Origin of the sequence: Streptomyces sp. NPDC101151 (assembly GCF_044768335.1) — a bacterium.
Taxonomy (GTDB): domain Bacteria; phylum Actinomycetota; class Actinomycetes; order Streptomycetales; family Streptomycetaceae; genus Streptomyces.
Window position 1 is genome coordinate 1 of the sequence record NZ_JBIWPP010000048.1, and the last position, 50,570, is coordinate 50,570.

General features: G+C 69.8%; 36 protein-coding genes and 3 pseudogenes. 23 read left to right on the top strand and 16 right to left on the bottom strand.

Going from position 1 to position 50,570, the window contains the following annotated elements; all coding sequences use genetic code 11:
- The 3 genes from ACIRU3_RS42250 to ACIRU3_RS42260 all read left to right on the top strand — a co-directional run.
- The coding region (locus ACIRU3_RS42250; protein ID WP_404068837.1) for a zinc ribbon domain-containing protein at window positions 1-149 on the top strand (149 nt) is incomplete at its 5' end.
- A 349-nt stretch (window positions 150-498) separates the two neighbouring features.
- The gene (locus tag ACIRU3_RS42255; protein ID WP_404068747.1) at window positions 499-1,548 is read left to right on the top strand and encodes an NADP-dependent oxidoreductase; all 1,050 of its coding nucleotides are present in this window, start codon (window positions 499-501) and stop codon (window positions 1,546-1,548) included.
- 47 nt (window positions 1,549-1,595) lie between these two features.
- Window positions 1,596-1,961, top strand: coding sequence for a MerR family transcriptional regulator (locus ACIRU3_RS42260; protein ID WP_404068750.1), 366 nt, complete (start codon window positions 1,596-1,598; stop codon window positions 1,959-1,961).
- A 144-nt stretch (window positions 1,962-2,105) separates the two neighbouring features.
- Here the strand turns inward: ACIRU3_RS42260 and ACIRU3_RS42265 are convergent, their stop codons facing one another.
- On the bottom strand, window positions 2,106-3,026 hold the full coding sequence (locus ACIRU3_RS42265; RefSeq protein ID WP_404068753.1) for an MBL fold metallo-hydrolase: 921 nt from the start codon (window positions 3,024-3,026) through the stop codon (window positions 2,106-2,108).
- A gap of 340 nt (window positions 3,027-3,366) precedes the next feature.
- Here ACIRU3_RS42265 and ACIRU3_RS42270 point away from each other — a divergent pair, with 340 nt between their 5' ends.
- The 3 genes from ACIRU3_RS42270 to ACIRU3_RS42280 are packed head-to-tail and all read left to right on the top strand — an operon-like array spanning window position 3,367 to window position 5,616.
- A complete protein-coding gene (locus ACIRU3_RS42270) occupies window positions 3,367-3,558 on the top strand; it encodes a hypothetical protein (protein ID WP_404068755.1) in 192 nt (63 codons plus the stop codon).
- Window positions 3,559-3,563: 5 nt separating this feature from the next.
- Window positions 3,564-5,030 (top strand): amidase, encoded by a 1,467-nt coding sequence (locus ACIRU3_RS42275; protein ID WP_404068758.1) that lies wholly within the window; start codon window positions 3,564-3,566, stop codon window positions 5,028-5,030.
- Window positions 5,031-5,058: 28 nt separating this feature from the next.
- Window positions 5,059-5,616 carry a TetR/AcrR family transcriptional regulator gene (locus ACIRU3_RS42280; protein WP_404068761.1) on the top strand — a complete coding sequence of 186 codons (558 nt, stop codon included), beginning with the start codon at window positions 5,059-5,061 and terminating at the stop codon, window positions 5,614-5,616.
- A gap of 128 nt (window positions 5,617-5,744) precedes the next feature.
- Here ACIRU3_RS42280 and ACIRU3_RS42285 read toward each other — a convergent pair whose 3' ends face one another.
- The 7 genes and pseudogenes from ACIRU3_RS42285 to ACIRU3_RS42315 form a co-directional block, all read right to left on the bottom strand.
- Window positions 5,745-6,296, bottom strand: coding sequence for a GrpB family protein (locus ACIRU3_RS42285; protein WP_404068763.1), 552 nt, complete (start codon window positions 6,294-6,296; stop codon window positions 5,745-5,747).
- A gap of 221 nt (window positions 6,297-6,517) precedes the next feature.
- Window positions 6,518-7,285: a thioesterase II family protein gene (locus ACIRU3_RS42290; protein WP_404068766.1), complete on the bottom strand. Its 768-nt coding sequence runs from the start codon at window positions 7,283-7,285 to the stop codon at window positions 6,518-6,520.
- Window positions 7,282-10,275, bottom strand: a complete 2,994-nt coding sequence (locus ACIRU3_RS42295) for a type I polyketide synthase (RefSeq protein ID WP_404068768.1) — start codon at window positions 10,273-10,275, stop codon at window positions 7,282-7,284. The genes ACIRU3_RS42290 and ACIRU3_RS42295 overlap by 4 nt, the downstream gene beginning before the upstream one ends.
- Entirely contained in the window at window positions 10,272-11,621 is a 1,350-nt protein-coding gene (locus tag ACIRU3_RS42300; RefSeq protein ID WP_404068771.1) for an MFS transporter, read from the bottom strand. Before ACIRU3_RS42300 ends, ACIRU3_RS42295 begins: the two co-directional genes overlap by 4 nt.
- Before the next feature lie 2 nt (window positions 11,622-11,623).
- Entirely contained in the window at window positions 11,624-21,061 is a 9,438-nt protein-coding gene (locus tag ACIRU3_RS42305; protein WP_404068773.1) for an amino acid adenylation domain-containing protein, read from the bottom strand.
- Window positions 21,058-22,851, bottom strand: coding sequence for an acyl-CoA dehydrogenase family protein (locus ACIRU3_RS42310; RefSeq protein WP_404068776.1), 1,794 nt, complete (start codon window positions 22,849-22,851; stop codon window positions 21,058-21,060). Before ACIRU3_RS42310 ends, ACIRU3_RS42305 begins: the two co-directional genes overlap by 4 nt.
- 1,743 nt (window positions 22,852-24,594) lie before the next feature.
- A pseudogene (locus ACIRU3_RS42315) lies at window positions 24,595-25,130 on the bottom strand (transposase family protein); the annotation flags it as partial.
- A gap of 76 nt (window positions 25,131-25,206) precedes the next feature.
- On the opposite strand from ACIRU3_RS42315, the gene ACIRU3_RS42320 reads away from it, so the two are divergent.
- Together ACIRU3_RS42320 and ACIRU3_RS42325 are read left to right on the top strand one after the other, a co-directional pair.
- Window positions 25,207-25,452 carry a hypothetical protein gene (locus ACIRU3_RS42320; RefSeq protein ID WP_404068779.1) on the top strand — a complete coding sequence of 82 codons (246 nt, stop codon included), beginning with the start codon at window positions 25,207-25,209 and terminating at the stop codon, window positions 25,450-25,452.
- Between the two features lie 329 nt (window positions 25,453-25,781).
- On the top strand, window positions 25,782-26,378 hold the full coding sequence (locus tag ACIRU3_RS42325; RefSeq protein WP_404068783.1) for a hypothetical protein: 597 nt from the start codon (window positions 25,782-25,784) through the stop codon (window positions 26,376-26,378).
- A 493-nt stretch (window positions 26,379-26,871) separates the two neighbouring features.
- On the opposite strand, the gene ACIRU3_RS42330 is transcribed toward ACIRU3_RS42325, so the two are convergent.
- On the bottom strand, window positions 26,872-28,113 hold the full coding sequence (locus ACIRU3_RS42330; RefSeq protein ID WP_404068784.1) for a PP2C family protein-serine/threonine phosphatase: 1,242 nt from the start codon (window positions 28,111-28,113) through the stop codon (window positions 26,872-26,874).
- Window positions 28,114-29,464: 1,351 nt separating this feature from the next.
- On the opposite strand from ACIRU3_RS42330, the gene ACIRU3_RS42335 reads away from it, so the two are divergent.
- On the top strand, window positions 29,465-29,941 hold the full coding sequence (locus ACIRU3_RS42335) for an SRPBCC family protein (protein ID WP_404068786.1): 477 nt from the start codon (window positions 29,465-29,467) through the stop codon (window positions 29,939-29,941).
- A gap of 247 nt (window positions 29,942-30,188) precedes the next feature.
- Here ACIRU3_RS42335 and ACIRU3_RS42340 read toward each other — a convergent pair whose 3' ends face one another.
- Window positions 30,189-30,419 (bottom strand): DUF5133 domain-containing protein, encoded by a 231-nt coding sequence (locus tag ACIRU3_RS42340; RefSeq protein WP_404068788.1) that lies wholly within the window; start codon window positions 30,417-30,419, stop codon window positions 30,189-30,191.
- Window positions 30,420-30,880: 461 nt separating this feature from the next.
- On the opposite strand from ACIRU3_RS42340, the gene ACIRU3_RS42345 reads away from it, so the two are divergent.
- The 5 genes from ACIRU3_RS42345 (at window position 30,881) to ACIRU3_RS42365 (ending at window position 38,730) form a co-directional block, all read left to right on the top strand.
- Window positions 30,881-33,955 (top strand): FAD-binding and (Fe-S)-binding domain-containing protein, encoded by a 3,075-nt coding sequence (locus ACIRU3_RS42345; RefSeq protein WP_404068791.1) that lies wholly within the window; start codon window positions 30,881-30,883, stop codon window positions 33,953-33,955.
- 33 nt (window positions 33,956-33,988) lie between these two features.
- A complete protein-coding gene (locus ACIRU3_RS42350; RefSeq protein ID WP_404068794.1) occupies window positions 33,989-35,812 on the top strand; it encodes a thiamine pyrophosphate-requiring protein in 1,824 nt (607 codons plus the stop codon).
- The gene (locus ACIRU3_RS42355) at window positions 35,809-36,918 is read left to right on the top strand and encodes an enolase C-terminal domain-like protein (RefSeq protein ID WP_404068797.1); all 1,110 of its coding nucleotides are present in this window, start codon (window positions 35,809-35,811) and stop codon (window positions 36,916-36,918) included. Before ACIRU3_RS42350 ends, ACIRU3_RS42355 begins: the two co-directional genes overlap by 4 nt.
- A gap of 97 nt (window positions 36,919-37,015) precedes the next feature.
- A complete protein-coding gene (locus ACIRU3_RS42360) occupies window positions 37,016-38,023 on the top strand; it encodes an SDR family oxidoreductase (protein ID WP_404068799.1) in 1,008 nt (335 codons plus the stop codon).
- Window positions 38,024-38,163: 140 nt separating this feature from the next.
- Complete coding sequence (locus ACIRU3_RS42365) at window positions 38,164-38,730, top strand: hypothetical protein (RefSeq protein WP_404068802.1); 567 nt, start codon at window positions 38,164-38,166, stop codon at window positions 38,728-38,730.
- Between the two features lie 72 nt (window positions 38,731-38,802).
- On the opposite strand, the gene ACIRU3_RS42370 is transcribed toward ACIRU3_RS42365, so the two are convergent.
- The gene (locus ACIRU3_RS42370) at window positions 38,803-38,991 is read right to left on the bottom strand and encodes a hypothetical protein (RefSeq protein WP_404068805.1); all 189 of its coding nucleotides are present in this window, start codon (window positions 38,989-38,991) and stop codon (window positions 38,803-38,805) included.
- 148 nt (window positions 38,992-39,139) lie between these two features.
- Between ACIRU3_RS42370 and ACIRU3_RS42375 the strand changes: the two genes are divergently transcribed.
- From ACIRU3_RS42375 to ACIRU3_RS42390, 4 genes and pseudogenes are all read left to right on the top strand, one after another.
- A complete protein-coding gene (locus ACIRU3_RS42375) occupies window positions 39,140-40,678 on the top strand; it encodes a CHAD domain-containing protein (RefSeq protein WP_404068808.1) in 1,539 nt (512 codons plus the stop codon).
- Window positions 40,679-40,840: 162 nt separating this feature from the next.
- Complete coding sequence (locus ACIRU3_RS42380; RefSeq protein ID WP_404068840.1) at window positions 40,841-41,011, top strand: hydrophobic protein; 171 nt, start codon at window positions 40,841-40,843, stop codon at window positions 41,009-41,011.
- 987 nt (window positions 41,012-41,998) lie between these two features.
- Entirely contained in the window at window positions 41,999-42,388 is a 390-nt protein-coding gene (locus tag ACIRU3_RS42385; RefSeq protein ID WP_404068810.1) for a hypothetical protein, read from the top strand.
- A gap of 278 nt (window positions 42,389-42,666) precedes the next feature.
- A pseudogene (locus ACIRU3_RS42390) lies at window positions 42,667-42,972 on the top strand (hypothetical protein); the annotation flags it as partial.
- Here ACIRU3_RS42390 and ACIRU3_RS42395 read toward each other — a convergent pair.
- From ACIRU3_RS42395 to ACIRU3_RS42410, 4 genes are all read right to left on the bottom strand, one after another.
- The gene (locus ACIRU3_RS42395; RefSeq protein WP_404068813.1) at window positions 42,910-43,875 is read right to left on the bottom strand and encodes an LLM class F420-dependent oxidoreductase; all 966 of its coding nucleotides are present in this window, start codon (window positions 43,873-43,875) and stop codon (window positions 42,910-42,912) included. The pseudogene ACIRU3_RS42390 and the gene ACIRU3_RS42395 overlap by 63 nt on opposite strands.
- Before the next feature lie 113 nt (window positions 43,876-43,988).
- Entirely contained in the window at window positions 43,989-45,047 is a 1,059-nt protein-coding gene (locus ACIRU3_RS42400) for an iron-containing redox enzyme family protein (protein ID WP_404068816.1), read from the bottom strand.
- On the bottom strand, window positions 45,044-45,283 hold the full coding sequence (locus ACIRU3_RS42405; protein WP_404068818.1) for a CDGSH iron-sulfur domain-containing protein: 240 nt from the start codon (window positions 45,281-45,283) through the stop codon (window positions 45,044-45,046). The genes ACIRU3_RS42400 and ACIRU3_RS42405 overlap by 4 nt, the downstream gene beginning before the upstream one ends.
- Window positions 45,267-45,467 carry a hypothetical protein gene (locus ACIRU3_RS42410; RefSeq protein ID WP_404068821.1) on the bottom strand — a complete coding sequence of 67 codons (201 nt, stop codon included), beginning with the start codon at window positions 45,465-45,467 and terminating at the stop codon, window positions 45,267-45,269. The genes ACIRU3_RS42405 and ACIRU3_RS42410 overlap by 17 nt, the downstream gene beginning before the upstream one ends.
- A gap of 315 nt (window positions 45,468-45,782) precedes the next feature.
- Here ACIRU3_RS42410 and ACIRU3_RS42415 point away from each other — a divergent pair.
- The 4 genes and pseudogenes from ACIRU3_RS42415 to ACIRU3_RS42430 form a co-directional block, all read left to right on the top strand.
- A pseudogene (locus tag ACIRU3_RS42415) lies at window positions 45,783-45,905 on the top strand (plasmid stabilization protein); the annotation flags it as partial.
- A 280-nt stretch (window positions 45,906-46,185) separates the two neighbouring features.
- Complete coding sequence (locus ACIRU3_RS42420; protein ID WP_404068824.1) at window positions 46,186-46,350, top strand: hypothetical protein; 165 nt, start codon at window positions 46,186-46,188, stop codon at window positions 46,348-46,350.
- 55 nt (window positions 46,351-46,405) lie between these two features.
- Window positions 46,406-46,951, top strand: coding sequence for a hypothetical protein (locus ACIRU3_RS42425; RefSeq protein ID WP_404068826.1), 546 nt, complete (start codon window positions 46,406-46,408; stop codon window positions 46,949-46,951).
- Window positions 46,952-47,182: 231 nt separating this feature from the next.
- Window positions 47,183-48,352, top strand: coding sequence for a YbdK family carboxylate-amine ligase (locus tag ACIRU3_RS42430; protein WP_404068829.1), 1,170 nt, complete (start codon window positions 47,183-47,185; stop codon window positions 48,350-48,352).
- Window positions 48,353-48,866: 514 nt separating this feature from the next.
- Here ACIRU3_RS42430 and ACIRU3_RS42435 read toward each other — a convergent pair.
- On the bottom strand, window positions 48,867-49,553 hold the full coding sequence (locus ACIRU3_RS42435; RefSeq protein WP_404068832.1) for a GAF and ANTAR domain-containing protein: 687 nt from the start codon (window positions 49,551-49,553) through the stop codon (window positions 48,867-48,869).
- Between the two features lie 474 nt (window positions 49,554-50,027).
- On the opposite strand from ACIRU3_RS42435, the gene ACIRU3_RS42440 reads away from it, so the two are divergent.
- Window positions 50,028-50,570: Ku protein (locus ACIRU3_RS42440; protein WP_404068835.1), on the top strand; the 543-nt coding region annotated here is incomplete at its 3' end.

Sequence of the window (50,570 nt, forward strand, 5' to 3'; positions counted from 1 at the left end):
GCCCCGCCTGCGGGCACGTGTCCGGCGAGAACCGCGTCACACAAGAGAAGTTCGAGTGCACGAGTTGCGGACACACCGCCAACGCCGATCAAGTCCGCGCACTCAACGTCGCCATCAGGGCCGGGCTGGTCCTTCCCGACGTGGCCTAGCCACCGACAGGAGAAGCCCCCCGGATTCATCCGGGGGAGGAGTCACAGGGCTCTGGTGCTCAATGGCCCCTGACGTAACTCGGGGTGCGCGGTCGCTCCTCCTGCGGTCCCGTGCCTCGCCCCACCGACCGACCGTCGTCGGCGCCGGCGGGCCGCGGGTGACGGTGGCTGATGCCGATCTGCGAAATCGGCCGGCCCTGCTCTCGGCCCGAGGTAGTCGATGGTTGAAGATGTGGCCGGAGTTGCGTCACCCTGCGAGGTATTTCCGGCGATCGCGGGTCGGCGCCGAGCCCTCAAGCGGGGCGATGGCTTGACCTTCACGCATGGGTCAATGTCTAGCGTCGGCGGTATGAAGTCCAATGCGAAGAGCGCAACGCTGCCTGCCTTTTCCAGTCTGCCCGGCACGGGTCTGGAGGTTCGACTCGCCGCACGGCCCGTTGGGCTCCCGGCCCTCGACCACTTCGAGATCGTCGAGGTCGGCGTCCCAGCACCTGCACCGGGCCAGGCGCTGGTTCGTAACCTGTTCATGTCGCTCGATCCCGGCATGCTCCTGTTGATCGCGGGCGGGTCGTCACTGCCCATGCCCCGCTACGAGGTGGGCGAGGTGATGTACGGGGACGCGCTCGGCGAGGTGCTTGCCTCGGCAGACCCATCGCTGAGCGAGGGAGAGCTGGTGCTCCATCGGTACGGCTGGCGGGAGTACGCCGTGGCCGAGGCCAGTGCGTTCCGCAGCGTGGACAAGGCGGCTTACCCAAGCCCGTCCATGCACCTGGGTTTCGGTCTGGTCGCCTACACAGGGCTCATGGACGCAGCAAGGCTGCGACCCGGCGACACCGTTTTCGTGTCCAGCGCGGCCGGGGCGACCGGGAGCATGGCGGGCCAGATCGCCCGGCTCAAGGGAGCCCGCCGGGTGATCGGCAGCGCCGGCTCGGCTGACAAGGTTGCCCACCTGACCGGGAAGCTCGGGTTCGACGCGGCCTTCGACTACCACGACGGCCCGGTACTCGACCGGCTGCGCGAAGCGGCCCCGGACGGCATCGACGTCTACTTCGACAACGTGGGAGGCGAGCAGCTGCGCGCCGCCATCGAGGTCATGAAAGTGCACGGCCGTATCGCGGTCTGCGGAGCCCTCAACCGGCAGAGCACCGCCCGCCCCGACGAGGGCCCCGGTGACCTGCTCAGCGTTCTGGGCAAGCGTCTGACCATCCGCGGCTTCACCCTGTGGGACCACCTGGACCGGTCCACGGAGTTCGGCGAACAGTTCCGCGACTGGCTGCGCGAGGGATCTATCGTCTACGACGAGACAGTGATCAACAGGCTGGAGAGCGCACCCGAGGCTCTCCTCGATCTCGTTCGCGGCCGGCACACCGGGAAGACCGTGGTCCGCCTCAGGAGTTGACCACAAGATATACATCACGCCTGACAATTCCGACCGAAGGTGGCCGCGTGTTGATCGGTGAACTGGCCGCACAGACAGGGACCACGACCCGTGCCCTGCGCTACTACGAGGAGCAGGGCCTGCTGGAGTCCGACCGGACACCGTCGGGCTACCGCGTCTACAGCCCGCACGCGGTGACCCGGGTCCGAAACGTCCGCGACCTGCTCGCCTCCGGGTTCAGCGTCGAGAACGTCAAGTCGTTCGTGCGCTACCTCGACACCGATCTCCCCGAGGTCTTCGAGTACTCGCCGGTGTGCGCCGACGGCTACGCCATCGGCGCACACCGGGTGGCCGAACTGGAAGAGAAGATCGCAGCCCTCACGCGGCTGCGCGACAGCCTCGTTCAGCGGATGCCCTGGTTGGCGACGCAGTGAAATGCCGCAGAAGGGAGCCGCCTGAACCGACATCCTCGCTGCTGCTGACCTGACTGTGGAGCGGCCTCCCCCACAGGTGGGGAGCCAAGGTGAGCATGTCTGTCCATCGGATGAGCGTGGGAAATTCAACGAGCGCCAACATGGCTAGGCGAGCCGGGCGGGGACGGGGTGGAGGCGGTAGTTGGTGCCGTGGGTGCGCACGAGTCCCGCGGTGGGCGGCGGAAAGTGGCTGCCGAGAAGCAGGGTGCCGGTGTCGGCGAGGGCGGCGAGCAGTTCGCGGCGGGTCGCCTCTGCCTGGGCGGGGTCGATGTCGACGTGGCTGTGGATGTCGGGCTCGGCGAGCTGGACGGGGTGGTGGATGCAGTCGGCGGTGATCAGGGCCGTGCTGTCCCGGCTGCTCAGCCGGACGGCGACCTGTCCGGGGGTGTGTCCGGGGGTGGGCACGAGGGTGATGCCGGAGGCGATCTCCAGGCCGTCGGCGCCGACGTCGACGAGATCGAGCAGGCCGTGCTCGTCGATGGGGTGGACGGAGTCGCGGAACATCTGTGTGCGGGCTTCGTCCATGTCCGCCGCCGCCCAGTAGTCCCACTCCGTGCGGGTCGCGAGGTAGCGGGCGTTGGGGAAGGTGGGAACCCAGGCGCCTTCGTGGGAGCGGGTGTTCCACCCGACGTGGTCCGTGTGCAGGTGGGTGAGGACGACGATGTCGATCGTCTCGGGGGAGAAGCCGGCCTGTTCCAGACGCGCGAGATAGTCGGTGCGGAGCTGGTTCCAGGCGGGGTTGGCGCGGTTCTTGCCGTTGCCGATGCCCGTGTCGACGAGGATCCGCAGTCCGTCGGCCTCCAGCGCGAACGTGTGGCTGGCCAGGCGCAGGATCCGATCGGCGCCGGCGAAGTCGGGCTGCAGCCAGGGAGAGCCGGCAACGACGTCGGGTGTCGCGCCGGGCAGGAGCCAGGGTCCGGTCTGCGGGGGCAGTTCCACCTCCTCGATGCGGCGGACGACGATGTCTCCCACGTCCCAGGTGGGGGTCTGGCGGTGCGGTGCGGGGACTGTGTTCTGCGAGGTCATGGGCTCTCTTCCAGGGATCAGGCCGGGCTGCCGTGGGGGAGCGGAGGGGCGAGGAGCCGCTCATACGTCGCAGACGGAGCCGTCGCCTTTAACGCTCAGATGTTGCGTTAATGATATCCCTCTCGTAGCTGCTAAGGCAAAGGATGTGCGTTAGTGCTGGTCAAGGCGATCCTTACGGCACCTTAAAGCGCAATGTTTGCGTTAGATCTCCCAGGGGGTCTACTGTGTCACTAACGCGAATATTTAGCTCTTGGGCTGTGTCCCTGCTCTGCGGGCGCCGGTACGGCGCTGAGGCGCCGGTACGGCGCTGAGGCGCCGCAGCCCGGAAAGGACGCCGATCGTGTCTGTCCCCCCGTTGTCGCCCGAAGGGGCCGCGGATTCGGCGCTGCGCGCCGGGCTGCCGCTGGCCGGCGACCGGCACGCGGTGGTGGCCGGGACGGCCCACCACATCCTCACTGTCATCAGCCGCTTGCGCGAGCTCGACCTCGCGGAGATCCCGCCGGCCACCGCCTACCGCGTCAAGGACCGGTGAGTGTCATGAATCCCTACGAACTGTCCCTGACCCAGGCCTCCTCCGCCATCGCCGACAAGAGCCTGTCACCGGTGGAACTGACCGATTCGGTCCTGGCCCGCATCGACGCCGTGGATCCGCACGTCAACGCCTATGTCACCGTGACCGCCGAGGCGGCGCGCGCCCAGGCCGCCGAAGCCGAGCGGGAGATCGCCGCCGGCCGCCGCCGCGGCCCCCTGCACGGCATCCCCATGGCGCTGAAGGACCTCATCGACACCGCGGGAGTGGCGACCACGTCCAGTTCCGCCGTCCGCGCCGGTCGCGTGCCCGCCACGGACAGCGTGGTGGCCGCGCGGCTGAGGAAAGCCGGCGCCGTGCTGGTGGGCAAGGCTCACACCCATGAGTTCGCCTACGGCCTGACCACACCCCAGACCCGCAACCCCTGGCACCTGGAGCACGTGCCCGGCGGCTCCAGCGGCGGCTCTGCCGCCGCAGTGGCGGCAGGTGCGGCGACGTTCTCCCTGGGAACCGACACCGGCGGCTCCATCCGCGTCCCCTCGGCGCTGACCGGCGTGGTCGGACTCAAGCCCACCTACGGCCTGGTTCCCCGGCACGGGATCGCTTCGCTGTCCTGGTCCCTGGATCATGTCGGGCCCGTCACCCGGACCGTCCAGGACGCCCGACTCGTCCTCGACGCGCTCGTCGGCCACCACCCCGGCGGCCCCGCAAGCCTCGACCATCCCTACGAGGCGCACGTCGCCCGCCCGGGAGCGGGCCTGGCAGGCGTACGCGTCGGCGTCCCTGTGAACTACTTCTTCGACCGTGTGGACCCGCAGGTGGAAGCCGCGGTCCGCGATGCACTGGCACGTTTCGCGGACCTCGGTGCACGCCTCGTGGGCGTCGAAATACCGATGAGCGAGTACGTCCAGGCCACCCAGTGGGGGCTGATGGTCCCGGAGGCGACCGCCTACCACGAACAGCATCTGCAGACCACGCCCGAGCTGTACGGCCCGGACGTGCGGGTCCTGCTCGAAGCCGGCGCCCTGGTCCCCGCCATCGACTACCTGCGCGCCCAGCGCACCCGCACCCTCATGCGTGAGGAGTGGAACCGTCTCCTGGACGAGGTCGACGTCATCGCCGCCCCCACCGTGCCGGCCACCGCGGCCAGGGCCGACCAGGAGGCCTTCCAGTGGGCGGACGGAACCGTCGAAACCGTCTCCGACGCCTATGTACGTCTCGCGGCCCCCGCCAATATCACCGGACTGCCCGCCCTGTCCCTGCCCGCCGGTTTCGACGCCGAGGGTTTGCCCATCGGCCCGCAGTTGATCGGTCGCCCGCTGGGCGAGGGCACCGTCCTGCACGTCGCCGATGCCTACGAGCAGGTCCGCGGCCCTGCACCGCTCGCGGGCCGGCTGCCGGTCCGACACCGGAGCGCAGTGGGCGGACCCACGCGCGGCCAAGCCCGTCCCATAGAGAGCAGCTTCATTTCTTGAAGCGAATGCTTAGCGTTAAGGTGTCGATATGAGGTCACAGGCCAGACCCCGTCCAGGAGGGCGAAGCGCCCGCGTTCAGCAGTCGGTCCACCAAGCCGTCCGCGACCTGGAGGCGGAAGTCGGGCGCACGGCACTGACGGTCCCGCTCGTCGCCAAGCGGGCCGGTGTCACCCCCTCGACGATCTACCGCCGGTGGGGCGACATGCAGGAACTCCTCTCCGACGTGGCCGTGGAGCGGCTCCGCCCGGAAACCACCCCGGCCGACCTGGGAAGCCTGCGCGCCGATCTGGAAGCCTGGGCCGTGCAGTTCCTGGAGGAGATGTCCTCGCCGGCCGGCCGCGCCTACATTCGCGACGCGCTCGCCGGCGATCCGGACGGAGCCAACGCGGGCCGGTGCTCCGCCTACGCCGTCGACCAGATCGAGGTCATGCTGACTCGCGCAGGCGAACGCGACGAGCCGGTGCCTGCCGTGGATGTGGTCGTCGACCACGTGGTGGCGCCGATGATGTACCGCATCCTGTTCCGTCCCGGTCTGCTCGACGCCGACTATGCCCGCGCACTGGTGGACGTGGTGCTGACACAGTGATGACCTGCGTCACCGTGCCGTGTGAGAAGAGGTGTGTGGGCGTGTGCGGTGCCCAGGGCTCGGCGCAGTAGTCACTGGGTGTGTCTCGATGCTGCCCGTCGAAGGCGGGAGAGCGCAGTCGTCTCGAATCACGCCCCTTCCGCACTGGCGAGGATCTTCCTCACCACATCGGACTTCGCGTCGGCGTAGTCCTGGACGTGCTTCCAGTTCTTCGCTGCGAGCGTGCGCTTCGTCCGTGCGTACAGGTCACGGTCGGATTCGTTCCCGCGCAGCCGGTCGCGGAACAGGAGCATTCGGTCGGCCTCGGCACACCCCGACCGGAAGACATGCAGGTTGACGGGTGGGTCGACGCCGCGCAGCATCCGGTGCTCGTACCATTCCGGCTCACGGATCCGCAGGGCGTAGCCGGCGGCTTCCAGCTGTGGAACATACGCTGCCTCCTCCGCCGCGTCGGCAACGAGAAGGTTGATGTCGATGAGTGGCTTCGCCGGCAGTCCCGGGACCGAGGTCGAACCGACGTGGTCGATCTGAAGTGCAGTACCGCCAAGCGCACCACGGATCCGCTCCGCGGCTCGCTCGAACCACGCAGGCCAAGCGGGGTCGTACTCGGTGAGCGTGATCCGCTGGTGCGTCGGTGGCATGTCACCGACCGTGATGGCCCGCAGTTGCTCATCGTCCATGCGCGCAATGTACTCGGGCCCTGGTCGCCGGCAGGGCTGGGCTCCCGACGGCCCCTGGGGCGATGTGCCCCTACCAGGCCAGGCAATGCCGGACCTGGTAGGGGTCGAAGCAGCCGCACTCACCCGTCGAGACCTGCAACGACGCCTCGATCGCCCACCCAGGCGCCGCCACTCTCCGGTGGGGGCGGTCATGAGGGGAGCCGAAGGCGGCGAAGCCGTGGTCAGGTCCGGCGGGCCAGCACGGACAGTAGGGGTGCCGGGTCGTCACGGAAGTAGAAATGACCGCCGGGGAACCGGCCGACCCGCACGGACTTGGTGCTGAGCTGCCTCCACTGCTCGAGATCCTCGGCGGTGACGGCATCGGCGTCCCCGCCGAGAACCTCCAGGGCCACCGGTAGCGGCTCGCCCGTCTGGTGGCGGTAGTTGTCCAGCAGGGTGAGATCCGCACGGAACACCGGGAGCAGCAGGGCCATCAGCTCGGCGTCCGCGGCGATCTGCGGTGGGATGCCGCCGTAGCGTTCGTCGAGGGCCGCGACCAGCTCGTCGTCCGGTTTGTCCGACAGCCTTGTCGCGTGGCGCGCTTGGTTCGGCGCCGGAAACGCCGACACGATGAGCCGCTCGGGCAGCGGGCGGCCCCGGGCGACCAGCTCGCGGGTCACTTCGTAGGCGACGAGCGCGCCGAGACTGTGTCCGAAGAGGTCGTAGGGCGGTACGAACTCCGTGTCGTCGAGCAGCTCTCGCACCACCGCGTCCAGGTCGGTCAACGGCGGCTCGGCGGCACGGCCGCCGCGCCCCGGCGGGCAGATGCCGTACACCTGGGTGCCCGGCAGCTGCTGTCCCCAGCGGACGTACTCGCCGGGAAGCCCGCCCGAGTGCGGGAAGCAGTACAGATGGCGCTCGGGGGGCTGGGCCAGGGGGCGGCCGGTCAGCCAGGGGTTGCGGCGGGCGGTCGTGCCGGGCGGCGGAGTGGAGGGCAGGGGGGCGGTCATGAAGCGGCAGTCTCCTTGGCGGAAGCGGATGTTGCCCCACGTTCTTCGAGCAGTGCGGCGAGCGCCGACGGGGTCTGGGAGCGGAGGATGTCCGCGGTGTTGACGGTGATGTGGAACGAGGCAGCGGCCCAGGCGGCGAGCTTCGTCGCGGTCAGTGAGTCCCCTCCGAGGTCGAAGAGACCGTCGTGCGGGTCGATGTCGGGGTAGCCGAGTGCCTGTGTGAACGCGCTGAGCACGGCATCCAGCACGGGCGGGTGCTCCGACGCGGGGCGTACCGGTGCGGCGGCCTCCGTGTCCGTCTGTGGTGTCGCCGTGACGGGCACCGAGGGCGCGGCGGCCGCTGCGGTGACGGCGGGTGCGGGCTCGGGCGGGGGCGGCACCAGGTGGACCTGGCGGTCGAACGGGTAGGTCGGCACTGCCACCCGCCGTCGTGGCTGGTGGTTGTGCAGTGCGGCGAAGTCCGGTCGCGCGCCGCGCACCCACAGCTCGCCCACGCCGGCCAGCAGCGTCGCCGTCTCCGATGTCTCCTCCGCCGGGTGCGGGGCGAGGTGGACGACGGCCTGCTTGCTGTCGTAGTGCTGATGCTGCCGGGCCAGCGTGGCCAGGGTGCGGCCCGGGCCGACATCGACGATGACACGGTCCGGAGCGCCGAAGAGGGTCTCCAACGCCTCGCCGAACCGGACCGGTTGGCGGAGGTGACGCACCCAGTGGTCCGCGGTGCGGATCTCCTCGGGGTCCGCCCATGAGCCGGTGGTGTCCGAGAGCACCGGCAGAGTAGGCCGCTCCCGCGGCAACGCGTCGACGGCCTCGGCGAAACGACGGGCGATCGGCTCCACGAGTGGAGAGTGACCCGCCGTGGCGATCCGCAGGACCCGCGCCTCGATCCCACGGCCCGCCAGTTCCTCCGCGAAGCGGGCGACGGACGCGGCCGGGCCGGTGACGGTGCACTGGCCGGGGCCGTTCACCGCGCCGATCGTGATGTCGGCAGGGAGCATCGGCAGGACCTCTTCCTCCGGCAGGCGCACGGCCGCCATCGCGCCGGCGGGCACGGTGCCGAGGAGCCGGCCGCGTTCGGCCACCAGCCGTGCCGCGTCCGCCGGCGAGAACACCCCGGCCACGCAGGCCGCGGCGTACGCGCCGAGACTGTGCCCGGTGACGGCGCTCGGCCGCAGACCCCACGATGCCAGCAGCCGGGCGGTGGCGTACTGCACCGCGAACACCGCCGGCTGCCCGACGGCGATGGTGGCCAGCCGCTCGGCCGCGAGCGGCCGCTCCGCCGCCGTACCTGGATACAGCACTTCCCGCAGGTCCAGTCCGAGGGGACCCGCCACCGCCTCGGCCACCTCGTCGAGGTGCCGTCGGAATGCGGGTTCGCCGTCGTACAACTCGGCGGTCATGCCCACATGTTGGCCGCCCTGACCGGGGAACAGGAAGACCTGCTCGGCGTCGGACAGCGCGCCTGCGCCCGGGACCGGCGGCCGGCGGCGGAGCGCGGACACCGCCTCCCGCGCGGCGTCGGCGACCACGAACCTGCGGTGGGCGTGATGGGCCCGGCCGGACTGCAAGGTCCACGCCGCGTCGGCCAGATGCGTCTTCGGATGCGCGTCCAGATGCTCGGCCAGACGGCTCGCCGCGGCGTCGGCAGCCTCCGGTGTCCGGCCCGAGACCACCAGCAGCTGCCGGCGGTCGGCCGGGGCCGAGGCCACGGGCGGCGGCGCCTGTTCCAGCACCACGTGGGCGTTGGTCCCGCCGACGCCGAGCGCGTTGACGCCGGCGATCCGCGGACCGTTCGCCGGCCAAGCGCGCGTGGTGCCGCTCACCTCGAACCCGGACGAGGAGAAGTCGACGGCCGGGTTCGGCCGCCGGTAGTGCAGTGTGGCCGGCACGATGCCGTGCTCCACGCTGAGCACCGCCTTGATGAAACCAGTGACGCCTGCCGCCGCGTCGGCATGCCCGATGTTCGTCTTCACCGAGCCGAGCAGACAGGGGTCGCGCCGATCGGAGCCGGACCCGAAGGCCCGGCTGAGCGCGGCCACTTCGATGGGGTCGCCGAGCGCGGTGCCCGTGCCGTGCGCCTCCACATAGCCCACCTGGTCCGGGTCGACACCGGCGACCTCGTGCGCGAGGCGGATCACCTCGGCCTGGCCCACCACGCTGGGCGCGGTGAAGCCCGCCTTGTGCCGGCCGTCGTTGTTCACCGCGGAGCCCCGGATCACCGCGTGCACATGGTCGCCGTCCGCCAGCGCGTCCGCCAGCGGCCGCAGTACGACCATGCCCGCGGCGCTGGCTCCGACCGTACCGTCGCTGTCGGCGTCGAACGCGCGGCAGTGGCCGTCGGCCGAGACGATGCCGCCCGGGGTGTAGCGCATCCGGGGCAGGTGCGGGACCACGGTCGCACCGCCGGCGAGCGCCAGGTCGCACTCGCCGTTCAGCAGTGCCTGCACCGCCAGGTGCACCGCCACCAGGGAGGTCGAGCACGCCGTCTGCACGGTCAGCGCCGGCCCGGTCAGATCCAGGTGATAGGCGATGCGGGTGCTGACGAAGTCGGGCGCGGTGGCCTGCCGCAGCCGCCATTCGTCGAGGAACGGCAGCTCGTCGATGCGGGCGCGCACCGCCTCGGCGTACCCGTTGTTCCCGGCACCCACGAAGACACCGGTCACCGGGCGGTCCTCACCGCCGTGCCCGGCACGTTCGAGGGCCTCGTGGGCGCACTCCAACAGCAGTCGCTGCTGCGGGTCGGTGATGAGCGCGTCATGGGCCGACAGCCCGAAGTAGGCCGCGTCGAACTCACCGGCCCCCTCCAGAACTCCGTAGGCCGGCACATAGTCGGGGTGAGCCGGGTCGGCGCGGTCGGGCAGCACGGAGATCGTCTCCCGGGCCGCGCACAGGTTCTCCCAGAAGCGCTCCACGTCCGGAGCACCGGGGAACCGGCCTGCCATGCCCACCACCGCGACGAGGTGTTCCTGCTCTTCCTGCTGGTCGTACGTCATCGAGAGTCCTTGGCGGGGTGGGTGCGAGTGTCCTCGGCGGGGTCGGCGGGGTCGGCGGGGTCGGCGGGGTCGGCGGGGTCGGCGGGGTCGGCGGGCGAGGGAGCGGCGGGCGCCGGGGACGCGGTGCCCACGGCGCCGAAGACGAACAGGGCGGCGGCCGTGAGCTGCAGGGCGGCCAGCGCCGAGAAGGCGGGGGTCAGCCCCGCCTTCTGGGCCAGCGTGCCGGAGAGCACCCAGCCCGCCGTGCCGCCGGTCAGCGTCAGCGCCATGGCCACCGTGAGCGCCTCGGGCCGCTGCGCTTCGGGAATCCGCAGCACCCGGACGGTGGCGACCGGCGCCGAGGACACGCCGTTGAGGAAGCCGACGGCCACCAGCAGGCAGAACAGGCCCGGCAGGCCGAGCGGCAGCGGGAGCGCGAGGAACCCCACGCCCAACGCCACCCGGCCGGTGAGGGCGAGGGTCCGGGCGGGCAGCCGGCGCAGCAGCCGTCCGGCCAGCAGGGTGCCCGTCAGCGCACCGCCGCCGAAGGCGGTCAGCAGAGCACCCGCCACGACGGAGGAGCCGTCCTCCCGCGACACGGCGATCACCGGCAGCAGCGCGAACAGCGCCTGCCAGGCCATCTCCCCGAGCGCCAGAGCCACCGACCAGCTGCCCAGCAACCGCTCCCGCATCAGCAGCCGGAGCCCGGCCGCCGGGGAACGACGCCCCGCGGCGGCCGCGGTGCGGGGAGTGTGCGGCAGGTACAGGCGGAGCAGGACGGCCGAGCCTGCGAAGGAGACCGCGTCCACGATCAGCACGGTCGGAGCGCCGAACAGTGAGATGAGGACACCGCCGAGCACCGGGCCGAGCAGCACGCTGAGCCGGGTCGCGCTCTGCAGCGCGGCGTTCGCCCGGCCGAGCAGTTGCTCGTCCTCTCCGACGACGCTCGGCAGGATGGCCTGCTGACTCGCGGTGTACGGGGCGTAGAACGCGCCGATCGCGAACATCACCACCACGAACGTGGCCGTGTTGAGGCAATCGAGGACGTACAGCACGGGCAGCAGTGCCACCAGCGGGCCGCGGACAGCGTCCCCGATGAGCATGACGTTGCGTGGGCCGAGGCGTCCGGTCCAGGAGGCGCCGAAGAAGCCGAACACCGCGATGGCGGCCAGCAGGGACGCCATGACCAGCCCCATGTCAGCGGCGGAGCCCGTCAGTTGCAGCACGAGCCAGGGCATGGCGATCGCGCTGAGCTGGGTGCCGAGCATGGAGATGGTCTCGGCCACGAGGAGCACCCGCAGCGTCCGGTGGTGCCGGATGCCGGGTGCGGGCGTGACAGGGGCGGCCGGAGTGGTTCCGTTCGTCATGATCACACACCATCCGCCGTGCCGGGACGGCGCCGGCCGCGCCGGAGATGCCGGCCGGACCGCTGGGGCCGCCTGGGGCCGGCGGTGTCGTCGGCGGCGTCGCCGGCCCCTCGGGCGGAGTCGAGCGCCCGCGCCAGGGCGGCGACGGTCGGGTGTTCGAACAGGGCCGTGATGGGCAGCTCCCGGCCGAAGGCCGCGACGATCCTGCTGTGCAGTTTGGCCAGCGTCAGGGAGTTGCCGCCGAGGTCGAAGAAGTTGTCGTGGACCGAGACCGCGGGCAGACCCAGGACCTCCGACCAGAGAGCGGCCACCCGCCGTTCGGTGTCGTTGCCCGGTGCGACGTGACCGGCCGAGCCGACGAGGTCGGTGCGCTCGGGCCGGGGCAGCGCGGCGTGGTCGACCTTGCCGCTGGTGGTCAGCGGCAGGGCGGGCAGGACGACGACGGCCTCCGGCACCATGAAGGCGGGCAGCTCGGCCCGTGCACGGCGCAGCAGTTCGGCGCTGTCGGGGCTGTGCGCGCCCTGCGGGGTCACATAGGCGACGAGAGCCGGGGTGCGCTGCGGGTCACCTGTCACGGCGGCCTGGGCAACCTCGGGCTGACGCAACAGGAAGTGCTCGATCTCGCCCGGCTCGATGCGGTAGCCGCGGAGCTTGAGCTGCCGGTCTGCTCGGCCCAGGTACTCCACGGCGCCGTCGCTGAGTCGGCGGCCGAGGTCTCCGGTGCGGTAGACCCGCAGCGGCCGGCCGTCCAGTTCGATCGTGCGGAACCGGTCCGCCGTCAGTTCCGGACGCCGCAGGTACCCGGCGGCGAGGCTGTGACCGGCCAGGTGGATCTCACCGGTGGTGCCGAGCGGGCAGCGCCGCCCGGCCGGGTCCAGGACGAGCATCCGCACACCCGCGATGGGCCGGCCGATGCAGTTCAGTGGCGCGGTACCGGAGCCGTCGACGATGTGCTCCGACGCGGCGACGGTGTTCTCGGTGGGGCCGTAGGAGTTGAGCAGCCGGTAGGGCAGCCCGGCCGGCGGACGCTGGGAGAGCGCCGCACCGCCAATGCCCAGCCAGCGCAGCCCGCGCGGGAACGTGGTGCCGCTGGTCCACATGGCCTCGGCGAGCGCGGTGGCGCAGAACGCCACGGTGGCGCCCTTGCTGTCCAGCCACTCACCGAGCGTGGAGGCGACCACCGGCTTCTCGTGCGGGACCAGGCAGGCACCGTGGGCCAGGGCCTGCCACACCTCCATCTGCGAGGAGTCGAAGCTGACGCTCAGCAGATGCGTGCAGCGGTCCTCGGGGCCGATGCCCTGGGTGTTGCCCACCGAGCGCACCAGATTGGCCAGACCCCGGTGCCGGACCACGACACCCTTGGGGGTTCCCGTGGTGCCGGAGGTGTAGATGACGTAGGCGGTGGCGTCGGGAGACCAGTCGGGCAGGCCCTCGACGCTGTCGCTTCCCTCGGCCGTCGGCACCTCCGTGACGTCGAGGACCGTGGCCCGGCCGGTCGACGGCAGCGTGACTCCGGCGCGGGTCAGCAGCACGTCGGCCTGTACGTCGCCGAGGACGAACTCCTGCCGGGCGGCCGGCCACGACGGGTCGAGCGGGCAGAACGCGGCCCCGGCGAACCAGGCGGCCAGCATGCCGACGACGAAGTCCTCGCCGCGCTCGAGGAGCAACGCGACCGTGGGTTGGTCGGCCGCAAGATGCGGGCGGACCGTCTCGGCCAGAGCCCGGGCGCGGGCGACCAGCCCGTGGTAGCCGATCGCACCCCGGCTGCTCTCGATCGCCGTGGCGTCGGGGCGGGTACGCGCCTGCTCCAGCACCAGCTCAGGCACGGTTGTCACGGGACCCGGCTCCGGGCCCTGCTCCCACTCCCGCATCCGCTCCAGCTGCCCGCGCGGGATCAGCTCCAGCCCGGTGACAGGGGCGTGCAGGTCCCCGGGCAGTTGTGCCAGGAGCGTGGCCAGCGTGCCGGCCATCTGCTCCACGTCCTCCTGCCGGACCAGGCCGCCGTTGTAGGACATATGGCCGCGCAGTTCGTCGCCGTCGAGGACGAGCGCGACCGTCAGCCCCAGCTTTCCGGTGTATGCCGCGTCGCCGCCGTCGAGTTCGACCGCGCGCAGGGCGCCCCCGCCCAGCGTCGGCGGACGCACCGCGGCAGTGCTGAACGCCAGCGAGACGTCGCCGTACGGGGTACGGCCAGGCTTGCGCGGCGGATTGATCCGGTCGACGACGTCCTCGAACGGCACCTCACAGTGCGCGAAGGCGTCCAGCGCCGTGTCCCGCATCGCCTCCAGTGCCTCGCCCACGGTCGCGTCCGGCCGCAGCCGGGAACGCAACGCCACGGTGTTCAGGCACGGCCCGAACACGTCCGTGAGACCGCCCGGGCCGCGGTTGGTCATCGGGCTGCTGATCACCACGTCGTCGTGACGGGTGCGGTGGTGCAGCAGGAGGGCCAGCGCCGTGGCCGCCGTCATGAACGGGGAGACGCCGTGCCGCTCGTGCAGCGTCCGCAGCCGCCCGCCCACACCCGCGGGCATCGGTATCTGCACCACTCCGTGCGGTGCCGGCTCCGCCGGCGCGGGAAGGTCCACGTACGCGGGCGCCCCGCTCAGCCGTTCCCGCCAGTGCGCGAGATCCGACGCGTGACGACCGCCGGCGCGAGCCGCCTCCTGGGCGCGGACGAAGTCCCGGTACTGGGCCGGCCGTCCACCGTCGGCGAGTTCCACGAGGAACGTGGCGACGGCGTCCGCCAGGCGGGCGGCTTCCGCGCCGGACACGCGCTCGCCCCGATGGGAGAGCACGGCTGTCAGTTCGCCGTCCTGCTCGGTCACGGTCAGGGTGATGCCGAACTTGGCCTCCCGGGACCACAGCGCCTCGGCGAACACCGGGCGCAGTTCGGCCCCGCCGAGCACGGCGCGCCGGTCGCCCCGCAGGTTCATGTTGAGCACGACGTCGCCGTACGGCGGGCGGCCCGAGGCCTGTTCGGGACGCAGCCGGGCCAGCACCTCGTCGAAGGGCGTCCGGGCGTGCTCGAAGGCGTCCAGCACCTCCGCGCGCATCGCGCGCAGCACCTCCGGCGCGGGAGCGTCGCCGGCCGTCGAGGAGCGCAGGACCACGAGATTGAGGCAGGGACCGAGCAGGTCGGCGGCGTCGCGGTCACGGATGCTCACAGGAACGCCGAAGGTCACCCGCGGCAGGCCGCTCCACCGGTGCAGACCCGTGGCCAGCGCCGCCGCCATAAGCATGAACCAACTCGCGCCGTGCTCGTTCATGACCGGTCGCAGCCGGCCGAGCAGCCCCTTGGGCAGCGCCAGGCGCACCGCCCCGTTGGCCTCCGCTCGGGCCGGTGCCGGCAGGTCGAGCCGGGCCGGCCAGTCGGCCAGCCGCTCTCCCCAGAAGTCCAGGTCGGTGCCGCGACGGAGATCAGCGGAGCGCTCAGCGGCGGCGGCGTGCTCCCGGTACTGCAGCGCGGGCGGCTCGGACGGCACGCCCGCGAGACTGTCGCGGTAGCAGCGCTCCAGCTCGCGCAGCAGGACGAGCACGGACTCGCCGTCCACGACGAGGTGGTGCAGGCTGAGCATCAAGGCCCGGCCACGCGACCCGCAGTCGGCGACGGCCGCGCGCAGCAGCTGTCCCGAGGCCAGGTCGAAGGGGCGCCCGGCTGATGCGTCGAGCCACCGCGCGGCCGCTTCCTCGGGCCCCTCGGCGTCGGTGGGGACACACGCCTCGACGCGAGGCCGCCAGGGAGCCTGGACGATCTGCCGCACGGTGCCGCCCTGCGCGCGGAACGAGGTACGCAGGATCTCGTGACCGGCGACGAGGCGGGCCAGGGCGTCCTCAAGGACGGCTGTGTCCAGCCGGCCGTCGACGGACCAGCCGAGGGAGACGTTGGCGGGTGAGCCCTGACCGGTCTGTTCCGCCAGCCACATGCGCCGCTGGAAGGCGCTCGCGGGGGCCGCGGGCTGTGCGGCGGGTGCCGCAGGCACGTCGTCGGAGTCGGCTGTCGTAGCAGCCTTTGAGGCCTGTGCCGCGGATGTGGCGGCCGGTGCTGCGGATGTTGAGGCAGGTGCCGCGGAGGTGGCGTCCGGGGACGGCGGATTCACGGCGGGCGAAGTCCGGCCCGTGGCCCCGTCGACCACATCGGCCAGGTCGCCAAGACGCGGCGTCTCGAACAGCGTCTTGATCGGCAGGTCCACACCGAACCGCTCGGCGATCTCACCGATGAGACGTACAGCGAGCATGGAGTGCCCGCCCAGTGCGAAGAACGAGTCGTCCTCGCTCACCGTGGGCACGTCGAGCAGATCGCGCCACACGGCCGCCAGTACGGCGGCGGTACCCGCGCGGGGCGCACGCCGTGCAGGAACGGCGAGCGCGGCGGTCTGCGCCCGCAGCGACGCCAGGTCGACCTTGCCGTTGACGGTCAGCGGGATGTCCGCCACCACGTGGAACAGCGAGGGCAGCATGTACGAGGGCAGCCGGCGCGCCAGATGACCGCGCAACTCACCCGCACTCAGGGCCTGTTCGCTCTGCGCCACGGCGACCAGCCGGTCGTCGTCCGCGAACACGACGGCGTCGGAGACGGCCGGGTGCTCGCACAGGCACGTCTGCACCTCGCCCGGCTCGATGCGGTAGCCCCGCAGCTGCACCTGGGAGTCGGCGCGGCCGATGAACCGCAGACTGCCGTCGGGCAGATGGGCGGCCAGGTCGCCGCTGCGGAACAGCGTGCCGTCACCGAACGGCGAGGGCACGAAACGCTGGGCGGTCAGTTCGGGCCGGCCCAGATAGCCGCCCGCCACACCGTCGCCGCCGACGTAGATCTCACCGACGGCGCCGACGGGCAGCAGCCGGCGGCCGGTGTGCCGGTCCAGGAGATACAGCCGTGTCGTCGGGATGGGTGTGCCCACGATGCTCGCGTCCGTCTCCATGTCGCCACGGGAGACGGTACGGACGCTCGCGTGCACGGTGGTCTCCGTGATGCCGTACATGTTGACCAGCCGCACCTGCGGGAACCGCTCGGACCACTCGGTCAGCATCGCCGGCCGCAGCGCCTCACCGCCGAAGACCACACAGCGCAGCCCGGCGAGCCCGTCGGGTGCCGAGGGCCGCAGGCCGAGCAGCCTGCGGAACGCGCTCGGCGTCTGGTTCAGCACGGTGACGCGCTCGCGCTGGAGCAGGTCGAAGAAGAGCGCGGGGTCCCGAGTCTCGTCCTCGGAGACGAGGACGACCCGGCCGCCGTGTACCAGGCCGCCGAACAGCTCCCACACGGAGAAGTCGAAGGCGTACGAGTGGAACATCGTCCACACGTCCTGCGGTCCGAACGCGAAGGGAAGGCGGTCGTTGACGACCAGCCGCACCAGATTGCGGTGGGTGAGGACGACGCCCTTGGGCCGGCCGGTGGTGCCCGAGGTGTAGATGCAGTAGGCGGGCGAGTCCAGGGGTACCGACGGCAGCGGTGTCTCCTCGCCCCGGTTCACCGGGTCGAGCAGCTCGTCCAGGGCCAGTACCCGGCCGTCGAAGCCGTGACCCTCCGCGCCGAGCGACGGAGCGAGCGCGAGCCGCACCCCCGAGTCCGCGAGGATGAACTCCCTGCGCTCGTCCGGGATGGCGGGGTCGATGGGCAGGTAGGCCGCGCCGGCCAGCAGGGTTCCCAGGATCGCGCGCACCTGGTCGGCGCCCCTCGGGAACAGCAGGGCGACCAGCTCTCCCTGCCGTACGCCCGCGGCGAGCAGGCCGCGTGCGATCACCTCCGCGTCGGCCAGCAGGTCGCCGTAGCCGACCGAGGCCGCACCGTCGGTGAGGGCCACGTCCGCGGGCCGGGCCTGTGCCCGGCGCCGGATCAGCTCGTGGGCGGGCGTCTCCTCGTAGGCGGCCTCGGTGGCGTTCCACACCTGTACCTGGGTGTGGCGCTCCCGCTCCGACAGGAGGTCGATCTCGGCCACCCCGCACTCGGGCCGCTCCGCCAGCAGGCGCAGCGCCGTCACGAAGTGGGCCGCCATCGCGGTGATCTGGTCGTGGTCGAAGTACCGGCCGTTGTAGACGAGATGGGCGCGGTGGCCGTCGTCGTACGGCTGCAGGCTCAGATGCAGGTCGTACTTGCCGCGCCCGGCGGCGGAATCCACCGGACGCACCGCGGTGCCGTCCGGGCCGGGCAGCGGTGCCGCGGCGGGAAGGTAGCTGTACAGCACGTCGAACAGCGCTGTTCGGCTCATGTCCTTGGACGGGTCCACCATCCGGACCAGCTCGTCGAACGGAGCCTGGTCGTGGGCGCGGGCGTGGGCCGTCTCGGCCGCGGTGCGCTCGACGAGTTCGGTGAACGTCAGGTCCGTACCCGGCCGCAGGCGCACCGGCAGGAGATTGCTCAGCGGACCGACGACGTGCCGGTCCTGTTCCCGCCGGCCGGGGTGGGACAGGCCGAGCACCATGTCCTCCTGGCCTGAATACCACTGGAGCAGGGCCGCGAAGGCGGCGAGGGCGACGTCAGGCACGTCCGCGCCGAGCCGGCCGGCGACCCGGCCCAGCTCGACGTCGGCGGGGACGGCGAACGCCACCGACCGCTCCTCGTAGACGTGCACGGCATCGCGGGTACGGCGCTCCGGCAGCCGCAGCGGGTCGGCGTACGGCTGCAGTACGGCGGCCCGGGCGGCGAGGTGAGCCCGGCGGGTGTCCTCGTTCTCGGCGTCGCGCCACGCCTGGTAGCCGGTCGGCCGGAGCGCCTCCGCGTCCGGCCCGGCCAGGATCTGCGCGGCGACCGTGTTCAGCGACACCTGGTCGACCGCGGCCTGGTGCCCGCACAGGGCGATCCAGCCGCCGCGGGAGTCCGCCGCGGGCAGCACGGCGATTCGCCACAGCGGACCCGCGGACAGGTCGAACGGCGTACGCGCCCAGTCCGTCAGGACGTCCGGGGCCTGCGTACCGCCTCCGTCGCCCGGCATGGCGGGCAGCCACTCGGGCACGACGGACGCGTCGGGCCGTACCCGCTGGGCGACTCGGCCGTCCAGCTCGACGAGTTCTGTACGCAGCGCCTCATGCGCCCGTACGACGGCGGCGACGCGCTCCGCCAGAGCAGCCCGGTCCGGCAGCGCCTCCAGCCGCAGGAAGAGCGGGAGATTGTGATAGGTGGGCGCACCCGGATAGAGGTGGCCGTTCTCGAACCGGTCGACGAACCACATGCGCTCCTGGTGCGCGGACGCCGGATGCACGTCACCGGCTGCGTCGGCCGGGGCAGCCCGGTCGGTGCGCGGGGCCTCGCGGTCGCTCGCCTCGGTGTAGTGGGCGTCCAGCTCCTTGAGCAGGATGCCCTCACACTCGCCGTCCCACAGCAGGTGGTGCAGGCACAGGAACAGCACCTGGCCCGCCGGCCCGAGTTCGATCAGCGCGGCGGTCAGCAGCCGTCCCGAGGACAGGTCGAACGGCTCGTGTGCCGCGGTGCGGATCCAGTCCTGCAGCGCGGCCCGGGGATCCGGCCGGTCGTCGAGGTCGACCCGCTCGACGCTTGGGACCCACGGAGCGCCCACGGTCTGCAGGAGTTCGCCGTCGACCTCGTGGAACGCGGTGCGCAGGATCTCGTGCCGTGCGATCGTCGCGGTCAGAGCCCGGCCGATGCCGTCCGCGTCCAGCGGATGCTCGACCTGCCAGGCGAGCGGCACGTTGTAGGCGGCCGGGTCACCGCCCACCCGTTGGGCGAGCCAGATACGGCGCTGGAAGCTGGAGGCCGGGAAGGTGTCCCCGGCGCCGAAGACAGCGTCCTGGGCGGCGGGGGAGGCGTCCTCGGTGGCCGGCGCGGACGTGACGGCCGGGTCGGGCAGCGTGGAGGGAGTCCCAGGCGAGCGATCGCCGCCGGCGGGATCCGTCGGCGGCAGCGCGTGGGCCGTGAAGTCCGCCAGCCGGGGGTGGTCGAAGAGCAGGCGGATGGTCGCGGCGGAGGCGGGGAACCGGTCGCGCACCGCGCCGACGAGCATCTCGGCGAGCAGGGAGTGCCCGCCCAGTTCGAAGAACGAGTCCCCGGGGGCGACGGGACCGGCGCCGAGCACGGACTGCCAGACCTCTGCCATCTCCGCCAGCCGGACGTCGTCCTCGACGCCCGGCGTCGCTGCCGGGGCGTCGCCGTCGGCGGGCCGTACGGTGCCGCTTTCGTCGGCCGGCACAGTGGCCACCACATCGCCGATACCCGCGCGCGGGTCGTCCGCGATCGCGCGCAGCGCCGCCAGATAGTCGTCGGCCATGGCACGGACCACGGTGGCCCCCAGTGAGCCCGCCGGGTCCTTCCACAGCAGATGCGTGCCGCAGCTGTCCTCCCGGACCATGAGCGCGAGGCGGAAGCCGGCGGTGCTCTCCATGTCCAGCAGGCTCAGCCGCGCCTCGGCGCCGTCGTGGCGCAGCCGCACGTCGTGGACGTCGACTCCGTCGCGCAGGCCGGCGTGCCAGTACTGGAACACCGTCTGGTGGGTCCGGCGCTGGGCTTCGGGGCCGGTGAGCCCCGCGGACCGCATGATGGCGGGCAGCGGCAGGTCGCCGTGCGCGAGCGTCTCCCTGACCCGTGCGCGGACGCGGCCGAGCAGGTCGGCGTAGGAGTCGTCGTCGCGCACCGGGACCCGTACGGGCAGGGCATTGACGAAGTAGCCCACCCGCCCGGCAAGTTCGGGCAGGCAGCGGCCGTGGTACGGCAGGAACGACAGGACGTCCGACGCGCCGCTGTGGCGCCTCAGCAGCGCGAAGTAGGCGCCCAGGAGCACGGTGGCGAACGACATGCCGGCCTCGGCGGCACGTGCGCGCAGGGCGGCGGCCAGGTCCGCCGGCACCTTCTCGCTGACGACGGTGTACCGCGGCTCCTCCGAGCCCATCGGCAGTGCGAAGTCGCCGCCGCCGTCGCCGAGGGCCGTCTTCCAGTGGAGGCGGTGGTCCTCTCCGGACGGCCCGTCGGCCAGTTCGCGCGAGTGCGCGGCGAACGCGGCGAGCGCCGGGGCGTGGTCCTTACGGGCCGGCTCGCCGCCCTGGTACGCGGTGCGCAGGGCGTCCAGGAGCAGCAGGACGGAGGCGCCGTCGTACACCAGGTGGTGCACGGCGATCAGAAGGACCGTGTACTCCGGGCCGTCGATGACGTCGACGCGCGCGAGCGGGCCGGTGCGCAGGTCGAACGGGGTCTGCCAGGTCTCCCGGATCGCGGTGTCCTGGTCCAGTGCCGTACGGAAGCGCCGGACGGGGATCCCGGGCGCGTCGGACCAGTCGAGGACGGGCCCCTCCTGTCCGGTGCGCACCCGCGCGCGCAGGTGCGGGAAGGCCTCGCCGATCTCGGCGACCGCATGGCGAAGGCGTTCGAGGTCAAGGGTGCCGTGCATCTGGAAGGGGGTGGGGATGATGTGGCTCCACTGCCCTGGATCCAGTTTCCAGGCGACCCACATCGCCTCCTGGCCGACGGACAGCGGGACGCACTGCGTGGGGGTGTTCATGTGGTGCTCTCTTCGGGGCGGTCAGCATGCGACGGGCGGGGTGTGTCGTCGGGGGTGAGGAAGCCGAACCCGGCTCCGGACATCCAGGCGGTGGTGACCGCTGTGACGTCCGGTGCGGGCGGGGACTGGAGCCGGCTGCGCAGATCGTCGATGCGCAACCGGGCGGCGGTGCAGAAGATGTCGGCCAGCGGCTGCGCGCTGTCGTCGCCGGACGCCGACAGGGCCGAGGCACGGGCCAGGGTGAGCGACATGCCGAGCAGTTCCCTGGCGATGCCGGCGAGGAGGATCAACGTCCGCTCCTGACCGGCGAGTTCCTCCCGGTCGGGGTGGCGCCGGGCCAGTTCGAGACAGGTCCGCCCGAAGTCACGGGTCTGTGCGGCCGCCGAGCGCAGGTGTTCCAGATTGCGGGGGGTGAGGGCGGTGTCCGTGGTGTCGAGGGCGCCTTCGTCGTCCCGCAGGAGTTCCTCGGCGTGTTCCGGTTCCGGGTAGTAGTACGACAGGATCGCGAGCCGTCCGATCCAGTTGTCGATCTGGAAGTCGACGCCGCCCGAGATCCGCAGGTTGCGCAGGTCGCGCAGATACCGTTCCACGGGGACGGGCGGTGCGCCGCGCAGCCGCTTGCTCGCCGCAGTCTCGTAACCCTCCGCGGCCAGCAGGGACATGGCGCGCTCGGCGATGTCCCAGGCGAGCAGCGAAGCCGCGTTCTTGACGGCGTTCTGCTCGAACCGCAGGTTGAGGTTCCTGCCCTGGTCCTCCGGCAGCAGGCACCACTGGGCCATGGTCTCGATCGCGAACGTCTCCGCCAGGCTGTCGGCCAGCCGGTGCTGCACCTCGGCGTACTCCGACAGCGGCCGTCCGTCGATGACACGGCGGGCCGCGAAGTCCCGCATCCACCCGACGGACAGCCGGGCGACGGCCAGGGCGGGCGCCGCGATCAGGTGCATCCGGCCCCGGCCGACCAGGCGCGCCGTCGCGGGCGTCGTCCGGACGACGTGCTCGGCGTCGCGCTCGACCAGCATGTGGCCGCCGGCGACCCGCACGTTCCGGAACCCCAGCCAGCCGTTGGGAAATCCCTTGATGCCCATGTACGTGTGCCAGTCTCCGCTGGTCACTCCAGGGCTGTCGGTGCGGACGAAGAACATCCGCACCCGGTCGGCCCCGTCCTCGTGGACGGTGGCCGAGACACTCACCACCTCGGCGACGGGTGCGTGTCCGACGAAGACCTTGTGCCCGTTGAGCAAGTAGTCGTCGGTGCCCTCGATACGCGTTGCGGTGGTGAAGCGGCGCTGGTTCGCCGCTCCCTGAGGTTCGCTGTCCGCGCTGGCGGACCGGGCGCCACGGCGCACCACGTCGCCGAGCAGCTCGCGCAGCGGCCCGTCCGGAGCGACGGACAGAAACGCTCCCGCACCGAGCGCGTTCTCGATGGCCAGGGACAGCGCCACCGGTGTGCAGTGCGCCGCGGCCGCCGACACCATGCGGAAGGTGTTGTAGTGCGACAGCGCGTGGCCGCCCAGGGCGGTGTCCGCCTGGAGGGCGAAGTAGCCGCGACCGCCCAACTCGTCCAGCAGGCCTTCGGGAAGAGCGGCGCGCGCGTCGACGTCGTCCGGGTCGACGCGGTCGCGCAGAAGAGCGGTCAGTTCCTCGGTCATCCGGTCGCCCGTCAGGGCGTCGGACGGGTCCTGCACCGGGAAGTCGCGGATGAGGTCCCAGCGGAAACGTCCCTGGTACAGCTCTTCGAGGAAGCTGACGCGGTCCGGGTCGCTGGTCGCGTTGCGTGTTGTCCTTGCCAAAGGAGGTCCTCACATCGAGGTCGGTGCCCCTGGCCGGGGCATGCCAAGTCGCCCCGGCTGCGAGCGGGGAGGGGCGAGCGCGGCGGTGTGGGGGAGTGGAGTGATTCGGACTGGGGAGGAGGGCGGGGCTGGTGGGCGCAGGCGCCCACCTGGTCACCGCAACGGCCGGGTACGGCCGTGTCCGTACGTTCAGACGCCGTATCCGGTCGTGGTGTTGGAGCATGATCTCGGCATCGGCTTCGGCTTCGGTATCGGCGCAGCCGAGCGGGCCGCCGCGGTCGAGCAGTGCCGGGTCCTCGGTAATGGGACGGATCGCCGACAGGCCGACGAGCGCGCCTGCCGACTCTGTGCTGCCGCCGTAGGAGTTCGCGCACCCTGCCGGCCAGCGGTCGCCAGGTGGGGGACCTCGTCAAGCGCTTCGCGGAGCATACGGTCGGTATGGCTGTTTGTGTCGAGTTCGTGGCTGCGGACCCCTGGGGGCCAGCGGGGCTCCTCGATACGACCGTCAGGCGTGATGCACAGGGTGCGGCCGGACCGCACCTCGCGCACGCCATGCAGCCCACCCTGCCCGGGCCTGCGTAACTGCGTGAGTGCGACGCCCAGTCCGGCCCCGTCGAGCTCGGCCGGCACCATCGGACGACGCACGATGGTGGCCACGTGGGAGGTGAACGCTGCTCTGCCGGGGGCGGCGAGTACGCAATCGGGCTGTGCTTCGTCGCTGCGACGGACAACTGCCTTGTCCGAAGCGGTCGGTGGGGAGTCCAGGTCGCTCGGGGGCAGCACGGGTCCGCCGCGCACCGCAATGGCCGGGACGTCACCGGGAGCGCAGGAGGCGACTGCCGGATGCCGCCTAGGTCCCGAGTCCCTCCGGATCAGAGCGACTTGTCGTTCCTGCCATGCCGTGCCGCCTGTGCGGCCTCGGACGACGAGATCGGAAGCCCTCTGCTCGACCGTCGGACGGAACGTCGTTAAATCCCGGTGTCGATCGAGCCAACCGGCAATACCGGACACGCTTTTCCTTACTTTCATGCAGTGCAGGGAGTCGACGCTCGCGAGTGGACGGCTAGTGCCGCGCGGAGTCTCATCGGGGGAAGAGGGAGGGGAATGGCGGCAAACTGAAGCCGAGCGAGCGACGTTCGTGATCTTAGTGAGCTGTCAGTCCGCACGTCTGTGACCCATTTCACCGGAGGAACCTGGAACGAGAGCGCTCTCACCGGACTCCCCGGAGGGCATCGCCGGGCTGAGGACCCGCGGGCGAGGGGGGCGTGACCGAACATGGGCGCTCACTTGCCGTACCCCTCGGCGTGGCAGTGTGGCCCGACATGTGGCCGGATATCCTCGGTGAACGCGCTGGTCATGGTCCTGCCGGCCGACAGCGAAGATGCTCGGCGCCCCTCGGACCGTTCTGCCGATTCCGTGGACATCCGTGACCGCGCCCTCCAGGTGGCAGCCTGACCGGCGGGGCGGTGTCCGGGGGTAACTGCCCATCTCTGAGTCACCGTGATTTCTCATTTTGGGAGCCATATGTTCATGCCGGCCATGGCAATGAACTGTCGCCAGCGAATGAGATCTCTGGCGACATCGACTGAGAACCTCCGGCATCCAGATGAGAAACGCACGGAAACTCTGCTACTGGGCAGGGGCTTTGTGCTTTGGCCGCTCGTCCTGCTCGGGGAAAGCAATATCGTTGACCTGCAAGTTCACCCCTTTTTGGCGCGGACCTGAGCGGGTTCGAGACCCGCCGCCGGCGGCGGTATAGGCCTTGTCCGCCAAGGCAGGGATCTTCAGCCACTCACAGACGGTGATGATTTTGTGTGTGCGGGCGGCGGTGATGTCGGCGGTGCGTCCAGGCAGTGCGGGTGAGTACCAAAGGAGTTCGCCGGCCGGTCCGGTAACGGCCTGGATGTTCACCCCGTGCCGCTGGCCTTGCCGGAATAGTCTTGCTGTCCGTCGCTGACCCGGTCGCACTCGGCGATGGTGCCGTCGACGAGGACGTGCTCGGGTTTGGCGCGGCGCAAGGCCTTCACCAGGGACGGTGCTCTGGAGGTGAGCAGCTTGGTCACACTGTGTACATAGGCGTGTGCGGTGCTCTCGCTGATCCGGAATCCGGAAGCGATCTGAGCCAGGGTGTCGTGCTTGCGCAGGTACACGAGCGTGATCAGAGCCCGCTGGGACGCCGGCAGCTTGCATCGGCGGTCACCCTCCCGAGTGACGATCAGCATCCTGACCCACTCCACGAGGGCATGCGGCAGGTCCAGTGCGGCAGGATAGGTAAGCAACAAGGCTTCCTGACAGAAGAGTTGAGACGTGAGATCTCTCGCTCAACCGTCCGGGAGCCTTGTACTTTACGATCCCTTGCGCATCACCCAATCAGTGGCCAACTCGAAGAAGCTCATTGAGAACACCGTCCACTGGACCAAGGACGTCACCTTCACCGGGGACGCCAGCCACACCCGCCGACACCGCACGCCGGCCGTCATGAGCTGCCTCCGCGACCCGGCCCGCGCAACACTCCACCAGGCCGGACGGGCCAGCATCGCCAGCGGCCGCCGCGCTCACACGCAGCCCGAAGCCGTCCTCACCCTCCACGGCATCCCATGATCAAACCGGACGGTCAGTCAGGACTCTCCCCGGGGCCCTGGTCCTCACTGCGCCCCAGTGGGTGCCCCTTTGTGTAGTGATTGCCAGACCGGCTGTTGCGGAAGCGCGGCGTGTGGTGCGATGCGCTGTGCCGTCAGATTCCAGCGACTCAACTACCGCTGAGGTGGTTGCTGCATCACTGCTCGTCGGCCAGGCTCGTCCGGATCCGGTGATCGCGCCGTGGCCGGACTTGCCGACGTGACCCGGGCTACGGCCCTTTTCTTTTCGCAGAACGGGATTTCGCCTTGAGTAATTTCAGATCCGCCCCGTGGCGAGGCAGAGTTGTCGCCATGGTGACGCTGCTCGGCAGCTCAGCGCTGGCGATCCTTCCTTCTGGCTCGGCCCACGCCACCGACGCCTTCACAACGCACACTAACTGCGTGGACAAGGCGGTGATCAAGCCGATAGGTCGGCAATGCTTCTACACGTTCACCGACGCTGTGAAGTATGCCACCAACGGCGAGATCACCTACGCCCCAGCAGTTTCTCCGCAGTACGGCAGCGCAGCATGGAACTCGCTCATCGACGATATGTCGAGACAAAACATGTACCTGTCGGCGATACTTTTTTCCGACTCCTTCGCCAAGGGAAACGGGACCCTCATCCTCGAACGGGGCAACTGCACGTATAAGAACAGTCCAGGAACCATTCCGGGCGACATGGGTGGCGTATTTCTCAATACCATTTTCAACGGATATTACGACAATCACGTGAACTCCGGCGTCGGCCTGAACAATTGCAAGCTCGCCTTCTACGCGGACCCGTACTACTCGGGTATTCAGACAAGCGCGTGGCCGACGATCAATGTTGACGGTGGGCCCCTGGAAGATCAGACCACCTCTGTCCGGGTGTGGAATCCCAACACGGGCGGAGGCGCCGGTGGGTGAGCCGCAGGGCGATGCGTCATGGTCTACTTCGTCCTGGCGTTGGCTTTGTTCGAGCGCTGCTCCTACCGGGCGGTACGGGCGAGCTGACCGCCCAGCTGCCCGCCGGTCAAGGACGTAGCTGAGGACGAGTACACATCCGCCGAGGAAAGCCACCGTTGCGGTAGCCCAACCAACCGTCTCCACGGTCCAAGTCACCTTTCGAGTCTGGTGATCGGACCGAGTGCGGGCGGCCTCTGCCCGACCACTCTGTCTAGCGGTCGAAGCCGAGACCGCCTGTCGCCGTGTCAGCTGTTGTACACGTCAGGTCTCGAACCGCGCCCAGCCACGGCGCGCGGCGTTCATGTACAGGCAAGGCCACAAGTCAGGGTGCTGACCCCTGACCTCTGGTCTTGCCTGTGAGGCCTTTACCTTGCCGGCCTCCACCTCCGCGCCTCGATGATCTGGATCAACGACATCCTGAAGACAACTACTTGATCACGACATCACACAGGCCCTAGAGGCGGGCGACGATCAAAGCGATGTCGTCGTGTCCGCCGCTGCTGACGTCAAGGTGGGACAGCAGGGTGTCGGCAAGGTCTTCGGGACTGCTGCGAGGGTGGGCGGCGAGGGTATGGGTGAGGCGGTGCAGGCCTGTGTCGATGTCTTCTCCGCGGCGTTCGATGAGGCCGTCGGTGTAGAGGACGAGGGTGTCGCCGGGGGTGTAGGGCACGGCAGCCTGGGGGCGCGGGACGTGCTCGGGACGGGTTCCCAGCGGAGGGTCGGTGGCCTGGTCGAGGAGGATGAAGGTGCCGTCGGTGCGGGTGAGGATGGGTGGGGGGTGGCCGGCGCTGCTGTAGGTGATGTGGCGGCGGTGGGTGTGGATGACGGCTTTGACGGCGGTGGTGGCCAGTGCTCCTTCTACTGAGCGTGCGTACAGGCCCAGGACCTCCATGGCGGGGGCGGGCTCGCGCAGGGCGCGGATGGCGGCGGACAGTGCGCTGCGGAGCATGCCCATGACGGCGGCGGCTTCCAGGCCGTGGCCCACGACGTCGCCGACCGCGACGGAGAAGCTGTCGTCGGGCAGGTCCACTACGTCGTACCAGTCACCGCATACGTTGAGGCCCTTGGTCGCGGGCAGGTAGCGCACCGCGATGTTCGGGTGCCGGGCCAGGTCCGGGGCTTGCAGCATGGCCTCCTGGAGGGCGACGCCGATCCTCCGTTCCCCGGCGTGGGCCTGCCGCAGTTGCTCGTTGAGCCGCTGGAGTTCCTGTGCCCGCACGTAGAGTGCGGTCTCCATTGCCTTTCGCTCGCTGAGCGTCTCCCTGGGCTGCGGGTGGTCGCCATGGGAGAGCACGAACTCGGTGACGTCTTCCATCCGGTGCAGGATCCAGGCGACCTGTCCGTCCGGCCCGCGCACGGGGACGTTGATCGGGGATGCCCATCGTTCCTCGAACTCCCCGGGGCGCTCGGGCACGGGGATGTCGTACTTCTGGACCACCAGCGTCTCTGGCTTGCCCGACCGCAGGACCCGCTGCAGGGAAGCACGCAGGCTCCGCACACCTTCAGGGTCGGGGTCTGCCGGATTGTCGGGGAAAGCGTCGAAGAGATACCGGCCGACCAGGTCTTTTGCGGGACGGCGGACGGCGCGGCAGAACGCCTCATTGACGTCGAGGATCACCAGGTCGGGGCCCAGCACCATGTACGGGCTGAGTGTGGCAGCGAACAACGCCTGGTAGTCGATCAGCGGTGTGCTCACGGCGCTCTCCGTCCCGTCCGGCGACCCTTTACGTCTTCCACTATGCGCGTCCGCTGATCATCACACCGAGGTGGCGGAGCCTGGTGAATCGGAGAACCGCCAGTCATAGTCCCCGACCCCGAGCACGGCGGCGCATCGTCCGGCCCTGACGCCGACCACGCTGCCGCCTGGCCCCATCCACGGCAGGTCACAGTGTCATCTGGCCGATCACCGCACTGATGGGTCCCTGCGGTACTGCCGCCCCGCGACGGTGCGGCCAGTACGGTGCCTGGTATGGACGGCTACCTCGGGTTCATCAAGCAGCAGGTCTCCTCGCGCCTTCACCGGCCGGACGGGAGTGCGGAGACCACGCGGGACCCGGCGGTGTGGACGGCTGGCGCACCGTGGCTACAGCGGCAGCGGGCGGCTGGATGTGCGGGTGTACGCCACCCAGCGCGAGGCCCTGCTTGAGGGCGCGAAGCTGGCTCTGGCCTCTGGCCTGGACTCCAGGCCAGAGCTGCGTGAGCAGGCTGGTTTCGGTACACGCAGGGCAGCTCGCATGAGTGATCCCGCAGCGACACGGTGGCGACGACCGTGCCGCCGTGTGCGCGAGCGACAGGCCCGTGTGCGGCACCGGCCGACCCGGCCGCCACCCACCACCGGGCGGCGACTTCGGCGGCGAGCCCCGCCGGGAACGCGACGACCAAGCGGTAGGGCTGCGCGAAGCCCTCGAAACGTCGATGAAGTCGGCGAGGCCGGAGGACATGAGGCTCATGCGCAGCAAGATCATCAGGGACACGTGCGGCTGAACGGTCACGCACTACCTCGCTGGCTGCGGGCGGTGGCGGCATCGGTGCGGAGCTGTTCAGGGATCCGGGCACTGTTGCGATCCCTACACAGTCAGGGCCGACCGTTGCGCTGGACGCGGAGGCGGCGGGGGCGCTCAGACATGTCCGGCACGGATCACCACCAGTTCCTCGGTCATGCGGTCCGTCGCCAGTTCGCGCTCACGCAGCCAGGCGAGGCGGGAGCGCACAGTACGCGGCCGAAGGTGCCCCCCTGTCAGCCGGACGGCTTCAGCGGCTGTTCGGCCGGCGCCATCTCGCTGATGATGAGGGCTTTCACGTCCTCCTCCGACCGCAAGATGGAGGGATGCCGTGCGCGCCGCACACGAACCGCTGGGTCACACAGGTACCCCGGGCTGTGGATCTACCGACGCGGACCGCCCGGGCCGAAGAGAGTCTTCGGGCAGCTCTCGTGGGTACTCGCAGTTTCGCGTACGGCGGGTGTCCCGGGGGCTCCGCGACACCCGCTGTCTGACGCAAGAGGCCGGCATGTCCGGTCTCGGCGATGAGCTGACGAGGAGGGATCCATGAGTACGGTCAAGGAAGCGGTCGATGTCGAGGTTCCGCTGCGTGTGGCGTACGGCGAGTGGACGCAGTTCGAGAAGTTCCCCCGCTTCATGGAGGGCGTGGAGGAAGTCAGGCAGCTCGACGACCGGCACAATCACTGGACCACCAGCATCGGAGGGGTCCGGCGCGAGTTCGACACGGAGATTGTCGACCAGCTGGCGGACGACCGGATCACCTGGCGGTCCACAGCGGGGGACACCCAGCAGCGCGGATCGGTACGGTTCGAGCGGATCGACGACACGCATACGCGGGTGGAACTCACGATGGAGGTCGAGCCCACCGGCGTCGTGGAGAAGGGCGCGGACGCGTTGGGCGTGATCGATCGGCGGGTGAAGGGCGATCTGCACCGTTTCAAGGACTACGTCGAGAGCGGTGGCGGTGACACCGGTGGCTGGCGCGGTCGTATCCGGCCTGGTCACCCCGGCTCGACCCTGTGACGAGACGGGTGGGCATGCGCGGCATGCCCACCCGCTCACGGTCGCAGAAACCGACTCGGCCGGCTCTCCGCCCTCCGGGGTGGCGGCTCGGTGAATCCGACTCCTCCTGGGACAGAGCGACAGCCTTGCTGCGCCAACACAGTCTTCTATGTCCAGGGAACGAGTCGGGACAGCTCAGCGAGGCTGGTGAAAGTCGGCAGATCGGCGGCGGTGCTCATGGTGGTGCCGGTTCGGTTGCAGCAAGGAGTCAGGTGGCCAAGAGGGAGGAGTCGTCTTCCGTATGGGCGCCGGGCAGCCGGTGACGGGCGGCGATGAGGGCGGTATCGATGTCGCGAGTGCCGGTCGACACACACAGCGTGTAGGCGACGTCATCCATGCGCCGGCGCACTTCCTCGCTGCTGTTTTCGGCGTGCAGGATGTACAGCGTCTCGAACTGCTCGATCAGGTTCTGTAGTACGGCGGGGTGTGCCATGAGCATCGGGAGCCTCCTTCGTCGCCACTCTCCACATGGGGCTACACCGACGCGTGTGCCCCGGGCACCGGCTGCCAATCCGTGATGCTTCCGCTGCACCTGGTCATGGATCTGGTGTCCGCTCACGTCCAGGACGAGGAGAACAACCTCTGCCCGATGCTGCGGGCCCGCTCCTCAGCCGGGGGCCGGCCACCGACAGCGCGCCCGTGCGCCGCCGACGGATCCGCCTGTCGACTGAACACCGCAATCCACTCGGGCTCTTCCTCTCGCACACTCCGTCTCACCTGCCCCTCCGACCAGCCGGCTGCACGATCGGCGTAGCCCGGCCGGCGGCACAGGCCGAGCACCGGAAGTAGCGCCCATGCACACTGCAGAGGCGGGTACTCGAGGCGGCATGGCGGGCCGGGAAACACCCTCACAGCCAGATACGGGCACACGCCAATGGCTCCAGGAAGGCGGATTCCCTGATGACTCGCCATCTCTTCAGCGCCTCTGTGGGGGCGGTGCCCGGGCTAGAGGCGACGTTGCGCGAGTCCGTGGACGCCGAGGTCCGGTTCGACGCGGGCAGCACAGGTGCGTACTCCACAGACGGTTCGAACTACCGGCAGGTGCCGATCGGTGTCGTGGTCCCGCGCACGGTGGAAGCGGGCGCGCTGGCGGTTCAGGTGTGCGCCCGTTTCGGGGTGCCGGTTCTGTCGCGGGGTGGCGGTACCAGCCTCGCCGGGCAGTCGACGAACACCGCGGTGGTGATCGACTGGAGCAAGTACTGCCATGCCTTGGTTTCCGTGGATCCCGACGCACGGACGTGCGTGGTCGAGCCTGGGATCGTCCTGGATGTCCTCAACCAGAGCCTGTCCGACTACAAGCTGCAATTCGGGCCGAAGCCCTCCACTCACAGCCACTGCGCCGTGGGCGGCATGATCGGCAACAACTCGTGCGGCGCTTCCGCTCAGGCCTACGGCAAGACCGTGGACAACGTGCGTCGCCTGGAAGTGCTCACCTACGACGGCTCCCGCATGTGGGTCGGGCCCACGTCGGAGGCTGAACGGGCCCGGGTCGTCGCCGGAGGCGGCCGGCAGGCGGAGATCTACACAGGCCTGGACCGCATCGCCACCGAGTACCTGGCGGACATCCGCCGTGGCTATCCGAAGATCCCGCGCCGTGTCTCCGGCTACAACCTCGACTCGTTGCTGCCGGAGAACGGCTTCGATGTGGCCAAGGCCCTGGTCGGCAGCGAGGGCACCCTCGTGACCGTCCTGCACGCAGAACTCGACCTGGTGCCGGTCCCGCCGTGCCAGTCCCTCCTGGTCCTTGCCTACGACGACATCTGCGCCGCCGCTGACGACGTGCCGCAGCTACTGGAGCATTGCTCACCCAGCCAGCTGGAGGCCCTCGACGGCCGGATGGCCCAGCTGATGCGCGAGGAGGGCGCCTACCTGGACTCCCTGAATGCTCTCCCCGAGGGCGACAGCTGGCTGCTCGTGCAGTTTTCGGGGGACAGCCAGGCCGAGGTCGACGAGCAGGCGCACGCGCTGCTGCGCGCCCTCGGCCGCAGCGAGAAGGACTCCGATGTCGCCTTCTCCGACGACGTCGAACGCGAGCAGAAGATGCTCAAGGCGCGCGAGGCCGGACTCGGCGTCACCGCCCGCCCCCCGGACGACCGGGAGACCTGGGAGGGCTGGGAAGACTCCGCCGTGCCGCCGGAGCGGCTCGGCGACTATCTGAGGGACCTCAAGCGCCTGTTCGCCGAGTTCGGTTACGATCACCCGTCCCTGTACGGGCACTTCGGGCAGGGCTGCGTCCATACCCGTATTCCGTTCGGGCTGAAGACTGCTGAGGGCGTGGCCGACTTCCGCCGTTTCTTGGAGCGTGCCGCCGATCTCGTCGCCTCCTACGGTGGCTCCCTGTCGGGCGAGCACGGCGACGGCCAGGCCAGGGGTGAACTGCTCACCCGGATGTTCGGGACCCGTCTGGTGAGTGCCTTTGGCGAGCTGAAGGCGCTCTTCGACCCGGAGAACCGGATGAACCCGGGCAAGGTCGTCCACCCCAACCCCGTCGACGGACAGCTGCGCCTCGGCCCCGTCTGGCGCCCTGCGACGCCCGAGACGCACTTCGGTTATCCCGAGGACGACCACTCCTTCAATCGCGCGGTGATGCGGTGCGTCGGTATCGGCAACTGCCGTAGCCATGAAGGCGGCGTGATGTGTCCCTCCTATCGGGCGACCATGGAGGAGGAGCACTCGACCCGCGGCCGCGCCCGGCTGCTGTTCGAGATGCTCGACGGCCACGCCGACTCCGCGATCACCGACGGGTGGCGTTCCACCGAGGTCCGCGACGCTCTCGATCTGTGTCTGGCCTGCAAGGGCTGCAAGTCGGACTGCCCGGTGGGCGTCGACATGGCCACCTACAAGGCCGAATTCCTCGCGCACCACTACGAGGGCAGGCTGCGCCCTGCCAGTCACTACTCCATGGGCTGGCTGCCCGTGTGGGCACGCCTGTCCCGTATCGCCCCGTCACTGGTCAACGCCGCCCTGCACGCACCCGGTCTGGCCCAACTGGGCAAACGGCTGGCCGGCGTGGCCAAGGAACGGCAGGCGCCGGTGTTCACCAAGCAGTGCTTCCAACAGTGGTGGCAACAGCGCGAATCGGCCGAGCCCGACCCGGCCGACCCGCGGACCGTGGTGCTGTGGCCCGACACCTTCACCAGCTATTTCCATCCGTCGATCGCGATCTCGGCCGTACGGGTCCTGGAGGACGCGGGGTTCCACGTCACCGTGCCCACCAAGACCGTGTGCTGCGGGCTGACCTGGATCTCCACCGGCCAGCTGGCCGGAGCGAAGAAGGTGCTACGCCACAGCCTCGACGTGCTTCGCCCCTACCTGCAGGCGGGCACCCCGATCATCTGCCTGGAACCGTCCTGCACCGCCGTCTTCCGCGCCGACGCCCCAGAACTGCTACCCGCAGACCAGGACGTCCGGCGGCTGGCCGGACAGGTCCGCACCTTCGCCGAACACCTCGTCCACCACGCGCCCCCCGACTGGCAACCTCCGCAACTGGCCCGGCACGCGATCGTGCAGACCCACTGCCATCAACACGCCATCATGAAGTTCGAGGCCGACCGGGATCTGATGCGTCGCGCCCACCTCGACGCCGATGTCCTCGATGAGGGCTGCTGCGGCCTGGCGGGCAACTTCGGATTCGAACGCGGCCACTACGAAGTGTCCATGGCCGTCGCGGAGCAGGGCGTCCTGCCTGCCGTCCGTGCCGCGGCCCCCGGCAGCCTGGTCCTCGCCGACGGTTTCAGCTGCCGCACCCAGATCGAACAGGGCGGCACCGGCGGCCGCGCCCTGCACCTGGCCGAGGTGCTGGCCTTCGGCCTGGATGACAATCTGCCCAGCGAACACCCCGAACGCCTGGCCCGACGCCCCGGCCGGCCCTCCCGCACAGCCCGGTGGGCAGCCACCGCAGGCACCGCCGCCGTCACCGCGGCGGTGGCCGCTGCGGCTGGCCGGGCGCTTCTGCGCACGCTGCGCCACTCCTAGCCACAAGCCGCAATCCCTGAAAGGTCTTCGAACATGCCGAAGAAGGTCTCCGATTACCTCCTCGAGCGCCTGCGCGAATGGGGAGTGGAGTACGTCTTCGCCTACCCGGGCGACGGCATCAACGGTCTGCTCGCCGCCTGGGGCCGCGCCGACGACACACCCCGCTTCATCCAGGCACGCCACGAGGAGATGTCCGCCTTCGAGGCCGTCGGCTACGCCAAGTTCTCCGGCAGGGTCGGCGTGTGCGCCGCCACGTCAGGCCCCGGCGCCATCCATCTCCTCAACGGCCTGTACGACGCCAAACTCGACCACGTGCCCGTCGTCGCGATCGTGGGCCAGACCAACCGTAGCGCCATGGGCGGCTCCTACCAGCAGGAGGTCGACCTGCTGAGCCTGTACAAGGACGTCGCCTCGGACTTCTGCGAGATGGTCACCGTCCCCGAGCAGTTGCCCAATGTGCTGGACCGGGCGATGCGCACCGCCGCGGCGCGTCGCTCGGTCACCGCGGTGATCATTCCCGCCGATGTGCAGGAACTGGAGTACTCGCCGCCTGAGCACGCCTTCAAGATGGTCCCCTCCAGTCTCGGCATGCCGCACTACGCGCCGGTGCCGACCGACGAGGACCTCACCCGCGCCGCCGAGGTACTCAACGCGGGCGGGAAGATCGCGATCCTGGTCGGTCAGGGCGCCCGCGGGGCTCGTCAGGAGGTCATGGCGCTCGCCGACCGGCTCGGCGCAGGGGTGGCCAAGGCCCTGCTCGGCAAGGACGCCCTCGACGACGACCTTCCATACGTCACCGGAGCCATCGGCCTGCTGGGCACCCGGCCGTCGTACGAGCTGATGCGCGAATGCGACACCCTTCTCGTGGTCGGCTCGTCCTTCCCCTATACGCAGTTCCTGCCGCAGTTCGGCAAGGCGCGGGCTGTGCAGATCGACATCGACCCGCACATGGTCGGCCTGCGCTACCCCTTCGAGGTCAACCTGGTCGGCGACGCCCGCGAGACGCTGACCAGGCTTCTACCGCTCCTCGAGGCGGTGAAGGACACCAGCTGGCGCACGAAGATCGAACAGAACACCACCCGCTGGTGGGAGGTCATGCAGCGGCGCGCGGAAGTCGACGCCGACCCGATCAACCCCGAGTACGTCATTCACGCACTGAACGACCTGCTGCCGGCGAACGTGATCCTTTCCTCCGACTCCGGCTCGGCCGCCAACTGGTACGCCCGGCACCTGAAGCTGCGCGGTGCCATGCGCGGCTCGCTGTCCGGCACCCTCGCCACCATGGGGCCCGGGGTGCCCTATGCCATCGGCGCCAAGTTCGCGCACGGCGACCGGCCGGCCATCGCCCTGGTGGGCGATGGGGCGATGCAGATGAACGGCCTGGCCGAGCTGATCACCATTGCCAAGTACTACCGGGAGTGGGAAGACCCGCGGCTCGTCGTGGCGGTGCTGAACAACCGCGACCTCAACCAGGTCACCTGGGAAATGCGCGCGATGGAGGGCGCCCCGCAGTTCCTGCCGTCCCAGTCGATCCCCGACGTTCCCTACGCCGATGTCGCCCGCCTGGTCGGCCTGGACGGGATGCGCATCGAGAAGCCGAGTGAGGTGAAGGGCGCCTGGGAGGCCGCGCTCGCCGCCGACAAGCCCTGCGTGTTGGACTTCGTGACCGATCCGGCCGTCCCGCCCATCCCCCCGCACGCCACCCTCGACCAGATCGAGGCCGCCGCGCTCTCCGTGCTCAAGGGCGACAGCGACCGGGCTGCCATGGTCCGCCAGGGCTTCAAGGCCAAGGTCCAGGAGTTCCTGCCCGGTCATCGCCACCGCAAGGACCGGCCCGGCGCAGAGGACGCCCAGTGAGCGATACCCCGGTCGTGGAAGGGGTGGACACCGCAGTCTTCACCGTGCCCACCGACGCCCCGGAGGCGGACGGCACCCTCAGCTGGGACAGCACCACCCTGGTCCTGGCAACCGTCCGCTGCGGCGATGTGACCGGCCTCGGCTACACCTATGCGCCCGCGGCGACGGCCCGCGTCGTGGACGACCTGCTCGTCGATGTGGTGACCGGCCTCCCGGCGCTCGACGTGCCGCACATGAACGAGGCCATGCAGCGGGCCGTGCGCAACGCCGGACTGCCCGGCATCGCGGCGCAGGCGATCGCTGCCGTGGACATCGCGCTGTGGGACTGCAAAGCGCGCCTGCTCGGGCTGCCGCTCGTGCACTTGCTCGGCGCGGCCGGCGAGAAGGTTCCCGTCTACGGCAGCGGCGGCTTCACCACGTACGACGATGCCCAGCAGGAGCGTCAGCTGCGCGGCTGGGTCGAGGAGGAGGGCATCCCGCGCGTCAAAATCAAGATCGCGGAGTCGTGGGGACGCCGGGAGGACCGTGATCGGCACCGCGTCGCCAAGGCCCGCGCCGCCATCGGCGACACCGCCGGCCTGTACGTCGACGCCAACGGCGGCTACGGCGCCAAGCAGGCCGTACGGATGGGCCGCGCCTTCGCGGACGAGGGAGTGACCTGGTTCGAAGAGCCCGTCCCGTCCGACCACCTCACCACCCTCGCCACGATCCGCAAACAGGTCGCCCCGGACGTGACGGCCGGCGAGTACGGGTACACCCTGCCCTATTTCGAACACATGCTCGCAGTCGGTGCCGTGGACTGTCTGCAGGCCGACGTCACCCGCTGCGGAGGCATCACCGTCTGGCTGCGTGCCGCCGCTCTCGCTCATGCCCGCGGCCTCGAGATCTCCGGGCACTGCGCCCCGCACGCCCACGCGCACGCAGCTGCCGCGGTACCAAATCTCCGGCATCTGGAGTGGTTTCACGACCACGTCCGTATCGAACGCATTCTCTTCGACGGCGTCCTCGCTCCCGGCGGGGGCAGCATCACCCCCGGCGCGGACGGAGTGCCTGGCCACGGCCTCAGTCTCAGTACCGAGCGGGCACAGGCCTACCGGGTGGACTGACGGCAGGGACCGGCACCACGGCAGGAGACGGCGGCGGCATGAGCACCGCCCACGATCCCGAACCGGGCGCCCCACGGCGCGACGAAGGAGCTGACTCATGTCCCAGACCGTTGTCATCACTGGTGCCAGTGCCGGTATCGGCCGTGCCACGGCCTGCCTCTACGGCAGGCGCGGTGCCAAAGTGGTACTGATCGCCCGCGGCCGGGCGGGCCTGGAGGCCGCCGCCAAGGAGATCGCCTCCTTCGGCGGCCGCCCCTTCGTCCAGGTCGCCGACACCGCCGACGCCACGCAGGTCGACGCCGCCGCCGAGGCCGCCGAGCAGGCCTTCGGTCCCATCGATGTATGGATCAACTGCGCGTTCACCAGCGTCTTCGCACCCTTCGACGCGATCACCGCCGAGGAGTACGAGCGTGTGACCCAGGTGACCTACCTGGGTTTCGTCAACGGCACCCGCACGGCACTGAAGCGAATGCTGCCCCGCGACCGCGGCACCATCGTGCAGGTCGGCTCCGCACTGTCGGAACGGGCCGTCCCGCTGCAGTCGGCTTACTGCGGCGCCAAGCACGCCATCAACGGTTTCACCTCCTCCCTGCGCACGGAACTGCTGCACCGCGAGAGCAACGTGCACGTCACCATCGCCCAGATGCCCGCCGTCAACACCCCACAGTTCTCCTGGGTGCGCTCCCGCATGCCACGGCACCCGCAACCCGTCCCGCCCGTCTACGAGCCGGAGGTAGCCGCCCGAGGCGTGCTACACGCCGCCGACCACCCGCACCGCAAGCAGTACTACGTCGGCGCCACCACCGTGGCGACCATCTGGGCCAACCGACTGGTTCCCGCCCTTCTCGACCGCTATCTGGCCCGCACCGGATTCGACTCCCAACAGACCGACCAGTGGCCGCCGAGCGGCGAGAACAACCTCTTCGAACCGATCGACCAGGGCGACGGCAGCGCCCACGGCGCCCACGGCCCCTTCGAAGAGCAGGCGCACGGCTGGTCCCTCGAAGCCCTCCTCGCCCGCCACCCCGCCGCCGCCTCGGTCCTGGCACTCGGCGTGGCCGCGACGGTGAAGGCCTGGCTGAACCGGCACACCCGCACCTCCTGAGAACTCCTGACCGAATGGCATCGTCCCGGGCGACATCGCGTGGCGTCGATGTCCGCCCGAGTGATGAGAATTGGGCAGGTTCTCGGGCACAGTGGACGTACTCGGTCGAGTGGGCAGCCGTGGCGGGGGAAGGAAGACCGATGACGGAACCCGGTCTGTTCGAGCTGGAAGCCGTCGTGGTGGGGCAGCCGAAGCGTCCACGGTGGCGCAGATACGTGGGCCCCGCCCTGGCCGTGTCCACCGTAAAGGGGACCCCACTGGCCTGGGTCACCTACACCGACGACACGTACTCCGTCGTCACGAAAACGTCCGGCGAATTCATCGTCCGTATCGAGCAGTTCGGGCCGGTGGAGTTCCGCTTCACCGACGCCGCGGACCGGGAGGTCGGCACCGCAGGTGCCCGTGGACTCATCAAGACCCGGCAGCTGAGCCTCCAGACGGAGCAGGGCCGCCGACTCCTCCTCACGCGGCTGGGTCTCCTGCACGCCGAATGGCATCTCACGGAGACCGATCCGGAAAGGGACCTGGCGCCGGAGATTCTCGGGCGGGTCACGGTGAGCACCATCGACTCGTGGATCGGGTTGCAGCAGTACGTTGCCGAAATGGATCTTCGCCTGGACGCCTCCGAACGGCGGAGCCTCGTCGCCTCGGTCGTCTGTCTGCACCAGCTCCGTCGGCCTCCGGGTGACAGCGCCGCGCCGGTGTGAGAGGGGCCCTGGCCACACACGCCCACCGCGTCGCCACCGCGACCGAGCACCAGGCCGCAGTCGGTCCCCTGCTTAGGTCTGGCCCGGACATCCGCGGGTACTCCGAGCCACGACGAACAGGTCGAGACGGACGCTGTTCAGGAGCAGGTTGTACGACGCCTCGTAGTCGGCGGGCTCCTGGAGGATGAGCCCCAGCTGGAAGCCGGCATCTCGTTCGGCGTCCAGGCCACGGGATTGCTCGAGGAGCGGCTCGCTGCGCACTACAGCTCCGGCCCAAGTGAATCGTTTCGCCCTGGTGACGGACCGTACCGAGAAGCAGGCGCCGCGCGACCTGCTCAGTCGGCTCGCTCCCCGCAGGGATGTTGCCTCACCAGCGTTTGAACCGCGCTGTGGAGTGCACGCGCCTGATATGACCCATTCACAGCGAGAGACAGAGCGAAAATACGCAGCTCCGTCGGCCGATGACACCTCGTGGCTGCCGGACCTCACCGGTGTGGACGGCATTGCGTCGGTCGTGGGAAAGGGCTTCGATGAACTGGACGCCGTGTACTACGACACGGACGACCTGCGCTTGGCCGGCGCCTCGGCAACGCTTCGCCGACGGACCGGCGGGGATGATACGGGCTGGCATCTCAAACTGCCCTCGCCCGGGGACAGCCGGGAGGAGGTCCGGGCCCCGCTGGCCGACACGGTTCCGGATACCCTGCGTGACCTGGCCCTCTCCCGCACCCGAGGGGCAGAACTGCGGCCGGTGGTCCGTATCTGGTCAACCCGCAGCCCGCGGCACCTCGTCGACTCCGAAGGCTCCGTTCTCGCAGAGCTGAGCCTCGACAGGGTCCGCGCCGAGTCCGTGGTCGGCGCGACCACACGGGCCTCATGGACCGAGATGGAGGTCGAACTCGCCGAGGACGCCGATTCCGTGCTGCTCGACGTCGTCGACACGACGCTCCGCAAGAACGGTATCGACCGTGCCGACTATCCATCCAAACTGGCCCGGGCACTGGAAGAAACAGGAATGGGAGCGCTGCGCCTGCCGGACAGGCGTCCCGAGATCGTCATACCCGGCTCAGCCGCCGACGAGGTCCTCAGGTACATGGACGAGCAGGTGCACACTCTGGTGAACGTCGATCCCGCGGTACGCCGCGGCCTGCCCGACTCCGTGCACAGGATGCGCGTCACCTGTCGGCGACTGCGCAGCACTCTGCGTTCCTACCGGGCGGTGCTGGACCGTGAGGTCACCGATCCGATCCGCGACGAGCTCAAGTGGCTGGGCGGGGAACTGGGCGCGGAACGTGACCAGGAGGTTCTGGTGGAACGGCTCGGCGCGGGCATCGGGGCCTCGCCCCGTGAGCTGGTCCTTGGGCCCGTCGACGCCCGGTTGCAGGTGTGGAACGTCGCCCGCGCCTCGGAGGCGCGGCAGCGTACCCTCGACGCCCTGCGCTCACGCCGCTACCTGGCCCTGCTGAGTTCGTTGGCCACGCTGACGGAGCAGCCCCCGCTGCGTCGCAAAGCTGCTCGCAAGCCGGAGAAAGTGATGGTCAAGGCAATACTCAAGGAGTACGCCCGGCTGGCCGGCCGGGTAGCACGCGCGCTGGAGCTCTCCCCGGGGACGGAACGGGACGCGGCCCTTCACCAGGCTCGCAAGGCGGCCAAGAAGACGCGGTACGCCACCGAACCGGCGCGCGCATCGCTCGGGAAACCCGCCGGGCGGCTCGGCAAGCGCATCAAAGCGGTACAGAGGATGCTGGGCGAGCATCAGGACAGCGTCGTGTCACGCGGCGCCTTGCGGAACCTAGCCCTGGCGGCACATGCGGCGGGTGAGGCCGGCTTCACCTGGGGCCTGTTGTACGGCCAGGAGCAAGCCGTGGCAGAAGAGTGTGAACGGCAACTCCCGGCCACATGGGCCGATGCATCGAAGCCCAAGCTGCGCAAGGCGCTCGTTCACTGAGAGGTCACTCTCTTTGGTCCCTGATCCGTGGATGCTGGATCGCGCTAGGAGACGGCTGCATTTGAACCGGGTTGTTCCCCTTCTTTCCCTTAATAAACAAGGTGGATTTAGTGAATGGAGGTGGAATGGCAGGGCACGCGGTGGGATAGGAGGTTGATATTCATGATTCCCTTGCTGCTTGTTCTGCTTCTCGCGGTGATCCTTTTCGGCGCCGGTTTCGCCGTCAAGATTCTTTGGTGGGTTGCCCTCGCCGTCCTGGTGCTGTGGCTGCTGGGCTTCGTCATGCGCTCCACGACAGCCGGCGGTGCGCGCGGCCGCTGGTATCGATGGTGACCTGACCTTGCGGCTCCATCCTTTGCGGGCCCCGGCCGGTAACGGCCGGGGCCCCGCGTCATGTCCGAGAGCAGTGAGAACCGCACCGTCGGCCCTGCGCGTTGAGCCGCCTCCTGTCAGTCGTGCTCGGTCCCGCGGTGGTCGGCTTCGCGCCAGCGGAAACGTCAGCGTCATCCCGGCCGATCCGCGGAACCGCAAGCAAGCCCTGGCGATTGCTCTCCGGGTCGGCCGAGGATCGCAACGCCGCGGTGCGACCTTGTGCAAGCAGTGCCTGCTGGAACGCGAACGATGCCGGGCAAGGGGCCCAGGCAGCCGAGGGAAGGGCTTGGGCCGTATCCCGCAAGATGACGGCGGGCCCGACGTGTTTCCGCCGTACGGCGTCAGAGGCGGAAGACGCGCTCGGCCTCGTCGCGATGGGCGGTGTGCAGCTCCCAGTAGACCGGGGGAGATCTACTCGGGCTCGGCCGTCGGCAGGCATGGGATTATGGCGGTGCCGATCGACACGTCGACGCCGAAGTGGGCGGCCCGGATGCCGACGATGTCGGCCCGCCTTCGTCTCTCTCGCACCGCGTCTGTGACTTTGGCGGACTGCTGCCGGGTAGCCGATGGCCGGGAGTTGTACGTGGTGTCGCCGTCGTGGGGAGGGGTACCGGGGCTGCGGGTCTTCGAGGGGTTCGAAGTCCCGGTCAGAGGCTCTTGTACTCGGCACGGAGGTTTCCATGGCACTGCGCGTACTGCCCCGGAGGGTCTGGCGGACCTGGCGGGAGTGGCGGCGGGCTGAAGATCTGCGAACCCCGGCGTCGTCCACCGACGTGGAGAACGCCAACCGCCGGTTCCTGCTGTACGGCGTTCTCCCCTTGTGGGTGGCACCCGGCCTGGCGGACTGGTGGATGCACCGGCGGACCCGGATCGAGCACACCAGTGGCACCCAGGAGTCTGTGGTCCACGCGCTGATGATGACGGAGGCTGGAGTACCGGCCGGTGGTCATGGGACTGCTCGCCCGGATCAATCCGCTGGTGCTCACCGCGATGGGCGGCGCTGCCCTCGCCCATGGCGCGACGGCGTTGTACGACGTGTCGCTGGCCGTCGGTGATCGCGATGTCCGGCCTGTAGAGCAGCATGTCCACAGCTTCCTGGAGGTGTTGCCGCTCACGGCTCTGGCCTTCACCGCCTGTCTTCACGCGGACCAGGTCCGCAAGACCCTGCGAGGCGGCTCCGACCCCCAGGACTGGCGTTTGCTGCCCAAGGAACATCCACTGCCGGCCGCTTACCTGGCGGGCCTCGCCGGTGTCATTGTCTCGGGTGTCGTCGTGCCCTACGCCGAAGAGCTACGGAGGTGCCTGCGGACTGCTTCGCGCACAGGAAACCCTCGATGAGAAGCGGGCAGGGCGGGCGCAGCTGCCCGACATGAACGGTGGGATGCGAAGCGGCAACGTCGCCCAGCTGGTCATCGGGGCGGGCATTCCACGTCGAGTTTGTTGGTAGGGGCCGTTCGCCTCGGCATCCGGGTGCGTCGGCGGGAGGCCGCACCGCCCCGGCGCGCGGATCATCCCACAATGCCGCGCTCGGGACCGGTGTCGGAGGAGCGGAACATGCGCGAGCCGAACGAGGTACCAACCGGGCGACGGAGCACGACGGCCGGCTCAACCCTTACCAGCTCGCAAGCGCTCCCAGCCGGCCCAGTCGCAAACAGGCTCGCCGCCGCTGGCAGTCCGGCGCCAGCGGATCGTTCGGAAGCGGGGCAGTGGAGCGGAGTAACGCGCCTGCGGGCATCGTCCGCGGGGCCACCCAGCGCGCCTGCCGTCGGCGCCGATCCTCGCTGCCTGAGCCGATGAGTCGACGGTGTCGGCCCGCAGAGCTGCGCCGCCGTCGAAGCGCCGCTGCACGGGTAGCGGGCTCAGAGCTCGCGCAGCGCGGGCAGCAGGTTCTTCTCCGCCCAGTCGAGGTAGGGCAGCTGTGAGGTGCCGCCGACCTGGACAAGGGCGATCTCGGTGAAACCTGCCTCGACATAGGGGCGTACGGCCTCGGCGAACACCTCCGGGTCGGCCCCGCAGGGGATCGAGTCCGCCACGTCCTCCTTCCGCACGTACGCACTGGCGGAGGCGAAGCCCGCAGTCCCGGGCAGTTCGGCGTTCACCTTCCAACCGCCGCCGAACCAGCGGAACTGCTCGTGCGCCCGTCGCACGGCTTCGTCGCGGTCGGGGTCGTGGCAGACCGGCAGCTGGCCGACCCGAGGTTTGCCCGCCCCGCCGTTGTTGTCGAAGGCGCTGACAAGGTTAGCGTCCGGCTCGACGGCGATCATCAGGTCGGCGAGGCGGCCTGCCAGCTCGCAGGAAGGCTGTCCGGAGACGGCCACCCCGATGGGCGGCGGCTTCTCGGGCAGGTCCCAGAGCCTGGCGGACTCCACGTCGAAGTGCGCGCCGTGGTGATTGACGTAGCCGCCGCCGAACAACGAGCGGATGATCTCGATGGCCTCGGCGAGCATCTCCTGGCGTATGTCGGCGGCCGGCCAACCACCGCCGACGACATGCTCGTTGAGGTTTTCTCCGGAGCCCAGCCCCAGCCTGAATCGGCCGCCGGACAGCAGCTGCATCGTCGCCGACTTCTGTGCGACGACCGCCGGGTGGTAACGCATCGTTGGGCACGTCACGAACGTCATCAGGGGAATCTGCGAGGTGGCCTGCGCGGCCGCGCCGAGCACGCTCCAGGCGTACGGGGAGTGGCCCTGCTCGTCCAACCACGGAAAGTAGTGGTCCGAGGTCACCGAGAAGTCGAATCCGGCCTCCTCGGCCCGGACGACATGCTGCACCAGGTCCTGCGGTCCGGCCTGCTCGGTCATCATCGTGTATCCGAATCGCACCATTTGTGCCGAGTGTCCAGTCGACTCCGAATGAAACGGCGGCCGCTCCCAACACTGCGTACGGCGAGGGCTGCAAGGCGACCGAACGAGCGGCGGGATGCTGCTGGAGAGCGGGTCTACCCTCCCTGAGACATCTCACGCTTTGGGTGTACCTGCAACGGTCGGGCCGTGCCGATCGTGTGTAGCGCGGTCCGCCCGTTCCGCCAGGCGTTCAGCAGCCGCGTGGCCAGCCGGTCCTCCAGGTGGCCGGTCGCGCGGATCCCGAATACCACGTCGGCGTCCAGCTGAGGCTCGTCCGCGAGCAGGCCGGCGACGACCTCGTGCCGTACGACCTGTTCGTGCACGGCGTCCGCCTCGACGTGCTCGGTGTAGAACCGCACCGCTGCCGGTCCGGCACCCATCCGGCGCAGTGCTTCGGCCAGGCGGCGGGAGGCCGGGGACGAGGTCACTTCGACGGCCGCGAAGTGCCCGACAAGCGCCCCGCGCAGGGCCCGGTGCAGGCCGAAGAGGGACATCATGTTGACGGTGGCCAGCGCCTCGGCCGGTGCGGCGTCGACGTAGTGGCCGTACGACGCGTCCAGACTGAGGTCCGTCATGAGGTCGGCGTACAGCTGCGCGTGGATCTCGTCCGCGCGACCCGCGCCGAACTCGTCGAACTCGATGGCAACCATGGCCGCCTTGGCCCGTCCGCGCAGCCTGGGGATGACCCAGGCGTGCGGATCCGCCTCCTTGAGGTGGTACAGCGAGCGCAGTGCCGCATACTCACGGAAGTTGTCGAGAGTGCCGTGGTTGCGGAGGAACTGCGAAAGACTGCCGCTGTCCTCGCCGACCGGTTCGAGCTGAAGTTCGTCCAGCGCCCGCTCGGCCGTGGTGGACGCGTCGATGGGCGCGTCCGTGCGCAGCATGCCGAGGAAGCGGTCTTCCAGTGCGGCGCGCAGGGTGAGGAGGTCGGGGTCCCATTCGTAGTCGTCCGGTACACCGTCGAGGCCCTGGTAGTGGAGTTCGTAGAGGGTGTGCAGGGTCAGGTGCAGGTCGTCGCCGTAGGCGTCGGCGGGCGGTGGTGGCAGGCACTGTCGCGATCCGCGCAGCGTCTCCGTGACGGCGGCGGAGAGCGGGCCGCGTGGGTCGGGCAGCGGCGCCGGCCGGGTATCCCCTCGGGAGCGGACGTCCGTCACGGTGTGTCGTCTCCTTCGCATTCTTCGCAGTCCTCGTCCCGCTTGATGCGTCGGCGGTGGCTGGTGTCGCACCAGGGCGGCGTCCGGCTGCGGCGGCACGTGCAGACGGCCACCATGAAACGGCGCGACACCGCCACCTCACCGTTCTCACCCACGACTTCGACCGGTCCCTCCATCAGAAGAGGGCCGTTGCGCTGGACGCGGATACGGCGAGGGCGTTCAGGCGTGTTCGGCATGGATCACCACCAGCTCTTCGGTCATGCGGTCCGTCACCAGTTTGCGCTCGCGCAGCCAGGCGGGGCGGTGGCGCAGCACGCGGCCGAAGGGCAGTCGGGCCCGGTTGATGACCTCGGCGCGCAGACCGGCCGTCCGGAGACGGGCCGGCGTCTCCTCGGGGCCGCTCAGTTGTGAGTGCACCATCAGCAGGATCCCCGCCGGTCGAAGTATTGCCGGGCGGGACCCCGGCCCGGGCTCCAGCCCGGTGGTCCGCTCGGGCTCCGGATCCGGGTTCACGTAACTCATGTGCTCCGAGTCCCCCGGACACGCGCCAGGTCATCAGCCGATCTCGACTTACTTGCCACCGGTCCAGGTCGCGAATGCCTTGACTGCACCCACCCCCAATCAGCCTGTGCCGCATTGATGCCGGCAGCGTGCGTCGGATGGCTGCTCAAGGGAACTCGTGCCCCAAAGAACACCGACATGGGGGTGTCTGCAGATGCCCCATCTGTGTGCCCCCGGTCGCACAGCGGCTCGGAAGAGCCCACCAAGGACCAGCTGTACGAGGAGGCCAAGAAGCGCAATGTCCACGGCCGCTCCTCCATGAGCAAGCAACAGCTGGAGAACACGCTCGGACGCTGACAGCACAGGCCCCGACCCGGGCGGAGCACACCTTGACGCCCCTGTTTTAGGGCCCGTCCCGCCAGCCTTACGGCGCTGCTGTTCCGGCCGGGCGTGGTCTGCATCCAGGTCTTGCTCCGTCCGTAAGGTGTGCGGCTGCAGCGGTTTGCGACAACCTCTCCGGCATAGGCGCACCTCTGCCGATCGGCCAGGCGGGCACGTGTTGGGGCGAGCGCAGGGCTCCGATGCGAATGTGCGCCGGGGCGCCATCAGAATCCGAACCGACGAGAGGGGCGAGGTCATGAATACCTCCAAGGAGAACGACACCCCGCAGGTTGACGAGGAAACGAGGGAGCGGTCCGCGGAGCAGCGGAACATCACCGCCCCCACCCCGCCGGACGTGCGGGCCAAGGGCGAGGACGACGACGAACCCGCGCCGCCGCCGGCCGAGACTCAAGCCCCGTAAATGTGCGGCGGGCGCTCACGATGATCACCACCCAGCTCGCACAAGGAGACTCAGGATGAATTCCCCAGCGGTCTCGGGCGCGTCACGAGGTAGCCCTTCTGCGCACCGTACCGACGTGAAGCTGCTCGGCATCTACCTCAACGACCACCTCGCCGGCGCTACTGCGGGCACCCAACGAGCCGCCTACCTGGTCCGCACCGCCCGCGGATCTGCTCTCGGGCGGACGCTCGGACTTGTCGCCGCCGAAATCGCGCAGGACAGGACAACCCTGCTGGGCATCATGCGGGATCTGGACATTCCGGTGCGCCGTTACAAGGTCTACGCCGGCTGGGCCGGTGAAAAGTTGGGACGCCTCAAAAGCAACGGTCACCTGGTTCAACGCTCACCGCTGAGCACGGTGCTGGAACTGGAGGCCTTGCGGCTGGGAGTGGAGGGCAAAGCGGCGGCCTGGCAGACCCTGCGCCGGCTCAGTGCTACGGATGAGCGCCTGGATCCGGCCCTCCTCGACAGGCTGCTGGAGCGGGCCCAACGACAGCAGGAGACCGTGGAGGAATGGCGCATCCGTCAGGCTCAGGCGGTGTTGCGCACGGCAGCCGAGTGACCGCAAAACAGACGCACGCTGTTGCGTGGTGCCGCCGGGTACCCGCATACGGATCCCCCTTCACGATCCCGCCCTGCAGCGCGGTGTTCACGCTGATGAGACCATGGGAGTAGGCGGCTGACCCGCCGGTGCAGTCCGGCCATGTCCAGACCACGCGATCCGGTGCCACGCTTGCGGGGCGCACCTCGGTGAGACGGCCGCCGGAGCCAGTCCGCCAGTGAATGGCCTCTCATGTCCTCCAAGGTGAGCGCCCAGGTAGACGTCGTCGGCGGCGCGTCCGCAGGCCTCCCGCGAGAACGCCGCAGGTTGACGGTGGGGGTGGAGGAGGAGTATCTGCTGCTCGACGGGCACACAGGAATGCCCGTGGCCCGCGGTCCACGAGTCGTTGACGCCGCAGGTTTGGTACTGGGCAGTCAGGCTCAGACGGAGTTCTTCGGCGCCCAGGTCGAGGCGTGCACCCGTCCCACGGTGAGCCTGACCGAGCTGAGATCCGACCTGGCCCAGCTGCGCAAGGTGATGGTGGAGGCCGCGGCTTCCGAGGGGTGCCTGCTCGCTGCCACTGGCACCCCTGTGATCCCTCCGCCTTGTCCGCCGGCCGTGACGCCTGGTGAGCGGTACGGGCGAATGGCAGCCCGATGGCCCTTCCTGATGGGCTCGTACGACGGGCTGGTGTGCGGCTGCCACATCCACGTCGGGGTGACCGGGCTCGCCCAGGCTCTCGCACTGTCTCATCACATGCGTCCCTGGTTGCCGGCCCTGCAGGCGCTCGCGGCCAACTCGCCCTTCTCCCTGGGCCGGGATGTCGGCTGGGCGAGCCGGCGGTTCGTGGAACACGCCCGCTGGCCCTGCGTGGGCCCGACCCCGCTGCTTGACGCAGCAGGCTATGAGCGCCTCGCTGACCACTTGGTGCGTACCGGAACCCTGATGGACCGCCGGATGATCTACTGGTACGCGCGCCCCTCGGAACACGTACCGACGCTTGAGATCCGGGTGTGCGACGTGAATGCGGACCTTGACACCGTGGTGCTGCTCGCAGCCCTGGTACGAGGTCTGGCAACCACCGCACTACTGCCCGACATCGCCGACGTGCCGCCGACAGCAGGCCTCTCGGCCCCACGCCTCTACGCCGCGCACCGGCTCGCCGCCCGGCGCGGGCTGGAGGGTGAAGGCCTCGATCCCGCGCGTGGGGAACTTGTACCGGCCGCGGCGCTCGTGGAGCGTCTGCTGGCTCATGCGGCGTCCGGGCTGGCTGCCAGCGGAGACTTCGACCTCGCCGAAGAGTTGTTGCACCGCGTGCGGCGCTGCGGCGGTGGCGCCGCCCGTCAGCGCGCGGCGTATCTGCGCAGAGGGCGTCTGAGTGACGTGGTGAGCTACCTGGTCCAGACAACCGCCACCGCCTGATCGGCCCGCACTCCGATCCGACGGATCAGCCGTGGGTCGGCTCCGGTCTCGGCGAAGCCGAGGTTGTTCGGCCCGGCATCGTGAGTGCCGAGAGGCAAGCGAGCGGATGCCTGCACCTCGGCCGCAGCGACGCGGCGTCGCCGCATTCGTCTTGCACGAAAACGAGAATCCGGCCGGCTGCTCCGCTGAGTTGCCGCCGTCTTCACAGGCTCCGAGTGTGAGCATCGTGCGTTTGGAGGCGACCGGCGATCAAGGCGATGTCGTCGCGTGCGCCGGTGGTGAGGCGATGCAGGCCGGTGTCGATTTCCTTCCCGCGGCCTTCGATGATTGCGTCGGTGCAGAGGACGAGGGTGTCGGCGGAGGTCTGGGGCAGGGGGACGGACAAGCTTCAGCGCAGCCGTTGGGGGGACTCGGTCACCAGGTTGAGTCGGCGGCATTTCCCCATGGGGGTTGGCTCGGCTCAGGCTCTCCCGGTTCGGTCAAGGTGCCGGGGGAGCCGCGCCGACGCGGGGGTCTACAGGCTGCCCTTTGCGCAGATGCGGCGGGCGACCTCGCGGAGTTTGATGTTGTTCTCCTGTGAGTAGCGGCGCAGGACGTCGAAGGCTTGCTCTTCGGTGAGGTGGTGGCGGCCCATGAGGATGCCCATGGCTTCCCCGATGGTGTGGCGGGTGGCGACGGCCTGTTCCATCTGGGCATGAGTGCGGGCACTGGAGAAGGCGACCGCTGCGTGGGAGGCCAGCAGCCAGCCGGCCGTCTCACTGGCCTCGGTGAAGGCGCCGGGCCGACGGGAGTAGATGTTCAGTGCACCGAGGTCTTCGTCGTCGGTGTAGAGCAGGAAGCCCATCATGCTGCCCAGCTGCAACTCTCTCGCCTGGGGTGCGTAGGCGGGCCAGCGGTGCTGTTCGGCGGTGAAGTCGGCGATGCGGAGCACCCGCTCCCCGTGGTGGTCGCGGGCCGCGTCGAAACACGGGCCCTCCTGCAGGCGCTCCTGCAGTTGGTCGCTGTCGATGACCACCTGGTCGGTCGGAGCGAGCGTCTCCACGCGCGTGCCGTGCAGGATCAGCACGCCGGCGGCGTCGCAGCCCTCCACGAGCTCGGTCGCCGACTCGGTGATCCGCTGCAGCGTGGCATCCATCGATTGCTGCGCCAGCAGATCACGCGCCATCGTTGCCATCTGCTGCGCAAACACACGCCAGTCCATCCGGCCTCCGTCCTTCTGTCCAAACAGACTCCTACCCCGATACCCACCCTCCGTCCGGAGGAACGGACAGCAGCCAGGGCAGGAAGGCGCCGTGGCGAAAACGGCCCGCGAGAGGGCGGAAGTCACCAGAAACATTCGCGCCGCGGGGGCCGTGGTCAGTGGCGCCGATCCCCGGTGGACAAACGGACGGAGCGGAACCCTGTCCGCAACTTTGGCTCTCCCGCCCAGCCTGGCCGTAGATCGACGCTCGGGGTTTGGTGAGCATCGGGTCTGGCGGCGTCCGCGTCACCACGCATGCCTTCCACCCCTTCCGTCCGGGATGAGCGCACGGCCGGCCCTCGCACGGTCCCGGCGCTGCGAATGCCGGTGTCCGCGATCCGGAGGGTACGACGCGCGCAGGCAAGGCAGCGGTGCGAGCGTGGAGGGAAGGGCATCCCGGCCGTCGTGCTGGGGCCGGTGGAACGGAGTGCGGTCATGGCTCGGGCGATCTGGACTGGTGTGGTCACGTTCGGGCTGGTGACGGTGCCGGTCGGGCTGTACACGGCGACCGGGAGCCACACCGTCCACTTTCACCAGTTGCAGCGGGGGACGGCGGACCGGATCCGGAACAAGCGGGTGAACGAGCGCACCGGCAGGGAAGTCGACGCCACTGACATCGTGAAGGGCTTCGAGGTCGGCGAGGGCCAGTACGTGGTGGTCGAGCCCGACGAGCTGGATGAGGTTGCGCCGGGCCGGTCCAAAGCCATCGATATCAGCGATTTCGTCGACCTGGACCGGATCGAGCCGGTCTACTTCGACCGCACCTACTACCTGGCGCCGCGGGGCAAGGAGTACATCAAGGTGTACGAGCTGCTGCGGGCAGCGCTGGCTGAGGCGGACAAGGTGGGGATTGCCACCTTCGTCATGCGCGGCAAGCAGTACCTGTGCGCGGTCACGGTTTTCCCCACCCCCGGGTGGTTTGAGTCTCATGTAATGACGCATCCCGATTTCACCGAATTCCCCATGGGGATGACGAAG

Coding starts and splice junctions, on each gene's coding strand:
- ACIRU3_RS42255 (WP_404068747.1), top strand. CDS start 499: ATGAAGTCCAATGCGAAGAGCGCAACGCTGCCTGCCTTTTCCAGTCTG.
- ACIRU3_RS42265 (WP_404068753.1), bottom strand. CDS start 3,026: ATGACCTCGCAGAACACAGTCCCCGCACCGCACCGCCAGACCCCCACC.
- ACIRU3_RS42275 (WP_404068758.1), top strand. CDS start 3,564: ATGAATCCCTACGAACTGTCCCTGACCCAGGCCTCCTCCGCCATCGCC.
- ACIRU3_RS42280 (WP_404068761.1), top strand. CDS start 5,059: ATGAGGTCACAGGCCAGACCCCGTCCAGGAGGGCGAAGCGCCCGCGTT.
- ACIRU3_RS42285 (WP_404068763.1), bottom strand. CDS start 6,296: ATGGACGATGAGCAACTGCGGGCCATCACGGTCGGTGACATGCCACCG.
- ACIRU3_RS42290 (WP_404068766.1), bottom strand. CDS start 7,285: ATGACCGCCCCCCTGCCCTCCACTCCGCCGCCCGGCACGACCGCCCGC.
- ACIRU3_RS42295 (WP_404068768.1), bottom strand. CDS start 10,275: ATGACGTACGACCAGCAGGAAGAGCAGGAACACCTCGTCGCGGTGGTG.
- ACIRU3_RS42300 (WP_404068771.1), bottom strand. CDS start 11,621: ATGACGAACGGAACCACTCCGGCCGCCCCTGTCACGCCCGCACCCGGC.
- ACIRU3_RS42305 (WP_404068773.1), bottom strand. CDS start 21,061: ATGAACACCCCCACGCAGTGCGTCCCGCTGTCCGTCGGCCAGGAGGCG.
- ACIRU3_RS42325 (WP_404068783.1), top strand. CDS start 25,782: ATGGTGACGCTGCTCGGCAGCTCAGCGCTGGCGATCCTTCCTTCTGGC.
- ACIRU3_RS42335 (WP_404068786.1), top strand. CDS start 29,465: ATGAGTACGGTCAAGGAAGCGGTCGATGTCGAGGTTCCGCTGCGTGTG.
- ACIRU3_RS42340 (WP_404068788.1), bottom strand. CDS start 30,419: ATGCTCATGGCACACCCCGCCGTACTACAGAACCTGATCGAGCAGTTC.
- ACIRU3_RS42345 (WP_404068791.1), top strand. CDS start 30,881: ATGACTCGCCATCTCTTCAGCGCCTCTGTGGGGGCGGTGCCCGGGCTA.
- ACIRU3_RS42350 (WP_404068794.1), top strand. CDS start 33,989: ATGCCGAAGAAGGTCTCCGATTACCTCCTCGAGCGCCTGCGCGAATGG.
- ACIRU3_RS42360 (WP_404068799.1), top strand. CDS start 37,016: ATGTCCCAGACCGTTGTCATCACTGGTGCCAGTGCCGGTATCGGCCGT.
- ACIRU3_RS42365 (WP_404068802.1), top strand. CDS start 38,164: ATGACGGAACCCGGTCTGTTCGAGCTGGAAGCCGTCGTGGTGGGGCAG.
- ACIRU3_RS42375 (WP_404068808.1), top strand. CDS start 39,140: ATGACCCATTCACAGCGAGAGACAGAGCGAAAATACGCAGCTCCGTCG.
- ACIRU3_RS42380 (WP_404068840.1), top strand. CDS start 40,841: ATGATTCCCTTGCTGCTTGTTCTGCTTCTCGCGGTGATCCTTTTCGGC.
- ACIRU3_RS42385 (WP_404068810.1), top strand. CDS start 41,999: ATGGGACTGCTCGCCCGGATCAATCCGCTGGTGCTCACCGCGATGGGC.
- ACIRU3_RS42395 (WP_404068813.1), bottom strand. CDS start 43,875: ATGGTGCGATTCGGATACACGATGATGACCGAGCAGGCCGGACCGCAG.
- ACIRU3_RS42405 (WP_404068818.1), bottom strand. CDS start 45,283: ATGCCGAACACGCCTGAACGCCCTCGCCGTATCCGCGTCCAGCGCAAC.
- ACIRU3_RS42410 (WP_404068821.1), bottom strand. CDS start 45,467: ATGGTGCACTCACAACTGAGCGGCCCCGAGGAGACGCCGGCCCGTCTC.
- ACIRU3_RS42420 (WP_404068824.1), top strand. CDS start 46,186: ATGAATACCTCCAAGGAGAACGACACCCCGCAGGTTGACGAGGAAACG.
- ACIRU3_RS42425 (WP_404068826.1), top strand. CDS start 46,406: ATGAATTCCCCAGCGGTCTCGGGCGCGTCACGAGGTAGCCCTTCTGCG.
- ACIRU3_RS42430 (WP_404068829.1), top strand. CDS start 47,183: ATGTCCTCCAAGGTGAGCGCCCAGGTAGACGTCGTCGGCGGCGCGTCC.
- ACIRU3_RS42435 (WP_404068832.1), bottom strand. CDS start 49,553: ATGGACTGGCGTGTGTTTGCGCAGCAGATGGCAACGATGGCGCGTGAT.